The organism is Amycolatopsis sp. NPDC059027 (genome assembly GCF_042739735.1).
In the GTDB taxonomy this organism is placed as follows: Bacteria; Actinomycetota; Actinomycetes; order Mycobacteriales; family Pseudonocardiaceae; genus Amycolatopsis.
Map to the genome: position 1 here is coordinate 1 of NZ_JBHYIK010000001.1, position 56,244 is coordinate 56,244.

Sequence of the window (56,244 nt, forward strand, 5' to 3'; positions counted from 1 at the left end):
TCCCAAAACCGCACCCGCACACCCCGCGGCAACACCACATTCGGCATCACAACCTCCGACCACAACCGGTGTTGCAACCACCCCATGAACCCGAGGGACATTGGCGACATTGAACGTCCTCAATGGGTCATTCGCGACATCACCCAGCCCGGCACGGATTCAGCTCACAGCGTGACCGCGCGCCGGTAGCGCAGCAGGACGGCCTTCCCGTCGAAGACGCGGGATTCCGTGAGTTCGAGGCCGAACCTGTCCGGGCGGCCGGGAAAGGCGTGCTTCCCGCCGCCGAGCACGACGGGGTGCACGACGATCAGGTACTCGTCGATCAGGCCGCGCTCGGTGAGCGCGGTGGCCAGTTCCGCGCCGCCCATGAGCAGGATGTCCTTGCCCGGTTCCCGTTTCAGCGCGGCGGTTTCCTCGCCGAGGTCGCCGCCGAGGACGCGGGTGTTCCAGCCGGCCTCGGTCAGCGTGCGGGAGAAGACGACCTTCGGGGTCGCACGCCAGACCGGGGCGAAGGCCAGGTCGTGCGGGTGGTCCGAATGCGATTCGGCCTCGGGCCAGTACCCCGCCATCATCTCCCACACCCGGCGGCCGTAGGCGAACGTGCCGCTGCGACCGGTCAGCGCCTGGGAGTAGGCGGACAGCTCCGGGCCCATGACCGGCCAGTCGAACTCGCCGCCCGGGCCCTCGACGTAGCCGTCGAGGGAGGTGTGGACCAGGTAGACGATCTCGCGCATGGGGTGCTCCTCGGTTTCGGTGAAGGGGTCCTTCACCGGATAGTCGGAGCACCCCGCGCGACCTTGACGTCCTCGCCGGAAGTTTTTTCGCGGCGGGGGTCAGTACTCGTTGTGGCGGCGCCACCAGGAGCTGGGCGCGTCCGTGCCGGGGCTGTTCTCCTCCCAGTCCTCCTGCCGCCCGAACGGGGTGAGGTCCAGATAGCGCAGGGTGCCGACCAGCTGATCGCCGCCGCGGCCGGTGGTGAAGTAGGTGCGGAAGACATCGTCGCCGTCCCGCAGGAACACGCTGATTCCGAAGCCGCCGCCGACACCGCTGTCGGCGGTGAACTCGCTGCCATGCGCGGAGACCCAGGGGACCGTCCAGCCCATCCGTGCCTTGTAGCGCTCGATCTCCGCCAGCGTCGCCGGCGCGACGACGGTGAGGGTGACGTCGCGGGCATGCAGATGCGCGAGGTGTCCGATGTTGTCGACCACCAGCGAACAGCCGGGGCAGCCCACCTCGTCACCGGGGTGCAGCATGAAGTGGTACACGATCAGCTGACGGTGTCCCTCGAACAGGTCGAGCAGGCTCTTCGGCCCGGCCGGTGTGTCGAACTCGTACTTCGCGTCGAAGCGCACCATCGGCAGCCCGCGCCGCTCGGCGGCCAGCGCGTCCTGCGCCTTGGTGAGCTCCTTTTCCTTGACCAGCAAGGTGTCTCGGGCCGTCTGCCACTCCTCGGGCGAGACGATCTTCGGCAGCGTCATGATTTCTCCTTCACGTCAGGTGGTGCACGAGGTCGTCGAACGCTTCCGACCAGCCGCCGTGGTGGCCGTCGCGCTCGGCGACGGTCGGGAAGCCGGTCTGGTGGAACGTCATCTCGGTCTTGCCGCCGAGATCGGCGAAGTGGATGGTGACCAGGGTCTGTTCGCGCATGTCGCCTTCGGTGTCCCAGGTGAAGGTGAACACCAGCCGCTCCGGCGCGGAGATCTCCCGGTAGGTGCCGTGCATCCAGTGCTCGTCGTCGCCCGCCTCGTCGCGGATGCAGGCACGCCAGGCGCCCTCGGGACGCGGATCGAGCGTGACCGCCGGGGCGGTGTAACCCTTCGGGCCGAGCCACGCGGCGAGCTGGTCGGGGTCGGTCCAGGCGGCGAACACCAGCTCCCGCGGCGCGTCGAACACCCGGGTGATGGTCAGTTCGTGGTCAGGCATCCCGGTTTCCTTCCTGTGCTTCGCGGAGCCGGCGCAGGTGCTCGTCGAGCTGGTCGAACGAGCCTTCCCAGAACCGCCGGTAGTGGCCGACCCAGTCCGCGACGTCGGCGAGCGGCGCCGCCTCCAGCCGGCACGGGCGCCACTGCCGGGTGCGCCCGCGGCTGATGAGCCCGGCGTTTTCCAGCACCTTGAGGTGTTTCGACACCGCCTGGAGGCTCACCTCGAACGGCGCGGCCAGTTCGTTGACCGTCGCCTCGCCCGCGGAGAGCCGCGCGAGGATGGCGCGCCGGGTCGGGTCGGCGAGCGCGGCGAAGGTGGCGCTGAGCTGATCAGTGGACATGAGGTCTCAATCGATCGGTTAATTAACCTATGGGTTGAATATAGCCGCGAGCTGGGACTTGTCAACCCGTCGTGTCGTCCTATGAGAGCCGGGTCACGGCCTCTAGGGTTTCCAATAGTAGGAAGTCCAAGTATTTTGGAGGGATGAGCAGCGACCTGTACCGCCCCGCGAACCCCGTCCGGTTCGTCACCGCGTCGAGCCTGTTCGACGGGCACGACGCGTCGATCAACATCATGCGGCGGATCCTGCAGTCGCAGGGCGCGGAGGTGGTGCACCTCGGGCACAACCGCTCGGTCGACGAGGTGGCCACCGCCGCCATCGCCGAGGACGTACAGGGTGTCGCCATCTCCGCCTACCAGGGCGGGCACGTCGAGTACTTCTCCTACCTGGTGGAGTTGCTCGCCGAGCGCGGCGCGGGGCACATCAAGGTTTTCGGGGGCGGGGGAGGCGTCATCGTCCCCGCCGAGATCGAGCTGCTGCACTCCCGCGGTGTCGCGCGGATCTTCTCGCCGGAGGACGGCTACCGCCTCGGCCTGCCGGGCATGATCAACACGATGATCGAGGCCTGTGACGTCGACCTGGCCGCGCGGCCGCCGTCCTCGATCGACGAGTTCCTCTCCGGTGACATGCCTTCGCTCGCCCGCGTGCTCACCCAGTTGCAGGCCGGGACGCTGGCCCCGGACTGGCTGGACGCGATCACCGAGACGGCGAAGAAGCGCACGGCCCCCGTCCTCGGCATCACCGGCACCGGCGGGTCGGGCAAGTCCTCGCTCACCGACGAGCTGATCCGCCGTTTCCGGCTCGACCAGGAGGACAAGCTGCGGATCGCGGTCCTCGCGGTCGACCCGACGCGCCGCCGCGGCGGGGGCGCGCTGCTCGGTGACCGGATCCGGATGAACTGCCTCGATGGCTCGCCGGTGTATTTCCGTTCGCTGGCCACGCGGGGCAGCAGCGGCGAGATTCCCGCCGGGCTGAGCGAATCCGTCCTGGCGTGCAAGGCCGCCGGATACGACCTGGTGATCGTCGAGACGCCGGGTATCGGCCAGGGCGACGCCGGGATCGTCGACTACGTGGACGAATCGCTGTACGTGATGACGCCGGAGTTCGGTGCTGCGTCGCAGCTGGAGAAGATCGACATGCTCGACTTCGCCGACGTCGTCGCGATCAACAAGTTCGAGCGCCGGGGAGCCGAGGACGCGCGCCGCGACGTCGCGCGTCAGCTCGTCCGCAACCGGGAAGCGTTCCACTCCGACCCCGCTGACATGCCGGTTTTCGGGACCAGTGCGGCGAAGTTCAACGACGACGGCGTCACCGCGCTCTACCAGCATCTGCGCGACTCGCTCGCCGAGCGCGGGCTTTCGGTGTCCGCCGGGGTGCTCCCGAAGGTCGAGGGCAAGGTGTCCACGGACGCCAGCACGGTCATCCCCGGGAACCGCGCGCGGTACCTGGCCGAGATCGCCGAGACCGTCCGCGGCTACCACGCGAAGACCGAAGAACAGGTCGCCGCGCTGCGCAAGCGGGATCACCTCGCCGCGGCGCGGGAGGCGCTGCTGGGCGCCGACGCCTCGACCGACGCGCTCGACGGGCTGCTCGCCGCTGCGGAGTCCGATGTGGACGGTGAGTCGACAAACCTGCTCGCCCGCTTCCGCGAGCTGGCCAAGGCCTACCGCGAAGACGAGTTCGTGGTGAAGATCCGGGACAAGGAGCTGCGTACCGCGCTGTGGCGGGATACGTTGTCCGGCAACAGGATCCCGCGTGTCGCGCTCCCTCGCTACACCGACCCCGGCGAGCTGCTCTCGTTCCTGCGCCGGGAGCACCTGCCGGGTTACTTCCCTTACACCGCGGGCGTTTTCCCGTTCAAGCGGGACGGCGAGGACCCGGCGCGGATGTTCGCGGGCGAGGGCGACGCGTTCCGCACGAACCAGCGGTTCAAGCTGCTTTCGTCGGATTCCGAGGCGAAGCGGCTCTCAACGGCGTTCGACTCGGTCACGTTGTACGGGCACGACCCGCACACCCGGCCCGACATCTACGGCAAGGTCGGCACCTCGGGCGTGTCCATCGCGACGCTGGAGGACATGAAGGCGCTCTACGACGGGTTCGACCTGACCGCGCCGAACACCTCGGTGTCGATGACGATCAACGGCCCGGCGCCGACGATCCTGGCGTTCTTCCTCAACACCGCGATCGACCAGCGGGTCGAGGCGTTCCGTGCCGAGCACGGCCGCGAGCCGAACGCCGAGGAGGCCGCGGAACTGCGGGAGTGGGCGCTGCGCAACGTGCGCGGCACCGTGCAGGCCGACATCCTCAAGGAGGACCAGGGCCAGAACACCTGCATCTTCTCCACCGAGTTCTCCCTGCGGATGATGGCCGACATCCAGGAGTGGTTCATCGAGCACGGGGTGCGCAACTTCTACTCGGTGTCGATCTCGGGCTATCACATCGCCGAGGCCGGGGCGAACCCGATCTCGCAGCTGGCGTTCACGCTGTCCAACGGCTTCACCTACGTCGAGTCGTATCTCGCGCGAGGGATGGACATCGACGACTTCGCGCCGAACCTGTCGTTCTTCTTCTCCAACGGGATGGACGCCGAATACTCGGTGCTGGGCCGGGTCGCGCGGCGGATCTGGGCCGTGGCGATGCGGGAGCGGTACGGCGCGAACGAGCGCTCGCAGAAGCTCAAGTACCACGTACAGACCTCCGGGCGCTCGCTGCACGCGCAGGAGATGAGCTTCAACGACATCCGCACCACGCTGCAGGCCCTGTGTGCCCTCTACGACAACGCGAACTCCTTGCACACCAACGCTTTCGACGAAGCGATCACGACGCCATCGGAGTCGTCGGTCCGGCGCGCGATGGCCATCCAGATGATCATCAACAAGGAATGGGGCCTGTCGAAGAACGAGAACCCGCTGCAGGGCTCGTTCATCATCGACGAGCTGACCGACCTCGTCGAGGAGGCCGTGCTGCTGGAGTTCGACCGGATCTCCGAACGCGGCGGCGTGCTCGGCGCGATGGAAACCGGTTACCAGCGCGGCAAGATCCAGGACGAATCGATCCTCTACGAGCGCAAGAAGCACGACGGCTCATTGCCGATCATCGGCGTCAACACGTTCCGCAACCCGCACGAGGGCGAGGACGACGTCGAGGTCGAACTGGCACGGGCGACCGAGGACGAGAAGCGCTCGCAACTGTCGCGTTTGGACGATTTCCAGAGCAGGCACCGCGAGGAGGCCCAGCAGGCGCTGAAGGCGCTGCGCGAGGCGGCCACCCGCGGCGGTAACCTGTTCGGGGTACTGATGGATGCCGCGCGGGTGTGCTCGCTGGGTCAGATCACCGAAGCGTTCTTCGAGGTCGGCGGGCAGTACCGCCGCAACGTCTGACGCCTCAGACGGCTTTCGCCGCGAACGCGTCGACTCCGGTGAGTTCCGCCGACAGCGTCCACAGGCGCGCAGCCTCGCCGGGGTCGGTCGCGTGTGCGCGGACGCCGTCGACCATGTCGGAGCGGTCGGTTGGTTCGGCGACGTCGCAGTCCTCGCAGTAGACGCCGCCGAGCCCGGCCAGCTGCGGGGACGTCGCCGCCCACACCTGGGTCGCGGCCCCTTGCTCCGGGGTCTTGAACGACGGGTCGATGACGGTGCCGTGTTCGTCCATCCAGCCGTTGCCGATCATCTCCGCGGTGTCGAGATGCCGGGTCAGCGGGGTGAGGATCTTGCCGGGGTGCAGGGAAAACGCCCGCACGCCAATGCTTTTCGCCAGCGTGTCGAGGTGGAGGGCGAACAGCGCGTTGGCGGTTTTCGCCTGGCCGTAGGCGAGGAACCGGTCGTAGCCGGTGGTGAACTGGACGTCGTCCCAGCGGATCCCGCTGAGCTGGTGGCCCGCCGAGGACACCACGACCACGCGCGTGCCGTCGTGGGCGAGTGCGGGCCAGAGCCGGTTGACGAGCGCGAAGTGGCCGAGGTGGTTGGTCGCGAACTGCGCCTCCCAGCCAGGGCCGACCCGGGTCTCAGGGCAGGCCATGATCCCGGCGCCCGCGATGAGGATGTCGATTTTCCGTTCGGTGGCGAGAAAACGCTCCGCGAAGGCGCGGACACTGTCGAGATCACCGAGGTCGAGTTCGCCGACCTCGACGCCGTCGAGCGCCTCGCGGGCGGCGGGCGGCCGGCGTGCCGGGACGATGACCTCGGCGCCCGCCTTGGCGAGTGCGCGCGTCGTTTCGAGGCCGATACCCGAGTAACCGCCGGTGACGAGCGCGAGCTTGCCGGAAAGGCCGATGCCCGCCAGGACGTCGTCCGCGGTGCTGCGGGCGCCGAAGCCCGAGCCGATCTTGTGCTGTGTGGTCACGGGGCGACGCTACGAGCTGGAGCGCGCTCCAGCGCAAGGGTTCCGGGGGAGAGCCCTACCACGGAGAGGGTGGCCGACCGGTGTGTGCGGCGGGCCTGGCGTTCGTAGCGTGCGGAGCCATGACTTCCTTACATCGCTGGGGTGCCGCGCTTGTCGCGGGTGTCGTCGCCTGCGCCCTCGTCGCGGGACCGGGATCGGGATCGGCTGAGGCACAGGAGAGAGGACGGCTCGCCGACGTCGTGCCGCTGCGCACCGTGAGCGCGGCGGACGTGGCGGGGGAGCTCGCCGCGACCGGTTTCGACGCCGGAGAAGTGCGGTATGGCGTGCGGGCCTTCCGGCTGGAGTACCGGACGGTGGACGCGCGGAACCGGCCGGCCACGGCGAGCGGGCTGCTGATGGTTCCCGAGGGAGGATCCGGCACACTGTCCACTGTGGTCACCGAACACGGGACAACCAGCTACCGCGGTGACGCGCCTTCCATACGTGCCAAGGACTTCGCGACGTCGCCCGCGCTGACCTACGCGTCGGCGGGCTTCGCCACGGTCGCGCCCGACTACCTCGGGCTGGGCACCGGGCCCGGCTTCCACCCGTGGATGGACGTTCCGTCCGAGACCACCGCGTCACTGGACATGCTGCGTGCCACACGGGAGTTCCTCGGGCACCGGATGGGCCGGGACGTGCTGGTCGCCGGGTTCTCCCAGGGCGCGTCGGCGGCGCTGGGCCTGGCGCGGGCGCTGGACGGGCACGCGGACCCGCGGTTCCGGCTGCGCGCGCTGGCCCCGATCAGCGGCGGCTACGCCTTCCGGGACGCGGAAATCCCCGCACTGCTGGCCGGTGAACTCGAAACGAAGTCGAGTGCGTTGTACGCGGCGTACCTGCTCGTCTCGTGGAACCGGTTGCACCACCTCTACCGTTCGCCGTCGGAGATCTTCCGCGCTCCCTACGACAGGACGATCGAGGAACTCTTCGACGGGAACCACACCGGCAAGCAGCTCATGGCGGGCACCCCCGGCACCCTCGGGGAGCTGATCACTCCGGCCGGGATCGACCTCCTGCGGCACCCCTCGCCCCGGTTCGCCGCGGCGTTGCGCGTCGCCGACGGCGTGTGCACCGGCTGGAAGCCGGGCGCGCCGATGCGGCTGTACGTGATGGACGGTGACGACCAGGCCGCCACCGCCAACACCGATCGCTGCGTCGCGGGCTTCGCCGGCGCCGGGGTTCGTCCGGAGGTCGTGCGGTTGCCGCACTCTGTCTACAATGGATCGACGCATCTCGCGTCGAACGTGACCGCCACCGGCGAAATCGTCCGCTGGTTCCTGCGCGAAGCCGCCTAGGGGAGGACGGCGGTCAGCTGCCACACGGGCACCTGGATCCGGCCGCGCTCGTCGACGTCGAACTCGGCGAGCGCGGCTTGGTCGATCTCGCGTTCCGGTTCGACGGCCTGGATCATGGCCACCATGCTGTCCCTCGTCATCGAGGTGGTGTACACGGCCTTTTCGAGCCGGGTGATCGTCCAGTCCTTCCCGACCTTTTCGCGCAGATCGCGTTCGCTGATCAGGAACGGGACCGGGAAGCTTTCGGGGAGCCCCTCGGGAAAGCAGAAGATGTGCAGGCGGGCGCCGGGCTTCGCGGCGCGGGTGAGCGCGTCGACGTAGGCGCGTCGTGCTTCCTCGTCGAGGCAGTGGTAGAGCGCGCTGTCGACCACGGTGTCGAAGCGGTTCTCGAACCCGTCGAGGCGGGTCGCGTCGGCCTCGGCGAACTCGACCTCGACGCCTTGGGCCGCGGCGCGCTCGCGAGCCTGGCGAAGCGCGGTGACGGACCCGTCCACGCCGGTGACGCGGTGCCCGCGTGAGGCGAGGAAGATCGCGTTGTCGCCGAGGCCGCATCCGACATCGAGGACGTCCTCGCCGATTTCCCCCGCGCTCTCGACTGCCACCAGCGCCGGCTGCGGCGCGCCGATGTCCCACGGCATGACGGGCCCGACGCCCGTTTTTCCTTGGTACAGCTGCTCGAAGTCGACGTCGTCGAGATCGATCCCCGGATCGGTCATCGCATCCTCCCAAGTTATTCAACGCCCGATGAGTTCCATCATGCTGCCGATCTTGGTGAGGTGTCAACACACCCGCGGGAATATCGGGGGCGCCGGGCGAGTAGTTGACTGACATGGACTTCGGTATTGGGACTTTTGTGACCGACGAAGGAATCCGGCCCGACGTGCTGGGCGGGGCGGTGGAGGAGCGGGGGTTCACGGCGTTGTCGCTGGCCGAGCACTCGCACATCCCGGCCAGCCGCGAGACGCCCTATCCCGCCGGCGGCGAGCTGCCGCGGGTCTACTACCGCACGCTCGACCCGTTCCTCGCGCTGAGCGCGGCCGCCGTGGCCACGAAGACCCTCCGGCTCGGCACCGGGATCACGCTGCTGATCCAGCGTGACCTCATCCACACCGCGAAGGAGGTCGCCACGCTCGACCTGCTGTCGGGCGGGCGGTTCGACTTCGGCGTCGGGGTCGGCTGGAACAAGGAGGAAATGCGCAACCACGGTACCGACCCGGCCACCCGCGGCGCGCTGATGAACGAGCAGCTGGCCGCGCTCAAGGAGATCTGGGCCAAGGACGAGGCCGAGTTCCACGGCAAGCACATCGACTTCGACCCGATCTTCTCGTGGCCGAAGCCGGTGGCGAAGCCGCATCCGCCGATCTTCGTCGGCGGCGCGAGCAAGGCGGCGTTGAACAGGCTGGTCGCGCACGGCGACGGCTGGTTGCCCACGCCGGGGGCGTCGCCCGAGGAACTGCACCGCGTCCGGAAGTGGCTGGCCGAGCAGGGCCGCACCGGCGTCCCGTTCGTGGTGTGGGGCTCGCCCGCCGAGCAGGCGGTGATCGACGGCTACGCCGAGGGTGGCGTCGATCAGGTGAACCTGATGTTGCCGACCCTGCCGGAGAGCGAGACGCTGCGGAAGTTGGACGAACTGGCCGCGTTCGCGCAGGCCAACCGCTGAAGGGTTTGATGACCTCGTGAGTGACGTACAAATCGGCCTGGCCGCGGCGCTGGAGCAGTTCTCGCCGCGGGAGTCGATCCGGCTGGCGGCGCTGGCCGAACAGCACGGGTTCTCCGGTCAGATGGCGGCGGACCACTTCCAGCCGTGGGTCCCTCAGCAGGGTGAAGCTTCGTTCGTGTGGAGCGTGCTCGCCTCGCTGGCGGAGAACACCACCGGCGACCTCGGCCCCGGCGTGACCTGCCCGTCGTTCCGGCTGCACCCGGCGATGGTCGCGCAGGCGGCGGCGACGCTGGAGGCGACCTACCCGGGCCGCACCTGGCTCGGGATCGGCTCCGGCGAAGCGCTCAACGAGCACATCATCGGCGGCTACTGGCCCGAGGCGCCCGAACGGGTCCGGCGGATGTTCGAGGCGCTGGAGATCATCCGGAAACTGTTCGGCGGCAAGGACGTCAAGCATTCGGGGGAGTTCTTCAAGCTGCACACCACGCGGCTGTGGACGCTGCCCGACGCGCCGCCGCCGATCTACATCGCGTCGGCGGGCCCGTACACCTCGCGCAAGACCGGCGAGCTGGCCGACGGGCTGATCACGCCCGGCGCGTCGCTGGAGAAACTCGGCGGGATCCTGGACAACTTCAACCAGGGCGCGAAGAAGGCGGGCAAGGATCCGGACGCGATGCCGAAGCTGCTGCAGGTGCACCTGTCCTGGGCCGAGGACGACGAGACGGCGTGGGCGAACGCGCTGGACCAGTGGCCCAACGGTGGCATGAAGTTCCCGAAGGCCGACATCCGCTCGCCGTTCGACTTCGCGCAGATGGCGAAGCTCGTGCGGCGGGAGGACTTCGAGGGCCGCATGGTCGTTTCGTCCGATCCGGACGTGCACCGCGCGGCACTGCAGAAGTATGTGGACGCCGGGTTCACCCGGATCTACGTCCACAACGTGGGACGCAACCAGGACGCGTTCATCGAGACCTTCGGGCGCGACGTCCTGCCGAAGCTCACCGCGTGAGCTGAAGGGGACTTTCCTCTCGTTACATGTGAGGAAAGTCCCCTTCATCGCATGAGACGCGACGAACGTCCCCTTCAGCACACGGGGCGCTACTTGTCCAGCAGCAGGTGCACCGAGAGTTCGACGCGGTGCGCGACGTCGGCGGCCGACGCGCGGCGGGTCACCCAGGCGACCAGGTTCGCCATCCAGACGTCCGCGATGACGTGGAAGATGTCGCGGTCGGCCTCGGTCGGGTCGGTGATGCCCATCGCCTTGGCGAACATGTTCTCCATGAGCCGCCCGACCTGTTCGACCTCGGCCGCGGCGGAGGTGTCGGCGAACATAAACGCGCGCACCATGGCCTCGGTCAGGTGCGGATCGCGCTGCATGAGCCGGGTGTTGCGGCCGAGCACGAACATCAGCCGCTCGGCCGGGGTGTCGCCGGGGATGGCCGACCGCTCGAGCTTCTCCTGCGCCCGTTCGAACTCCCTGGCCAGCCCGGACACCAGCAGGTGGATCTTGGACGGGAAGTACCGGTACAGCGTGCCCAGCGCGACGTCGGCCTTCTCCGCGACGGCCCGCATCTGGACCGCGTCGTAACCGCCCTTGGCCGCGAGCGCCAGCGTCGCGTCGATGATCCGGCGCCGCCGGTCCCGCTGGGCGGCCGAGCCCAGTTCCTCGGTCCCCGCGCCGCTCAGCCCGTTGCCGCGCCCCTTCGCGGCCACCGGCGCCTTCGCCTTTCCTGGCATGGGCCCCTCTCCCGTCCCCAAAGCTGGCTTCGGAACTTGTTCCAGTTCCCGACGTAGCGTACCTGTCCTGGCGGACTCCGCGCCGATCGACCCACTGGCCGAAAAACTGTAACACGTTCTACACTCGCGAGTAGTCCGAGCCGGTACCCGTGGGTACCCGCTGGTCCTACCGCGAGGAGGTCGCCGATGCCGGTCGCGCTGACGGAGGAACAGGCCGCGCTGGCCGCCGCCATCCACGACTGGGCGGCCGCGCGCCATCCGGTGGAGGCCGTCCGCGCCGCCGAAAGCACGTGCGGCGGGGCGCTCCCGCCGGGGTTCGCCGAGATCGGGCTGTTCGGCGTGGCGCTTCCGGAGGACGTCGGCGGCGCGGACGGCACGGTGGCCGATCTCGCCGCCGGGCTCGCCGCGTCCGCCGAAGCGCTGGTCCCCGGGCCGGTGCTCGGCACCGCGCTCGCCGCGCTGCTGCTCGCCCGCGATCCGGATCGCCCGTCCGCCAAGGAGATCCTGCCCGCGCTGGCCGACGGGACCGCGCAGGCCGCGGTCGTGATGGACGTGTCGTTCGCCACTTCGGGTGACAGGCTGGTCCTCGACGGCGAGAGCGGTCCGGTGCTCGACGCGCACCCGGCGTCCTGGCTGCTGGTGCCCTGCGACGGCGGGTACGTCCCGCTCGCGCCGGGAACGCCGGGGGTGACCGTGGAACCGTTGGCGCCGTTCGACTTCTCCCGGCCGCTCGGCCGCGTCCGGCTCAGCGGCGTCGAGGTCGTGGCCGACGCCGTGCTGGCACTGTCCGATGTGGACGATCTCGCCGCGACACTGGGCGTCGCGGAGGCGGCCGGTGTCGCGCGGTGGTGTCTCACGACGGCGGTGGAGTACGCGAAGGTCCGTGAGCAGTTCGGTCGCCCGATCGGGTCATTTCAGGCGATCAAGCACCTGTGCGCCGAGATGCTCACCAGGGCCGAGTCCGCCGAGGCGCTCGCCTGGGACGCCGCGGCCGCCGGGCATCCACTCGCCGTCGCGGCCGCCGCGTCGGTCGCGCTGGACGCCGCGGTCGAGAACGCCAAGGACTGTATCCAGGTCCTCGGCGGCATCGGGTTCACCTGGGAGCACGACGCGCATCTGTACCTGCGCCGCGCGATCGCCGTCCGGCGGTGGCTCGGCGGGTCCGCCCGCTGGCGCCGCCGCGCCGCCGACCTGGCACTCGGCGGGGCGCACCGCACCCTCGCCGTCGACGTCGGTGACGACGCGGCGTTGCGCGAGCAGGTCGCCGAAATCGTTTACCTGCCAACGGAAGAACAGCGGGCGGCGCTGGCCGACGCCGGCCTGCTCGCACCGCACTGGCCCGCCCCGTACGGCCGCGACGCGGGTGCCGCCGAGCAGCTCCGCATCGACAACGCGCTCGCCGACGCCGGGCTCCGGCGTCCCGATCTCGTCGTCGGCGCGTGGGCCGTGCCGACCATCCTCGAACACGGCTCCGACGAGCAGCGGGCCCGGTTCGCCCTGCCCACGCTGCGCGGCGAACTCACCTGGTGCCAGCTGTTCAGCGAGCCCGGCGCCGGTTCGGATCTCGCGTCCCTGCGCACCGCCGCCCGCCGGGCCGACGGCGGCTGGCGGCTCACCGGCCAGAAGGTCTGGACGTCGCTCGCGCGCGAAGCGGACTGGGGCATCTGCCTCGCCCGCACCAATCCCGAAGCCCCCAAACACAAGGGGATCACCTACTTCCTGGTGGACATGCGCGCCGAGGGCATCACGACGCGGCCGCTGCGCGAGATCACCGGTGAGGCGGTGTTCAACGAGGTGTTCCTCGACGACGTTTTCGTGCCGGACTCCGACGTCGTCGGGGAGATCGACGGCGGCTGGCGGCTGGCGCGGACGACGCTGGCCAACGAGCGCGTCGCGCTCGGCAGCGGCTCGTCGGTCGGCGAAGGCGTGGAAAACCTTGTCGCGACGCTGAATCTCGCCCAGCTCGACGTCACCGCCCGCGAACGGCTGGGCGGCCTGATCGGCCAGGGCAGCGCGTGTTCCGTGCTCGACCTCCGCGCGACACTGCGGCGGCTCGGCGGGCAGGACCCGGGCGCGGAGTCGAGCGTCCGCAAGCTGCTCGGCGTCCGGCATCGCCAGGAGGTCGCCGAATTCGCGCTCGAATTCCACGGCGCGGACGTGCTCGCCGCGGGCGGGGCGGCGGCCGAAGCACAGCACGAGTTCCTGGTGTCCCGCTGCCTTTCCATCGCGGGCGGCACGACGCAGGTGCTCCGTTCGCTCACGGCGGAACGGCTGCTCGGCCTGCCCCGGTGACCTTCCCGATGGGCGCGGTACCGCCGTTTGTCGTACCCGTGGCATACCGTGCACGGCGTGGAGTTCGCAGCAGGCACCCAGGCCACCTACGTCCCCTCGGATCCGCCGAGGGAGGGCGTACTCGCGCTGTGGGGAGAAGGCGTCGAGGGCGATACCGCCATCGAGCTCGTGTTACCGGAGGGCAAGAAGTTCCGGCGCACGAAGGTCGAGGCGAGCGTCGTCCCGCTGGCGCGCGCCATCCCGCGGCTGCTGGTGGTCGGGGAGGACGCGAGCCCGGCGATGGCCGCGTGGTCGGCCGCGGTCAACGCCGGGGTCAACCTCGTCGCGCGCGGCAGGCTGCGGCCCTCGGTCTCGCCGAGCGGCGTCGGTTCGTGGCGGGTGGGCCCGCTCGACGCGGGTGACGAGGAGCTGTTGCGTGGCCTCGCCGGCGCGTTGCCGCCCGAGGCGCACGCGCTGCCGCTGTCCGGGCTGAAACGGATCCGGCTGCATTCGCCGGAGTCGCTCGTCCGTGCGCTGTGGGACGCCACGGCGGACGTGCTGGTGCGCACTCCGGCGGCCACGGCGGGCGGTCCGGCGGCGTTCTCGGCGGCCCAGCCGACTCTCGTAGGTGAGGACGGCGCGGCCTGGCTCGCCGAGCTGGACGCGCGCCAGCCCCACGGTGCCCAGCTCCTCCTGCGCGTCGAAGCCAGACTGGACGCCGACGCGGAGCCCACGTTCGCCGGAGTGCTGGCGGTGCGCAGCGTCGCCGAGCCGAGCCTGGTGGTCGAGGCGGCGACACTCTGGGACGCGCCGGACGCCGTGTTGAACCGGCTCGGGGACGGGGTCGAGACCCAGCTGCTGCTCGGCCTGCGCCGCGGCGCGCGGGCATGGGCACCGCTGGGCAAGGTACTGGCCGAACCCGCGCCTGCCGAACTGCCGCTGAGCGACGAGGAGGTCGTCGACCTGCTCACCGACGGCAGCCGTGACCTCGGCGGCGCCGGGATCGAAGTGCTGTGGCAGAAGGGTTTGTTCAGCGGCGAGGTCAAGGCGAAGGCGGGGGCCACCCAGCAGCCGGGGAGCGTCACCGGCCCGGTGTTCGACCTCAACGGGCTGCTGAAGTTCCGCTGGCGGCTCAGCCTCGGCGGCGAGGAGCTGACCGACGCAGAGGTGAACGCCCTCGCCGAGGCGAAACGGCCGCTCGTCCGCCTGCGCGGCCAGTGGGTCCGGGTCGATCCCGGGCTGCTTGCCCGCATGCGGGCTCGTCGCGAGCGCACGCTCACCGGCGCGGAGGCGCTGGCGGCCGCGCTGTCCGGGGAGCTGGAACTCGACGGCGAACGCGTCGAGTTCGAGGCGCCCTCGGCGCTGGGCGGGCTCGTCGAACGGATCCGGGAGCGGGCCGGGGAGCCGGTCGAACCGCCGCCGGGCCTGTGCGCGACGCTGCGCCCGTACCAGCGCGCCGGGCTGGCGTGGCTGGCCACCATGACCGGGCTGGGCCTGGGTGCCTGCCTCGCCGACGACATGGGGCTGGGCAAGACGATCCAGCTGATCGCGCTGCACCTGCACCGGCAGGAGGCCGCGGCGGGCCCGACACTGGTGCTGTGCCCGACGTCGCTGCTGGGCAACTGGGAACGCGAGTTCGCCCGGTTCGCGCCGGGGGTCCCGCTGCGCCGGTTCCATGGCGGCGGGCGGCATCTGGACGAGCTGCGGCCCGGCGAGGTCGTGCTCGCCACGTACGGCGTCCTGCGCAGGGATCGGGCCGCACTGTCCGAAGTGGACTGGGGCCTGGTCGCGGCCGACGAGGCCCAGCACGTCAAGAACCCGTTGTCGGCGACGGCGAAGGAGCTGCGGAAGATCCCGGCCGCGGCCAGGGTCGCGCTCACCGGGACTCCGGTCGAGAACCGGCTCACCGAGCTGTGGTCCATTGTGGACTGGACGACGCCCGGCCTGCTCGGCCCGCTGGACCGCTTCCGCCGCACCGTCGCCCGGCCCATCGAGCGCGACCGCGATCCGGCGGTCACCGAGCGGCTCGCCGGCACCGTGCGGCCGTTCCTGTTGCGGCGCCGCAAAACCGACCCGGACATCGCGCCGGAGCTGCCCCGCAAGACCGAGACCGACCGGTTCGTCCCGCTGACCGCCGAGCAGACGACACTGTACGAGGCGGTGGTGCGGGAGAACCTCGCGCTGATCCGCGAGTCCGAGGGCGTGCAGCGGCGCGGTCAGGTGCTCAAGCTGCTCACCGAGCTCAAGCAGATCTGCAACCACCCCGCCCAGTACCTCAAGGAGCCGCGTGGCGCGCTGACCGGGCGGTCGGGCAAGCTCGCGGCGTTCGAGGAACTGCTCGACGTCATCCTCGACGAGGGCGACAGCGTGCTGGTGTTCAGCCAGTACGTCAAGCTGTGCGAGCTGCTGGAACGCAGGCTGGCCGAACGCGGGCTGCCGGTGGCGTTGCTGTCCGGGAAGAACACGCCCGCCGAGCGCGAGGACATGGTCGAGCGGTTCCAGGCGGGCGAGGTCCCGGTGTTCCTGCTCTCGCTCAAGGCGGGCGGCGTCGGGCTGAACCTGACCAGGGCCACGCACGTCATCCACTACGATCGCTGGTGGAATCCGGCGGTGGAGGACCAGGCCACCGACCGGGCCTACCGGATCGGCCAGGACCGGCCGGTCCAGGTGCACCGGCTGATCGCCGAAGGAACACTGGAAGAGCGGATAGCGGCCGTGCTGGAACAGAAACGGGGTCTCGCCGACGCCGTCGTGGGCGCGGGTGAGGACTGGATCACCGAGCTGTCCGACGACCAGCTCGCCGATCTGGTCCGCCTGGGTTCGGGGTAATGCCGCCGCGCCGGACGTTCGGCAACACCTGGTGGGGGCGGGCCTGGGTCGACGCGTTGGAACAGCGGGCGAAGCTGGACCCGAACCGGCTGCCGCGCGGGCGGACGTACGCGCGCAAGGGCACCGTCGCCGGGCTGGCCGTCGGCGCCGGGGAGATCTCCGCGCGGGTGCGGGGAAGCCGTCCCGTCCCGTACAAGGTGACCATCCGGATGCGGGAGTTCGCCCCGGCGGAGTGGGACGCCCTGCTCGACGTCGCGGGCACGCGGCTGGGGCACGCGGCGGCCCTGCTCGACGGTGAGCTGCCGGAGGAGCTGGCCGAGCAGGCTCGGGAGGCCGGGGCCGATCTGCTTCCCGGCCCCGGCGACCTCAAGCCGCGGTGCTCCTGCCCGGACTCGGCCAACCCGTGCAAGCACGTCGCGGCCGTGTACTACGTCGTCGCCGACGAGGTCGACGCCGATCCGTTCGTGTTGTTCCTGCTACGCGGCAGATCCCGCGACGACGTCCTCGCCGAACTCCGCGCCCGCCGCACACCCCGCGGCGGTGACGGCGAGAAGCCGGGAAAGGCGTTGCTGCCGAAGAAGAATCCCGGCCTGACCCCGCGTGCCGCGTTCTCCCGCCGGGTCGGCCCGGTCCCGCCGCTGCCCGCCGCGCCCGAGGCCGCGGGCACTCCGGCCGTCCTCGATCTGGATCCGCCCGCGAGTACCGGCTGGACCGCCGCCGCGCTGACCACTCTCGCCGCCGACGCCGCCGCGCTGGCCCGTGATCTGCTGGTGCACGGCGCGCCCGCAGTGGCGGACCTGACGTTCGAAGAGGACCTGGCTCGCCGTGCGGCCACCCGCGGCGGCGACCTCGGCCCGCTCGCCGCCGAGGCGGATGTCCCGCTCCGCGAACTGACCCGCTGGGCGCATGCCTGGCGGGAAGCGGGCCGCGGCGGCCTCGCCGTGCTCCGGGAGCCGTGGCAGCCGGGCCCCGGCCCCCTCGAACGCGCCCGCGCCGAACTCGCCGATTCCGGCCTGACCGGCCAGGTGAAGGTCTGGCGCAACCGCGTCACCCAGGGCGACGTTCAGCTCCGCTACGGCCGCGACGCCCGCTGGTACCGCTTCGTCCGCGAAGGCCCCGAATGGCACCTAGACGCCCCACCCTCCGACGACCCCCTAGACCTCGCCTACCCCACCCCGTGAGATCGCCACCCCCTCACGCGAGTGCGCCGCCCAATCACGCGAGTGCGCCGTCCAGTCACGCGAGTGCGCCGTCCAGTCACGCGAGTGCGCCGTCCAGTCACGCGAGTGCGCCGTCCAGTCACGCGAGCCCGACCGTCTGGGTACGCGAGCCGACCGTCTGGGTACGCGAACCGTCCGTCGGGGTACGCGACTTCGCCTACTTCGCCGCCCAGCTCCGGTAACTGTGCTCCAGGAACCGTTCCACCCCACGCACCACGTGCGCGCTGCGGATGGACGGGAACACGTCGAACGCGTGCTGCGCCCCGGCCAGCTCCGCGTACGCGACCGGCTCCCGCGACTTCTCCCGCAGCCGCCGCACGAACTCTCGCGCCTCCCGCACCGGGATCAGCGAATCGTGCTTGCCGTGGATGACGAAGAACGGCGGCGCGTCCCCGGTGATCCGGTCCAGCGGCGACGCCGCGACATAGTCGTCGAGGTGGTTCACCGGGTCGCGGTCCGGGGCGAACACCCGGCGCGCCAGCAGCTGGTCCCGCCGGAACGTGCTCGACCGCGAGCCGGTGGTCGCGGCGAAGTCGTAGGCGCCGTAGTGCGGGACGCAGGCCTGCACGCTCGTGTCGACACCGGGGGCGTCCGGCTGGTACATCGGATCGTTCGCGGTCAGCGCGAGCAGCGCGGCGAGGTGCCCGCCCGCCGAACCGCCGGTCGCGGCGACGAACCGCGGGTCCCCGCCGTAGGAGGCGATGTGCTCGCGGATCCAGATCAGCGCCTGCTTCACCCCGAGGATGTGTGCGGGCCAGCGGGCGGCGGGGGCGAGCGGGTAGTTGATCGCGACGCAGACCCAGCCCCGCCGCGCCATGTGCAGCATGAGCGGCCTGCCCTGCTCCTCCTTGTTGCCGATCACCCAGGCGCCGCCGTGTACCTGCAGCAGCACCGGCGCGTCCGACACGGGTTTCCGCGGGCGGTAGACGTCCAGCAGGTACCGCTTGCCGCCGGGGGCGTAGGCGATGTTCCGCTCGACCACGACCTCCGGGTCGTGCATCCGGAACGGCAGCAGCAGCTGGCCCCACGGGGTCGCCAGGTCGCGTGGGCTCGGCGGATGCGCGAGCCGCGAGCCGTAGTCCTCGCCGAGCGCCTCGGTCAGCGCGTCCTCGACCTCGCCCTTCGCGCGCTGGGCTGTCGCGATCAGCGAGCCGAGTCCGGCGGCGGTCAGCCCGGCCAGCGCGAGCCCGATCCGGTCGGACGGCCTGCGCGCGCCGTGGCGTGCCAGGTGGACGGCCGTGTCGGCGGCGGTGAGCGCGAGCTGCTGGGGCGCCAGTTCGTCGGCCAGCCAGCCCGCGAAGAACAGCGGGATCGTCGCGCGCTTCGAACGCACCGGGCGCACGGCGTTGGCCGTGAGGGCGAGCTGGATCGCGCGGCGGGTCAGGAAATTCGGCTGCACCCGCCCGATGTTACCCGCGCGTACGCGCGGCGGCCGGGTCGCCGGATCTGCCTTAGGCTTGCGGCATGCAGAGACTGAGCGGCCTGGACGCGAGCTTCCTCTACCTCGAGACGTCCTCGCAGGTCCTGCATGTCTGCGGCCTGATCACCCTGGACGGCACGACGATGCCGGGCGGGTACAGCTTCGCGGAGTTCAAGCGGCAGCTGGCCGAACGGGTCCTGCTGATCCCGGCATTCCGCCGTAAACTGCACAATCCACTCTGGAATGTCGGGCATCCGGTGTGGGTGGAGGACGAGGACTTCGACCTCGACCACCACGTGCACCGCATCGGCGTGCCCGCGCCCGGCGACCGCACGGAACTGGCCGAGCTGTGCGCGCACATCGCGGGCCAGCAGCTGGATCGCGCGCATCCGCTGTGGCAGCTCTACGTGATCGAAGGCCTGGCCGACGGCGGGATCGCGGTGCTGATCAAGATGCACCACGCCAGTGTGGACGGTGTCAGCGGCGCCAGCCTGATCGCCTACCTGGCCGGGCTTTCCCCGGACGCGCCGCCGCCGGACATCGAACCCGACGAGCGTCACAACGCGCATGTGCCGGGCAGGCTCGACCTGCTGCGCTCGGGCGTCGCCACGGTCGTCAAACGTCCTTACGCACTGGTGAAACTGCTGCCCGACCTGGTCGAGCTGGTCCCCGGCTGGCTCGGGAAAGCGTTGCGGGGCAAGGGAATGCCTGTGCCGTTCACCGCGCCGAGGACCTCGCTCAACGGGACCATCACCGGACACCGCAGCGTCGCCTACGCCCAGCTCGACCTCGAAGACGTCAAGCGTGTCAAGAACGCCTTCCGCGTCACCGTGAACGACGTCGTGCTCGCGCTCGTTTCCGGCGCGCTGCGCCAGTTCCTCGACGATCGCGGCGAACTGCCCGGCGACCCGCTGGTGGCGACCGTCCCGGTGTCGGTGCACGAACGCACCGAACGCGAGGGCGGCAGCAACAAGGTGTCCGCGTTCTTCGCCTCGCTGCCCACGCATCTGCCCGATCCCGCCGCGCGCGTGTTCTTCCTCGCCGAGGCGAACCGGCGGTCCAAGGCACACCACTACGACATCGACGCCGACATGCTGGCCGACTGGGCGCAGTTCTCCGCGGCGTCGATGTTCGGCCTGGCGGTGCGCGCGTATTCGGCGTTGCGGCTGGCCGAAAAACACCCGGTGGTGCACAACCTCGTCGTCTCCAACGTGCCGGGCCCGCCGATGCCGCTGTACCTGCTCGGCGCGCGGATCACCGGGCTCTACCCGCTGGGGCCGGTGTTCCACGGCGCCGGGCTCAACATCACCGTGCTGTCCAACGCGGGCAAGGTCGATGTCGGACTGCTCGGCGCGAAGGAGCTCGTCAAGGATCTCTGGCCGCTCGCCGACGCCCTGCCCGACGCGCTGGCCGAACTGCTCAAGGCCGCGCTCGCTTAACGCCGCCTTCGCGACGGCTTCGTTCGCGCCCGCGACTTCGGCACGTACGGGATGTCGGCGAAACGCAGCTCGGCCCGCAGCGCCCGCACCGCGCGGTCCAAGCGCAGCAACGCGACCTGCGACAGCGTGAACAGCTCGTCGACGTTCCACGATCGTCCGGCGGCGGCCAGCACGACCGTGCCGGGGGATTCGGTGACGACCCGGTCCGGATCCAGTGCCGCGGCTTTCGCGGCGAGCTGTGCGAGCGCGTCCGGTTCGTCGCGGAGGGCTTCGGCCGAGACCAGCGCTTGCGTGTAGAGGTGGCTCGCGGCCGTCGCGCGGCCGAGCCATTTGACGTGGATCAGCTCGTCGCCCGGCCCGAGGAGATCGCACAGTTCGAATCGGGGATGCAGCGGTGTCGTCGCGAAATCCTTGTCCAGACACAGAAAGCCGGGTTCGCGAGCGACCTTCCGGCAGTAGCGGTGCTCGTCGTCGGGCTCGCCGCTCGGTGTCCATTTCACCTCGGGCCACGCGTAGCGGCGCTCCAGCAGCGCGGCCACCTGGGCCCGCATCTGCTCGACGTAGGTTTCCCCGATCCGGTACCAGCGGCCCTGATGGAACACGTACCGGACGTGGTCGATCGTGGTCTCGAAGACCACCCACTTCGCGGCCGGGATCGCGGCGCCGGACTCCTCCTCGCCCGCGTCGTCCGCGCACGCCACGACACGTCCCGCGCGCAGGGCCTTGGTCCGCTTGCCCTCTTCGATTGCGGAAAGACGGTCGGTGAGGTGCCCCAGCTCCAGCCGTCCCTCGGCGGTGAACGGGCCACCGGCACCGAGCCCGGTGATCCGGAACGATCCGGCGTGCTCCGCCTCGCGGACCGCCGTCGCGGGCCACGCCAGCCCCAGCGCGCCGTCGTCCGCGCCGCCGAGCGCCTCGGCGAGCCGGCCTTCGAGCGTGGGCAGCAGACGATGGTGCCGGTCCAGCGGGCGGGTCTGGGCGATGAACCGCAGCGCGGAGTTCCGGTCCGGTTCGTCCACCACCGCGCCGACCGCGTCGAGGTCGGCCAGGAACGCGCGGGGTTCCTTGGCCAGCGGGACCCACAGCGCGTTGCCGACCCGGATCCGGTACCGCTTCCCGGTGATCCGGCCGTAGGTCAGCTCGGTCAGATCTGCGGCGCCCGCCAGCCGGTTGACCAACTCGCCGTAGGGCTCCAGCCGGAACGCGGACAGATCGCCGCCGCCGGGAATGGAGATCTGCGTGGCCCGCGCCGACGCGTCGAGGGCCGCGCTGGCGACCAGCCCGAGGTCGAACGGGTCGAGCCGCCGGATCCCGAACATCAGGCCGAAACCCTGCTCGACGTGTTCGTCGTTCAGCGCCAGATGCCCGGCGCCCCACGTCACGGCGTAGGTCCACGGTGGACGGGGGACCAGCAGCACGGCGAACGGTAGTTCGGCGGACAGGTCGAGTTCGTTGCCGGTCAGCGCGGCGGCGTGCGGGACCCACTGGGGTACCTCGGTGTGGAACGCCCCCGCCACCAGCCGCGCGCGGGTGCCGGAGATGTCGACGTCGGTGTCGACGGTGACCTGCTCGGGCTTCAGGGAGACCAGCGCCTCGGTACCGTCGAGGCGGAAGAGGGAGGCGGGTTTGCTCGGGGCGGACGAAGCGGCCATGGAACCACCCGGTCGTACGTACACCGAGACACCCTGGGTGATCGGCGGCGTGGTCACGGACAACTGCCTCACTCCAGAATACGCCGGTGATCGCGAACGCCGATGACGAATACACCCCGCGCGAGAACCGAAGAGGTGAAATCCGGTTGAACGCGGATTCGTCGTTATCCGGCCGTGAGTCGGCCGCTATGTTCGCGGTATACTTCGCCGATGGCCGCGAACGTCTCATCGTGCCGCCGAAAATGGTTTCATCGCTGGTCAGGCGTCCATCAGGTTGTGATCGAGTAACCGGTGGGGCTACGGAGAATGGCGGAACCGGGAATTCTCGATCATTACTCGAATGGACGCCTTTCCGGGTGATCCTGCTCTGTTCGGGCGGGCCGGGAGAAATGTGCGCACGCCTCGTGACGGCGATCGCGGGAATGACGGCGGGGGAATAGGCCGGTCGGGCGGACTCGGCACGGTGCGCTGGTTAGCGCTGCGGCCCGTGCACGACTACGCTGGCCGAGTCCATTCCCGTCCTGGCAGGTGGTGGGGGCAGCATGGAGACCGTCCCGATGTTCGCGCACGGAGACCGTCTCACCCGTCGGGACCTGGAGTTGATCACCGATGAACGTCGTCGGTACGAACTGGTCGACGGGACACTTCTAGTGAGCCCGTCCCCGCGCCCGCTGCACCAGAGGGTGGTCGCGCGCCTGCTCGCCGCGCTCACCCCCTTGTGCCCCGCGGACTGCGAGGTGCTCCCGGCACCGGTGGACGTCGTGCTCGACGATCACACCGTGCTCATCCCCGACGTCGTCGTGGGCAGGCGGGACAGCTTCACCGACCGCGCGCTGGTCGGGATCCCGGTGCTCGCCGTCGAGGTCGTCTCGCCGTCGAGCGAGTACATCGACCGTCACCTCAAGCCCGCCCGGCTGGCCGCCGCGGGCTGCCCGCACTACTGGGTGATCGACCCGCGGGTGCCGAGCCTGAGCTGCTTCGACCTCTCCGGCGATTCCTATGAGCTGGCGGGCGAAGGACGCGGCGGCGACGAAGTCCGGCTCGAAAAGCCGTACGCGCTGACGCTTCGTCCCGCCGAGCTGGTCTCGCCGCACTGACTCACGCCGTCGCCGCGTACCGCCAGAACTCCCGCATGAGCGGGGTCGGGGCCGGGTTGGTCATCGCCAGCTGGGTGAGCAGGACCGCGACCGTGCCGGTGGCCGGGATGACATGGGCGGTCGTGCCGGTGCCGCCGACCCAGCCGTAGCGGCCGGGCACGTTCCACGGATCGACGGCCGCGACGTCGACCGAACCGCCATGACCCCAGCCCTGCCCTTCCAGGAACAGCGTGCTCGCTTCCCGCTGCGCCGGGGTCAGGTGGTCGGTCGTCATCCGCCGCACGGACTCGGCCGACAGCACGCGGTGGCCGTCGAGAATCCCGCCCCCGAGCAGCATCCGGCCGAAGACGGCCCAGTCGTCCACGGTCGAGACCAGCCCGCCGCCCCCGGAGGGGAACCGCGGCAGCGTGTGCCAGGCGTCGTCCGGGGCGCTGGCCGGGACGGGGCCGTCGTCGCCGGGCGCGTAAAGGCGGGTGAACCGCGCGCGTTTCTCCGGCGGCACCACGAATCCCGTGTCCGTCATGCCGAGTGGCTCGAAGACCCGTTCGGCCAGGTACTCGGGCAGAGACCGGCCGGAGACCCGGGCGATCAGGATGCCCTGCAGGTCCGAGCAGGTGTTGTAGAGCCACGCCTCGCCCGGCTGGTGCAGCAGCGGCACGCGGGCCAGTTTCGCCAGCCACTCGTCCGGCGAGGGGAAGGACGCCGGGTTGCGCGGGTCCGCCTGCACCTCCTCGAATAGCAGACGCACTGCGGGCAGGGAGAAATCGGCCGGAAATCCCCACCCGGCCCGGAAATCGAGCAGATCGGCCACGGTGATCGGCCGGGCGGCCGGGACCACGTCGTCGACCGGGCTGTCCGGGGTCCGCACGACGCTCGGGGCCGCCAGCTCCGGAAGCCATTTCCCGATCGGGTCGTCGAGCGCGACGCGACCGTCCTCGATCAGTGTCATGACCGCTGCGGCGACGATCGGCTTGGTGATCGAGGCGACGCGGAAGATCGAGTCCCGCGCCATCGCGGTAGTGGCTTCGACGTCGTGGGAGCCGAGGGCCACCACCTCGGTCTCGTCGCCGCGCGCGATCAGCGCGACCACGCCGGGCGCCCCCGCGCCGCCGACATGCTTCTCCAGGACGTCACGCAGACCGGTCATCGATACCCCCATGGCTCGTTCGGTGCCGGAAGACTAACGCGGGACACCGTCAGCGGGCGTGGACCGACGTCACCGCCGCCATGACCGCGGGCACGAACTCCTTCGCGTTGAGCACGCAGGCGGCATGCCCGGCCGGGATCTCGTAGCTCGCCGCGCCGGGGACGAGCCGTGCGAGGGTCCGCTGGTGTGCCGGGGCGATGAACCGGTCTCGGCTGCTGATCACGACCGACGTCGGCTGCCGGATCGCGGGCAGCCACGACCGGGAGTCGAACCGGCCGATCTCGTCGATCGCGACGGCGATCTCCCAGGCGCTGGTGGACCGGAACTCGGCCAGCGCCCAGCGGTGGTCCTCCAGCCGGGCCAGCCGCGCCCGCCGGGGCTCGCCCGGCACCGCGCCGATACGCGCGCTCTCGCGGAACCGCGTCAGCGCGCGGCCGAAGACGTCGAGCGCGACGCGCTGGCGGACACCGCGCCGGAAGTTGCTCGCGGTCGAGCACAGGATGAGACCTGAAACACGTTCTGGTTCTGCGTGGGCGACGAGCTGCGCGACCATCCCGCCCATCGAGTAGCCGCCGACGGCGAAGGTGCCCAGTTCGAGCGCGTCGGCGACCGCGACGACGTCCTCGGCGCAGTCGGCCAGCCGGAACTGCGCTGATGCCTTCTCGGCGGGAGAGCGTGCCTCGAAGCGTGGCGACCGGATGCCCTGCCCGTGCCAGCGCTGGTCGAACACCACCACCCGGTACCGCGCCGACAGGCGTTCCAGCACCGGATACCAGGTGAGCAAGCCGGTGCAGGCCACCGAATGCAGCAGGACGATAGCGGGCGCGTGCCGCGGCCCGACGTCGACGTAAACGGTTTCTCCACGACCCGGCAGCGTGAGGGGTTTGGGGTCGGGCACGCCCGCGGTCGGCGGGATCGTCACCAGCCGTCGCGTGACGAGCCAGCCGGCGTCGGAGATGGTGCCGCGGTCCATACGCCCTCTCCCCGGGGGTTGCCGATCCCGCTCGTTCCGGCTAAGACTAGAACAGGTTTCAATATTACGCCCATCCGGAGGCGGTGGATGGACTTCACCCTTGACGATACGCAGACCGAGATCATCGCGCTCACCGCGAAGGTGCTCGGCAAGGACGGCGACCCCGGCAGCGTGTGGCACGCGCTGGCCGAGGCCGGGCTGCTCGCGCTCGCGCTGCCGTCCGACCTGGACGGTGACGCGCTCGGCGTCGCGGAGGTCGCCCAGGTGCTCACGGAGGTCGGCAGGGCCGCCGCGCCCGTGCCCGCGCTGCCCGCGCTGGCACTCGGCGTCCTGCCGGTGGAAGCGCTGGGCAGTCCCGGGCAACGGGCCGCGCTGCTCCCGCCGGTCGCGACGGGGGAGGCGCTGCTGACCGCGGCCCTGCACGAACCGTCCGCCCCGCTGGCCGTCCGGCCCGCGACGACCGCCACCGCGAACGGCGGCTGGCGGCTCGACGGGGTCAAGACGGCCGTTCCCTACGCCGCCGAGTCCGCGCGCATCCTGACCCCGGTGTCGATGCCCGGCGGCACCGGCGTGTTCCTGGTCGATCCGCGTGCCGACGGCGTCACGCTCACCGCGTCGAGGAATTCCTCGGAAACGCCGGAATACACGGTGAAACTGGACGCCGTTGTGGTGTCCGAAGCGGACCTGCTCACCGAATCCGGTGGGGGACAGGCGGTCGCGGTCCTGCACCGGTTCGCGCTCGCCGGCGCCGCAGCGCTCGGCGACGGCCTGCTGGCGGGCGCGCTCGCCCTGACTTCCCGGCATGTCGGCGAACGCACGCAGTTCGGCCGTCCACTCGCGACATTCCAAGCGGTGGCCCAGCAGATCGCGGACGTCTACATCGCGTCGCGGACCGTGCACCTCGCCGCGACGTCGGCGGTGTGGCGGCTCGCGCGGGGACTCGACGCGGACGCCGACCTCGATGTCGCCGCCTACTGGCTGGCCGAGGAAGTACCGGCCGCGCTGGCGATCTGCCATCACCTGCACGGCGGCGTCGGCGTCGACGAAACCTATCCGCTGCACCGGTATTCCTCGGCGGTCAAGGATCTGGCCCGTGCGGTCGGCGGGGCCGCGCACCGGCTCGGCAGGCTCGGCGAACGAGTGGCGGGGTGAGCATCGGATGCATGTCGAACTGACGGCCGAGCAGCAGGCGCTGCGGGCCGAACTGCGGAAGTACTTCGCCGGGCTGCTCAGCCCGAAGGAGCGCCGGGAAATGCTGCGTGAGCGGCACGGGCCGATGTTCCGCGAACTCGTGCGGCGGATGGGCCGCGACGGGTGGCTCGGCGTCGGCTGGCCGAAGGAGTACGGTGGCCGCGGTTTCGGCGAGATCGAACAGCACCTGTTCGTCGACGAAGCCGCGCGAGCCGAGATCCAGCTGCCGTCGGTCACGCTCCAGACGGTCGGGCCGACCCTGCAGAGCTTCGGCACCGAGGAGCAGAAAGCCCTGTTCCTGCCGAAGATCCTGGCCGGGGAAGTGCATTTCGCCATCGGGTACACCGAACCGGAGGCCGGGACGGACCTCGCCTCGCTGCGCACGACGGCGGTGCGTGACGGCGACGAATACGTCGTCAACGGCCAGAAGATCTTCACCACCGGAGCGCACGACGCGGACTACATCTGGCTCGCGGTGCGCACCGCGCCGGACGCGCCGAAGCACAAGGGGATCTCGATCCTCATCGCGGACACGCGCGACCCCGGCTTCTCCTGGACGCCGATCATCACCTGCGACGGCGCGCACCATGTGAACGCGACCTACTACTCGGACGTCCGCGTGCCCGCGAACATGCTGGTGGGCAAGGAGAACGAGGGCTGGAAGCTGATCACCACCCAGCTCAACCACGAACGCGTCATGCTCGGCCCCGCCGGGCGGATCGGCGGCCTGTACGACCGGGTCCGCGCCTGGGCCGCCGCGCGTGAGACCCCGGACGGGACGCCGCTGCTGGACCTGCCCGACGTCCGGGCGGTGCTGGCCGAGTCGCTGGCCACCGCGCGGGTGAACGAACTGCTGAACTGGCAGGTGGCGGTGTCGTCGGCGAGCGCGCCGGTCGCCGTGGCGGACGCGTCGGCGACGAAGGTGTTCGGCTCGGAACGGATCCAGCGGATCGGCAGGAGACTGGAGGAGATCGTGGCACGCCATGGAGATCCGGCCGAGCCGGAGACGGCGGAACTGGCGGAGTTCCTGGACGTCCTCGCCAAGCGGAACCTGGTGCTGACGTTCGGCGGCGGGGTCAGCGAGATCCAGCGCGAACTGATCGCCACCACCGGTCTCGGACTGCCGAGGGTGCCGCGATGAGCGAAGCTTGCGAGCGAATCATGGATATCATGCGCCAAAAAGAATCGAACACCGTCTCGCGAAGCGAGGCCATCGCATGAGTGTCCAGGACGCGGCCGAACGCATTGCCGCACAAGGGGAATCCTCACCACGGCTCGCGCGTGACGCGGTCAACCAGGCGATGGTGAACAACTGGGTCGAAGCACTCGGCGATCACAACCCGGTGTACACGGACCCGGGCTTCGCCGCCGACAGTGTCCACAAGGGACTCGTGGCGCCGCCCGCGATGGCGCAGGTGTGGACGATGAACGGACTGCACGGAACCCGCGCGGCCGACGATCCGCTCGGTGCCATGATGGAGGTGCTCGACCAGGCCGGGTTCACCTCGGTGGTGGCGACGAACTCCGAGCAGACCTACCACCGTTATCTGCGGCACGGCGAACACGTGGCTGCCACGACGAAGCTGGAGAACGTCGTCGGCCCGAAGCGCACGGCGCTCGGCGAAGGCTGGTTCGTCACCACCCGGACCACCTGGTACGTCGGCGAGGAAGCCGTGGCGGACATGGTGTTCCGCGTGCTCAAGTTCCGCCCGCCCGGCGCCGCACCGGCCCCTGCTGTCAAGGCACCGGTACTGCGTCCGGTGATCAGCAAGGACACCGAGTTCTTCTGGGAGGGCCTGAAAGCGGGCGAGCTGCGGATCCAGCGCTGGGGCGAGACGCTGCGTCATCCGCCCGGCCCGATGCCGCCGGACGGCTCGCTTGACACCGTGCCGGACTACGTCGTCGCATGTGGACGGGGGACGGTGTACAGCTACGTCGTGCACCATCATCCACCGGTGCCCGGTAAGGAACTCCCGTTCGTCGTGGCGCTCGTGGAACTCGAGGAGGGCGTCCGTGTGATGGCCGAACTGCTCGACGCCTCGCCGGATGAGGTCCACATCGGACTCCCGGTCGAGGCCGCGTTCGTCCGGGTCGACGACGAGCTGACGTTGCCCGCGTGGAAGGTGGCGCGATGACTGTGGACTGTGCGGTCGGTACCGAACTTCCGCCGCTGACGATCGAGGCGACGCCGACTTTTGTGGTGAGCACCGCGCTCGCCACCCGGGACTTCCAGGACGTTCACCACGATCGCGATTCGGCGGTCGCCAGGGGCTCCAAGGACATCTTCCTCAACATCCTCACCGACACCGGTCTTGTGCAGCGTTTCGTCACGGACTGGGCCGGGCCGGAGGCATTCGTGCGCTCGATCAAGATCCGCCTCGGAGTACCGTGCTACGCCTACGACACGCTGACCTTCACCGGGCGGGTGATCGAACGCGACGGCGCGGACGTCGTGCTCTCGGTGTCCGCTGTGGACAGTCTGGGTGAACATGTGACGGGAACCGTGGAACTGACCATGCCGGGCGGTGCGTCGTGACCCTTTCCGGAAAGGCCGCCATCGCCGGGATCGGCGCGACCGAGTTCTCCAAGGACTCCGGCCGCAGCGAACTCCGCCTCGCCGCCGAATGCGTCTCGCACGCCCTCGCCGACGCCGGGCTCGGTCCGTCCGATGTGGACGGCCTGGTGTCGTTCACCATGGACGGCAACAGCGAGATCGCGGTGGCCCGCGAACTCGGCATCCCGGAACTGAGCTTCTTCAGCCGGATCCACTACGGCGGCGGGGCCGCGGCGGCGACCGTGCAGCAGGCGGCGATGGCCGTCGCGACCGGCGTCGCGGACGTCGTGGTCGCCTACCGCGCCTTCAACGAACGCTCCGGGCACCGGTTCGGGCAGGTGTCGTCCGCGGCCGCGGGGCAGGTCAATTCGTCCGGTGTGGACAACGCGTTCCACTACCCGATGGGCATCGCGACGCCCGCCGCGACCGTTGCCATGGTCGCCCGCCGCTATCTGCACGACTACCGCGCCACGAGCGAGGACTTCGGCCGGATCGCGGTGCTCGACCGCAAGCACGCGGCGACGAACCCGAAGGCGTGGTTCCACGGCCGCCCGATCACGCTCGAAGAGCACCAGGCCTCCCGCTGGGTGGCCGAACCGCTGCACCTGCTCGACTGCTGCCAGGAGAGCGACGGCGGCGTCGCGCTGGTGATCACCAGCGTCGAGCGGGCCCGCGACCTGCCACACCCGGTCGCGGTGATCTCGGCGGCCGCGCAGGGCAGCGGACCGGACCAGTACGTGATGACCAGCTACTACCGCGACGACCTCGCCGCGCTGCCCGAAATGGGCGTCGTCGGCAGGCAGCTGTGGGCCCAGTCCGGCCTCGGACCGTCCGATGTGGACGTTGCGGTGCTGTACGACCACTTCACCCCGTATGTGCTGATGCAGCTGGAAGAACTCGGCTTCTGCGGGCGTGGTGAGGCGAAGGACTTCATCGCGGACGGCGCACTGGAACTGGACGGGAAGCTCCCGCTCAACCCGCACGGCGGCCAGCTCGGCGAGGCATACATCCACGGCATGAACGGCATCGCCGAGGGGGTGCGGCAGGTGCGCGGCAGCGCGGTCAACCAGGTCCCCGGCGCCGCGCGAGTGCTGGTGACCGCGGGCACCGGCGTCCCGACGAGCGGGCTCGTCCTGACGGGAGATTAGCCGGGACGCATATCCGGTTCGTGTTTCCGGTCGTCCATCGGGTGGGCCAACGGTTTCACCACAATGACGGCTGGTGCCGGGAGGCGGCCGGTGTCACGGTGGAGCGGATCACTCCGCGACACACGGCGAGGTTGGCATGCCCGGACGGAACCCGCGAGCCGGCACGAGCCGTGCCACCGGAACCGGCTAGGCGGACCGCGTGCACGGCCTCGTCGCGGTGGACTGGATCCTGACCGGGATCTTCGTCGTGCTGGTCCTGCCCTGCGTGCTGCGTCTCACCCGGCTCGACTACGTCCGGCTCGGCCGGACGGTCCGCAACGGCGATCTGGCCGAGCTGTTGTTCATCGTCGCGATGATCGCCATGTTCTCCCCGGTCGGCGGGCCGATCCCGGCCGCGGGCTGGCAGGCGGTGCTCGTGCTCGTCACGGGCTGGTTCGGCCTCGCCTGGTGGCGTGATCGGCGCGAGCACGCCGGTGGCGGCCACGAACATCCGGCCTGTGGGCACCACGCGCTGTCCGCCGTCGTGATGCTCTACCTGGTGACCGCGATGCCGCACGGCTCCGGCACGCACGGTCCGTGGCTCAATATGTCCACAATGGACCTCTCGGTGGGCGGGGCGTGGCCGGTCCTGGCGGCGGCCGCCGCGTACTTCGTGGTGGACGCCGTCCTCACGGCCATCCGCGCCCTGCGGCCCGGCGACGTCGAGGGCCGCACCTCGCGAGCGGTGTGCCGGGGCGTGATGGGCCTGGGTATGGGCTACATGCTCATCGCCGCCCTGTGACGCGAAAAGTGCTGTGGGGCGTGGTGGCCGGCGCGGTGCTGTTTCTCGGCGTCGTGCTCGTCAGCCTGGCCTGGGTTCCGGGACTGCTGTTCCCGCCGTTGAGCGACGCGGACCTCGGCGCGGTCCCCGCCGCGGAGACACGGATACGGCTGCGGCAGGAGCAGTCGCAGCTGCAGAACGGCGTCCGGTCGACCCTCTTGCAGCTCACCGCCGGGCTGCTCGTCGTCGCGGGCGCCGGGGCGACCTGGCGGCAGGTCCACGTCAACAGGGAAGGGCAGCTCACCGAACGGTTCACCCGCGCCGTGGACCAGATCGGGAGCGACAACCAGGACGTGCGCATCGGCGGGCTCTACGCGCTGGAACGCATCGCGCGGAACTCCCCGGCGGACCGCGACACGATCCAGTTCATGCTGGGCGCGTTCGTCCGCAACCACAGTCCCTGGCCCGCCGGTTCTCCCGACGGGCCGGCCCATCCCACCGAGGAGGTGGACGAGCAGCTGCCCTGGATGCGCGTCCGGGCGCCCGACATCCAGGTCGCCATGGGCGTGCTCGGCCGCCGTCCGGCCTCGTGGAACCAGCCGGTCGTGTTCCTTTCCCGGGTCGACCTGCGCAGCGTGGCGCTCCGCGATTCCCGGCTCGGCGGCGCCCAGCTCCGCTACAGCAACCTTGCGCGCGCCGTGCTCGCCGGGATACACCTGGAACACGCGGACCTGACCGCCGCCGATCTCCGCCGGTCGTATCTCGAACGCGCCCACCTCGTCGAGGCGAACCTCGGCCGGGCGCACCTGCGGGGCGCGAACCTGCGGCACGCCGATCTCAGCGGTGCGGACCTCGGTGCGGCGGACCTTCGTGGCGCGGACCTGACCGATGCGCGGCTCGACCGCGCGGTGCTGGCCGGGGCGAGAGCGGACGCGAGCACGGTCTGGCCGGACGGCTGGGACCGGGAACGGCGTCAGGCACGGGGAATCGTCGAGGACGCCGGCTGACCGCTGTTCGGACTAGGCGCGGGGGAGCCTGCGGACCTCGCCGGGCTTGGGGTCGCCCGGGTCGGGCAGATTCGTCGCCGGGTTGTCGGCCGTCCAGGCCGCGGCCGCGATGACGTCGTTCTTCAACGCCGTGATCAGCTCTTCGGCGGAGGAGTACGCCTTCTGGTCACGCAGGTGCTTGCCGAGCCAGACGGTCAGCACCTCGTCGTACAGGTCGCCGGCGAAGTCCAGCAGATGGGCCTCCAGCAGCCGGTAGCCGTCGGCGCCGTAGTAGGTCGGGCGGCGGCCCACGGAGACGGCGGCGGCGACGCGGGTGCCGTCGGCGCGTTCGGCCCAGCCCGCCCACACGCCGTCGCCGACCGCGCCGTCCTGATCGCGCAGCGCGATGTTGGCGGTGGGGAAGCCCAGCTCCCGGCCCCGCTTGTCGCCGGATTCGACCTGGCCGCGCACCACGAAGAAGTCCTGCTCGTCTGGCATCTGTCGTCCGTCCTGCTGTCGTTGCCCTGTCACCACCGTAACCGGCGGCGGCGGGGCCGGTGCCGGGCGACCAGGGTGTGGACGCCCGGCACTCACGGCAAGCCGTCAGCGTCGCAGGTTCCTGGCGAAGAACGACCGGACGTCGTCACGCACCGCCGGTACCGACACCGCCGGGTCGATCGCGCCGATGAGCGACTTCCGTTGCGCGGCGGTCATCAGGCCCGCTGCCTGCAGTTGCGGTGCGATGGCGGCGAAGTCGGTGAACACCCAGTGCGTGGCGTCGCCGAGCTGGCGACGGCACGTCCATTCCGGCGAGCGGGCGAGCATGGCCGACCACGCGCGGTCGTAGCGTTCGGTGCGGTAGCCGTCGGTGCCCCACAACAGCAGGGGACGGTCGACGCCGTCGCGGACGACCGGCAGCAGTTCACCGGCCTGCCCCGGCCGATCCGGGAGATAGTCGAGGAAACCTTCCAGGTTGACCGCCGCGTCGATCCGCTGGTCCTCGTGCAGGGCCTCGGCTGCGGTCGTCCCGCCCGCCGAATGCCCGTACATCCCGATCCTGCGCGGATCGAGGGAAAGGCCCAGGTTCTTCGGCAGCGCACGGTGTTCGGCGTCCGGATTCCCGCCCGCGGCGAGGGTCTCCAGGTTGTCCAGTACGAGCCGGGTATCAGCGAGCCGGGTCGCGATCATCGTGCGGAAGGCCGCGGGCTCAGTGCCGGGATTGTGGCCGTTCAACTCGAGAATCGTCCGCGTCCTTCCGCCGGGGAACTCGACGATGCTCGTTTCGCCGGGATGGTCGAGGGTCACCACGACGAAACCGCGGCTGGCCAGTTCCTCGGCGACGCCGGTACCGAGCGTGCGTGGATCCCCGAAACCCGGGCTGTAGAGGAGCACCGGGTGGCGGCCCGGTAGCGCGGGAGCGCCGGTGTGTGCGTGCGTCAGCGTGGCCGCCCAGTCCACCTTGTCCTTTGTGGACGAAAGCTCCGGGTGCAGGAACACCGTGTCCGTGGTGGCGAACCACGCCGCGGCCTGGCGTGTCATCTGTGGCGCGACCGGATGGCCGCGGACCTCCTCGGCCGGGTAGAACACCGACACCATCACTTCGCGGGTGCCGGTCGGGCTGCCAGGGTCCGGCAGAGCAGGGTCGACCAGGTGCAGGTCGGCGACGCCGACCGCGTGCGGGCCGGTCGGCGCCGGAAGCCGCGGGACGAGCCGATCGGCCGCGTGTGCGACCCCGCTGCTCGCCAGGAACAGAACGGAAAAGAGCAGCAGCAATCTTCGGAACATTTTCATTCCCCTCGATGTGCGGACGGTTTCCCGTCCGTTTTCATCCGGCGGACAACGCCGCCGCGTAGGCTTTCGCCACGTAATCCCACAACTCGTCACCGAGCGCGAAATCTTCGGGCGCCACGTCTTGCAGTACACCGAGCCCCTGCTCCCGGAAGAACCGGGCGACCGAGTCCTTGAGGCCGGAATCGCCACCGGTGTACATGTCCAGTACCACGAACAGCCGCCGCAATGTCCGCACCACTTCAGGCGAATCCACCGGGTCGCCGGCGCGGCAATGTTCCGCGAGTTTCGTCAGCACCTGCGGCCATTCCGTGTCGAGCCATTTCCGGCCGTCGTCGCCGAGTTCGCCGGCGCGTTCGTCCAGCAGGTCGCGTTGTTCCCGGGTGATGTACCCGTCGAAAAGGCTGGTGCGGCCCAGCAGGGTGAGCAGTTCGCCGGTGTCCGGGCACAGCCGCGCGTCGTCCAGCTGCTCCAGCAGGCCGCGGATCTGGCGGCCGAGTGCGTTCAGTCGCCAGACCTCGTCGTCGATCTCGTCGAGACGGCGGTCGAGCACGTCACGCAGGGCGCTGGGGTCGGCCAGTACGCCGCCGATCTCCTCCAGCGACATGCCGAGCTGCCGGAGCAGCCGGATCCGGTACAGCCGGTGGAGGTCTCCTTCGGTGTACCGGCGATGTCCGGATCGGGTGCGTTCGCTGGGCCGCAACAAGCCCAGTTCGTCGTAGTGGTGCAGCGTGCGCACGGTCGTGCCGGTGGCCTTCGCCAGCGCGCCGACACTCCATCGTCGCTGGTCAGTGCCCCCGGTTCCCCTCATGAGGACCACGATAAGACCTCACGTAGGGGGAGGTTCAAGCTTCGGTTGACATGCAGCCAGATGGCTGCCTATAGTTCAGGCAGCCGATTGGCTGCCTATGTGAGGTGACGGATGGACGAGGTGTTCAAGGCGCTGGCCGACGGCAGCCGCCGCGCGCTGCTGGACAGCCTGAACGCCCACAACGGCCAGACGCTGCGCGAACTGTGCGCGGGGCTGGCGATGGCACGTCAGTCGGTCAGCAAACACCTGGCCGTGCTCGAGGCGGCGAACCTCGTGACCACCGTGTGGCGGGGCCGGGAAAAGCTGCACTACCTCAACGCCGAGCCGATCAACGCCCTCGCCGAGCGGTGGATCAACCGCTACCACCAGGCGCGAGTGGACGCTCTCGCCGATCTGAAGAAGGCACTCGAAGGAGAACCGATGAGCAAGCCCGAATTCGTCTACACGAGCTACATCGCCACGACGCCCGAGAAGCTGTGGCAGGCGCTGACCGACCCCGCGTTCACCCGCCGGTACTGGGGTCCCGCGTTCGAGACCGATTGGAAGCCCGGGTCGAGGATGGCGTGGGTCGAGCCGGAGTTCACGATCGCCGACCCCGAGCAGGTCGTCATCGAGGCCGAGCCGTACACCAAGCTGTCCTACCGCTGGCACACCTTTACCAAGGAGCACGCCGAAACCCATGGGCTGGGCGAGGAGTTCCGTGCCAAGGCCGCCGCCGAACCGCGGTCCAAGGTGACCTTCACGCTCGAACAGCAGGGGTCGCTGGTCAAGCTCACCGTCGTGCACGACGACTTCGAACCGGACAGCATCGTCCTGTCGGCGGTCAGCGGTGGCTGGCCGCACCTGCTGTCGAGCCTCAAGACGTTGCTGGAGACCGGCGAAACCCTGCCCTTGCCCGAGCCCGCGGCAGCACGCTGAGACGTCACGCCGGGTTCGGGACCAGCACCGTGTCCGCCAGCACCGGCGCGTCGTCACGTTCCGGCGCGGTGGTGGTGACCAGCAGGCGGTCGTCCTCGCGCCACACCCGGGTGCGCAACGTCTCGCCGGGGAACACCACGCCGGCGAACTTCGTGCCGAAGGACCGGACCCGGCCGGGATCGCCGTCGAGGAAGGCGTCGATCACGGTCTTCGCCACCACGCCATAAGTGCACAGCCCGTGCAGGATCGGCCGGTCGAAGCCGGCGGCGCGGGCGAACCCCGGGTCGGAATGCAGGGGGTTGCGGTCGCCGCAGAGCCGGTACAGCAGCGCCTGCTGCGGCAACGTCGGTGTGTCGAGGACGGCGTCCGGTTCCCGGCCGGGCCACTCCACGCGGTCGGACGGCCCACGGTCGCCGCCGAAACCGCCTTCGCCGCGGGCGAAGATGCTCGACCTCGCCGTCCACAGTGGACTTCCGTCCTCGCCGGTCACCGTCGTCTCCTGGACCACGACGGCCGCCTTGCCCTTGTCGAAGACGTCGGCGATCCGCGAGCGCGCGACCGCCTTGCCCTCGACCGGGATCGGGCGGTGCAGCTCGATCTCCTGCTTGCCGTGCAACACCTTCGCCAGGTCGATCTCGACGCCGGGGAACGACACCGCGGGCGGGTCGAACACCCGCAGGTTCGCCGCGACGGTGGCGAACGTCGGGATCACCCGCAGCTCGCGCTCGGTGGCGTAGCGCAGTTCCCGTTCGTCCACGGGATCCGCGCCGGCACCGAGCGCGAGATGGTACAGCAGCACGTCCGACGACGTCCAGGCGAAGCCGACTTCGCCGAGATCGGCGCCGATGGCGACAGCGGGATCGATGGGCACGCGTGACTCCCTACAGCGCTAGTGGATACCAACCGACCGGGTTCGGCCTCATGGCTATTCGTAACTGATCTCGACCTCGTCGGTGAGCGGCAGTGACTGGCATCCCAGCACGATGCCGTCCGCGATGTCGTCGGCGTCGAGTACCTGGTTCTCGAGCATCTTCACCTCGCCTGACACCAGACGGCACGCACAGGCGCTGCACTGGCCCTCCCGGCACGAGTACGGCGCGTCGAGCCCCTGCTCCAGCAGGTGATCCAGCAGCTTCCGGCGGCGAGGCCAGCTCATCTCGCGGGTCTCGCCGTCGAGGGTGACGGTCAACCGGGCGGGCTCGTCGGAGTCGTCCGAGGCGTCGGCGGGGGCGGGCTCGGGTTCGGTGACCTCGAAGGGATTTCCCGCGAGGGAGCTGAACTTCTCCACGTGCACCCGGTTGCGGGGAACGTCCAATGCGGACAGTGCCTGCCGTGCCGCGTCCATGAACGGCGCCGGTCCACAGAGAAACGCCTCGTGCGAACGGTATGGCGCGACCAGGGAACGGAGCTGGTCCGCCGTGGGGAGTCCCTGAACGCTCTCCAGCCAGTGCAGCACCGTCAGCCGATCCGCGTACCGCGCGGCCAGACCCGCCAGCTCGTGCGCGAAGATCACCGACCGCTCGTCCCGGTTGGCGTACACGAGCACGACCCGGCCGGAGCCGTGTTCCAGCGCCGTTTTCAGGATCGAGATCACCGGGGTGATCCCGCTGCCCCCGGCGAACAACAGGAAATCCTCGTCGAGCGAACCGGGGGAGAAGATCCCGGACGGCGCGAGCACCTCGATCCGCATCCCGGGCCGGAGTTCGTCGCACACCCAGTTCGAGCCGTAGCCCTCCGCCGTGCGCTTCACCGTCACCTGGACCCGGTTCTCGTGTGGCGCGCTGGACAGCGAATAGCATCGCGCCACCGACCCGGTCCGTTCGCTCGGGATCCGCAGGGTGAGGAACTGCCCCGCGGTGTAGGCGAAAGCGTTCGCGTGCTCGGCGGGGATCTCGAAGACGATCGACCGCGCGTCCGCCGTCTCGGTGACGACGTCGGCGACAGTCACCGTATAACGCTCAGCCATCGGAGACCGCCAGAGTTCCGTCCCGCACCGCGTCGTCGATGCTCTCCGACAGCCGCGAACAGCTGTCGAGCAGCGCCGTCTGCGCACCACTCGCCGCCTGTTCGGCGAACACCGGGCAGCTGCGCCCGGCGTCGGTGGTCCACTGGATGCTGGTGTGCTGGATGCTGTTCTTCTTGACCAGCACACACGTCCCGCAGCTGCGGCATTCGTGCGGCCGCAGCCCGGCGGTCAGGAACTCGACGGTCTCGGCCTTCACACGCCCGCCTCTTCCTCGGCGCGCTGCTTGGCGAGGTTCTCGGCGACCTCGGCGGCCCACACCTCGTTGGCCCTCGTGGTGTCCACTTCGAACTCGAATCGCCGCGTCATGTCCTCGGTGACGTCGGCCGCGTCGACATAGAACTGCTCGTACCAGCGTCGCAGCTGGTAGACCGGGCCGTCCTCCTCGCACAGCAGAGGATTGTCGATCGGGGTCTTGTTCTTCCAGATCTCGACGTCCTGCAGGAACCCGACGCCGATGCCCTTGGCCAGCTTCTCGGCGATCTTGTCGGCGTGCTCGTCGGAGATCCCGGGCATCTTCTTCACCATCACGCCCCATTGGAGCACGAAGGAGCTCGCCGTCACCGGGTAGTGGCAGTTGATCAGCACGTTCTCGATCTCGAAGCCCTGGAACGTGTTGAGCAGCGTGTTGATCATGTACGACGGCCCGAAGTAGGACGCCTCCGAGCGCAGCAGGTTCTCCTCGCCGCCGTAGTTGGACGCCATGCCCTTGTCCGGGCGGCCCTTGGTGTTGAGGTACTGGGTGGCGATGTGGCCCTCGAAGATGTTCTTGAAGTACGTCGGGAAGGCGTAGTGGATGTAGAAGAAGTGCGCCATGTCCACGACGTTGTCGATGATCTCGCGGCAGTTCGCGTTCTCGATGAGGATCGAGTCCCACGACCAGTTGCTCCACTCGTCGCTGAACGCGCCCTCGACCCGCGGGATCACGACGTCGTCGGGCGGCGGGTTGCCCTCCGGGTCGTTCCAGACGAACAGTTGCTGGTTTTCCTCCATCACCAGCCAGGACCGGGTCCGTGCCCGCAGCGGAACCCGCTTGGCGTAGGGGATCGCCACGCACTTGCCCTTGCCGTTCCAGCGCCAGTCGTGGAACGGGCAGGCGATCTCGTCACCCTTGACCGTGCCCTGGGTGAGGTCGCCGCCCATGTGCCTGCAGTAGCCGTCCAGCACGTTCAGCTTGCCCGACGAGTCGGCGAACACGACGAGCTTCTCACCGAAAGCCGAGATGGCGTGCGGTTTCCCGTCGCGGAAGCTCTCGGCAAGGCCCAGGCAGTGCCAGCCGCGGGCGAATCGCGCCGGCGGTGCCCCGGCGTCGATCGTGCGGACGGATTCGCCGCCTGACCTGGGTGCCTGTGTCATCGCTCAACCTCCGTGTCCTGCGGGACACTCCCTCGGGCGCGGGTGCCCCGCATAGGCACTGCCGGTCGGCCCGACAAACAGCTGCGCAATGGTAAGTTCATCGGCCCTCCATGCTCCTCTGATCTTCGTGTGCCAGCCGCTCGGCCGCAAGGTAGCCGAACACCATGGCGGGCCCGATCGTCGCGCCGGGCCCGGCGTAGGTGCGGCCCATCACCGCGGCGCTCGTGTTGCCCGCCGCGTACAGCCCGGCGATGACCGAGCCGTCCTCGCGCAGGACGCGGGCGTGCTCGTCGGTGAGCAGCCCGCCCTTGGTGCCGAGGTCACCGGGCACGATCTTCACCGCGTAGTACGGTGCTCGGTCCAACGGCCCGAGGCTCGGGTTGGGCCGGTTGCGCGGGTCGCCGTAGTAGTGGTCATACGCGCTGCGCCCGCGATGGAAGTCTTCGTCGACGCCGCGCCGCGCGAAGCCGTTGAACCGCGACACCGTCGAGGTCAGCGCCTCGGCCGGGACGTCGATGCGTTCGGCCAGCTCGGCCAGTGTCGGGGCTTTCGCCGCGATCCCGGCCTTGAACCACCGCCCCGGCAGTGGCTGCCGCGGGCCGAGCCCGGTGAACATGTACCGGTCGCGGTAGCGCTGGTCGAACACCAGCCATGTCGGGATGTGCTCGCCGGGCCCGTCACCTTCGCCGTACATCGCGTGCACGGCCTCGACGTAGGGCGCGGACTCGTTGACGAACCGCTCGCCCCTGGCGTTGACCATGAGGCACCCCGGCCGCGAGCGCTCGGCGAGCGCGAACCACGGGCCACCGGTGAGCGGCATCGACGGGCCCCACCACGCGTCGTCCATCAGGTCGAGCGCCGCGCCGAGCTTCAGCCCGGCGGTGATGCCGTCGCCGGTGTTGGCCTTGGCGCCGACCGTCCAGTCCGTTCCGATCGGCGCCCGCTGGTATTTCGTCCGCATCTCTTCGTTGTGCTCGAACCCGCCGCAGGCCAGGATCACGCCGCGTCGCGCGTGCAACAGCGTCTCGACGCCGTCGCGACGAACGAGCACGCCGGTGACCTTGTCGCCTTCGGTGCGCAGGTCGAGCAGCGGGGTGTCGAGCCAGACCCCGACGTTCGCGCGTTGCAGTCCCGCCCGCAGTCCGGCGGCCAGTGCCTGGCCCATCACGAGCTGGCGCTGTCCGCGGACGCGTCCGGCAAGCCATCGCATCCCCAGCCCGAACAGCCGCAGGATGCCGCGCGGGTGCCGGGCGATGAGGCTCAGCCAGCGGTAGTCCGCCTGGGTGAGCGGGACGCCGAGCGGGGGCGCGCTGTACGGCGCTTCGAGATTCGCGAGTTCGGGACCGAGCACCCGGCCATCGAGCGCGGCGGGCTCGACCGAGCGACCACCGGAGCGTCCGCCCGGTGCTTCGGGGTGGTAGTCGCTGTAGTCGCGTACCCAGCGGAAACGTAAGGGCGAGTGCTCGCAGACGAACTGGAGCACTTCGGGGCCACGTGCGAGATAGGCCTCGCGGCGTTCGGCCGGGACGACGTCGCCGACGATCGACGACAGGTATTCGCGGGCGTGTTCCGGCGGTTCGTCGATCCCGGCGGCCCGCAGCGCGTGGTTGCCCGGGATCCAGACACCTCCGCCGGAGCGTGCGGTCGAACCGCCGTAGCGGGAAGCTTTCTCTACGACGACGACGTCGAGGCCGAGGTGGGCCGCGGCGAGGGCTGCGGTCATCCCGGCGGCCCCGCTGCCGACCACAACCACGTCGAACTGGTTTTCCATCCCACCTCACCTGGAACGTGTTCCATCGGACTATTGGCCTGCTCGGAGCTGTCCTCGTCACCATAGACGAGAACGTGTTTCAGTTCTAGGGTGGTCGCCATGGACGAACTCGTCGCGGACGTGGTGATCGTGGGGTTCGGTGCCGCAGGCGCGTGCGCGGCGATCGAAGCCGCCGACGCCGGCGCCGACGTGCTCGTGCTCGACCGGTTCTCCGGGGGCGGCGCGAGCGTGGTGAGCGGTGGTGTCGTCTACGCCGGGGGCGGGACGGCGCAGCAACTCGACGCGGGGATCGAAGATACGCCCGACGCGATGCTCGATTACCTGCGCCTGGAGACCGATGGGGTCGTCTCCGAGGAGACCTTGCGGCGATTCTGTGCGTCGAGCCCGGACATGATCACTTGGCTGGAGGACAACGGCGTCCCGTTCGAGGGCAGCCTTTGCCCGTACAAGACGTCCTACCCCTCCGACGACCACTACCTCTACTACTCCGGCAGCGAGGCCGCCGGAGTATTCCGCGACGTCGCGAAACCGGCGCCACGCGGGCATCGGGTCAAAGGCCCCGGTACGTCCGGAAAGCTCCTGTTCGCCCGGCTCGCCGCCGCGGTACGACGCCGTGGCGTGCGCGTTCTCCCGCAGGCGCACGCCAGGACATTGACGGTCGACGACCAGGGCGCGGTCACCGGCGTCGTCGTCGACACGCTGCGCGACGCGCCCGCGTGGGTCCGCTCGACACATCGACGCCTCGCCCGTTACGCCGCGAAGCCCGGGATCTACGTGCCCGCGCTGCGTAAGGCGCTGCATCGCCGCGCTGCTCGCCTGGAACGGCGATACGGGCGCGAACTGCGGATTTCCGCGCGTCGCGGGGTGATTCTCGCGGCGGGTGGGTTCATCGCGAACCGGGAGATGGTGCGCGAACACGCGCCGGACTACCGGGGCGGGCTCGCGCTCGGGACGTCGGCGGACGACGGGTCGGGTATCCGGCTGGGTGTCGAGGCCGGTGCCACGACCGCCGGGCTGGACCGGATCTCCGCGTGGCGGTTCCTGGCTCCGCCCGCGGCCTTCCTCGGCGGGATCCTCGTCGACGCCGACGGCGGGCGGATCATCGACGAGTCGCGGTACGGCGCGGCGATCGGCGAGCGCATGATCGCCGCGCACGGCGGCCGCGGCTGGCTGCTGGTGGACGAGAAGATCGTGGCCGAGGCGCGGCGCGACGGGCGCTCGCAGAGCCAGTGGTTCCAATGGCTGCAACTTCGCTACCTGTTGCGTCGCGGCCGGGTCACCGGGACCACTCTCCTCGATGTCGCTCGTAAGGCCGGTGTCGACCCGGACGGTCTGCAAGCCACCGTCGAGGCCTACCGCACGGGGCCCGACCCGACGGGGAAACCGGCCGAGTTTGCCCGGCCCCTGGACGCGCCGCCGTACTCGCTCATCGACGTCTCCATCAAACCCAACCTCGGCTACCCGTGCCCGATGCTGACGCTCGGCGGATTGGCGGTCGACGAGGGCACCGGCGCGGTGCGCGGTGTGGACGGACGTGCCGTGCCCGGGCTGTACGCGGCCGGCCGTACCGCGGTGGGAATCTGTTCTAGGTCCTATGTGAGCGGTCTCTCGCTCGCCGACTGCGTGTTTTCCGGGCGCCGGGCGGGAATCAACAGTGCTCTTGCCCAGGGAGTTCTCGACAAAAACGAGAACGTGTTCTAGTCTTGGGTTCGGTTGAACACGAGAGAGGGACAGTGCATGAGCGAGCAGACCGCCCACGAGGTGATCGCCGGGGTCCGTGAGCTGCTCCCGGTCCTGCGGGAGCGGGCGCAGGAAGCTGAGGACGCGCGCCGCGTGCCCGAGGAGTCGGTCAAAGCCTTGCAGGAGACCGGATTCTTCAAGCTGTTGCAGCCGAAGCGGTACGGCGGCGTCGAGGCCGACCCGGTGAGCTTCTACACCGCGGTGAAGCTGATCGCGAGCGCGTGCGGGTCCACCGGATGGGTCGCTTCGATCCTCGGTGTGCACCCGTGGCACGTCGCCTTGTTCGACGGGAAGGCGCAGGAAGACGTCTGGGGCGCCGACACGGACGTCCGGATCTCGTCCTCCTACGCGCCGATGGGCAAGGCGACCGTGGTGGACGGCGGCTACCGGCTCACCGGCCGCTGGAGCTTCTCCTCCGGCTGCGACCACTGCACGTGGGTACTGCTCGGCGGGCCCGCCTTCGCCGATGGCAAGCCGGTCGACTTCTGCACCTACCTGCTGCCGATCTCGGACTACTCCATTGTGGACGTCTGGGACACGGTCGGCCTGCGGGGCACGGGTTCCAACGACATCGTCGTGGAGGACGTCTTCATCCCGCAGCACCGCGCGCTGAGTTTCATGGCGACGTCGAAGTGCAAGACGCCCGGGCAGGACGTCAATCCGGGACCGTTGTACAAGCTTCCGTACGGTTCGGTGCATCCGAGCACCATCACCGCGCCGATCATCGGGATGGCCCAGGGCGCCTACGACGCGCACGTCGAGCACCAGGGCAAGCGAGTGCGGGCGGCGTACGCCGGTGAACAGTCCAAAGAGGACCCTTTCGCCAAAGTGCGGATCGCCGAGGCGGGCAGTGAGATCGACGCCGCTTGGCTCCAGCTGACGCACAACATCGACGAGCTGTACCAGCTCGCCTGTCGTGGCGAGAAGCTCCCGTTCAGCACGCGGCTGCGCGTGCGCCGGGACCAGGTCCGCGGCACCGAGCGCGCCATCTCGGCGATCGACCGCCTCTTCGAGAACTCCGGTGGGCGGGCGTTGCAGGCAGGTACGCCGATCCAGCGATTCTGGCGCGACGCGCACGCGGGTCGTGTGCACGCGGCCAACGACGCCGAGCGCGCGTACGTCATGTTCGGCACCGGCGCCTTCGGGCTGCCCGTCGAGAATGCGATGGTGTGATGGAGGGCAAGTACGTCGAGACCCCGGGCGGGCTGAAGCTGCACTACCACGAGGCCGGGGCGGAGCATCCGGAGACGGTGATCTTCCTGCACGGCGGCGGCCCCGGCGCGTCGGCGTGGAGCAACTTCGGCCGCAACCTCCCGGTGTTCGCCAAATCGTACCGGGTGCTCGCCGTCGACCAACCCGGGTTCGGGCGGTCCGACAAACCCACCGAGCATCCGCAGTACTTCCGACACAGTGCCGACGCCGTCGCCGGGCTGATGGACGCGCTCGGCATCGAACGGGCGCATTTCGTCGGCAACTCGCTCGGCGGCGGCGCCGCGGTGCGGCTCGCGCTGAGCCATCCGAAGCGTGCAGGGCGGCTCGTGCTGATGGGGCCGGGCGGGCTGAGCGTCAACGTGTTCGCACCCGACCCGACCGAGGGAGTCAAGAACCTCTCGCGGTTCGGTGGTGCTCCCACGCGCGAGAACCTCGAGGCGTTCCTGCGGATCATGGTGCACGACCAGGCGCTCATCACCGACGAGCTGGTCGACGAACGGCTCGCCACCGCGAGCACCCCGGAGTCGCTGGCCGCGATGCGGGCGATGGGCAAGTCGTTCATGCTGCCGGACTCCTATGAGGAGGGCATGCTCTGGCGGGACGCGCATCGGCTGCGGCAGCGGGTCCTGCTGATCTGGGGCCGTGAGGACCGGGTCAACCCGCTCGACGGCGCGCTGCTCGCGCTCAAGACGATCCCGCGCGCGCAGCTGCACGTCTTCGGCGGTTGCGGGCACTGGGCGCAGCTGGAGAAGTTCGACGAGTTCAACCGGCTCGCCCTCGACTTCCTGGGGAGTGCGTGATGGGTATCCGTTCACTGGGCTATCTCCGCATCGAGGCCACGGACATGGCCGCGTGGCGGGAATACGGGCTCAAGGTACTCGGCATGGTCGAAGGCAGCGGCACCGATCCGGACGCCCTGTATTTGCGGATGGACGACTTCCCGGCGCGATTGGTCGTCTTCCCCGGCGAGAAGGACCGGCTCGCGCAGGCGGGCTGGGAGGTGGCGAACGCGGGCGAGCTGGACGAGATCCGTGACCGGTTGGACGCGCATTCGGTGCCCTACAAGGAAGGAACCCCCGAACAGCTCGCCGACCGACAGGTCGACGGCCTGGTGTCCTTTGTGGATCCTTCGGGTAATGAGCTGGAGGTCTTCCACGGCGTCGCGTTGCAGCATCGGCGGGTCGTCAGCCCGTACGGGCATCGCTTCGTGACGGGGGAGCAGGGGCTCGGGCATGTCGTCCTTTCCACTCACGATGACGACGCCGCGCTGCACTTCTACCGCGACGTCCTGGGCTTCCGGTTGCGTGACTCGATGAGGCTGCCTCCACAGCTGGTCGGCCGTCCCGCCGATGGCGCGCCGGCGTGGCTGCGCTTCTTCGGCTGCAACCCACGGCACCATTCGCTGGCGTTTCTGCCGATGCCGACCCCGAGCGGGATCGTTCACCTCATGGTCGAAGTCGAGAACACCGACGATGTCGGGCTGTGTCTGGACCGTGCGATCCGTCGTAAGGTGCCGATGTCGGCGACCCTCGGGCGGCACGTCAATGACTTGATGCTCTCATTCTACATGAAGACCCCTGGCGGCTTCGACGTGGAGTTCGGCTGCGAGGGTCGTCAAGTCGACGACGAAAGCTGGATCGCCCGCGAAAGCACCGCGGTTTCGTTGTGGGGCCATGACTTCTCGGTCGGTGCCAGGCCGCCGGGGTCGTCATGACCGCCGTGAGCGAGATCGACGCGGCGCGGTTCCGATCGGTGCTGGGGCACTTCTGCACGGGTGTCACCGTGATCACCGGTCACGACGGGACCGCGCCGGTCGGGTTCGCCTGTCAGTCGTTCGCGGCGTTGTCCCTGGAACCGCCGCTGGTGTTGTTCTGCCCCGCGAAGACGTCCCGTACGTGGCCGGTGCTGGAATCGGCCGGGGTTTTCGCGGTCAACGTGCTGGCCGAGGAACAACAGGAGATCAGCGCCGTCTTCGGTGCCCGCGGCACCGACAAGTTCGCCGCGGCGCCCTGGACACCGGCACCGTCCGGTGCTCCCTTGCTGAACGGTGCCCTGACCTGGATCGACTGTGCCCTGGAAGCGGTGCACACGGCAGGCGACCACTACGTCGTCATCGGCCGTGTCACCGCGCTCGGCGACGTCTCCGATGCCCGTCCGCTGCTGTTCCACCGGGGCCGCTACACGGTCACCGAACCGGTACCCGACGCTCTGGCGGCTCTCATGCCTTGGCCTCGTCCGGACGACTGGCTCTGAGTTCCGGCGATCTCCTGGTCGCCGCGCGTTCTACGTTCGGTTTCAGCCGGTAGGGAGGTCTAGGGCAGGGCTTCGCCGCAGCGCGGGTGTTGACGTTCCCGTTCGTCATCGCGTCGTGGGGCTGTCGACGTCGGCACACCATGGCGCCGATTTCACCAGTCACCCGGGGGTCGGTTTCATCACTCCGGTCCATCCGTTTCCGCTCTGTTAAGCAGAAAAACACGGAATCAGGCGCGGTTTTCCTTGAAGGAAGATCGTCATTTATTGTGCTGGGCAACGGTTTTCCTTCAGACTAGTCCTGTGTGGACAGTTGATTTCGGTCGATTCATCATTTCGTGTGATGTATGTCATGCGTGTTCGGACTTACCGTGGAGCGCGTGACCAGTTCAACCGTTCCCCCGTCCTCGCTCGACACCGCTGGTGCCGATGCGGCTTTGTCCGAAGCGTGTGCTCTGGAGAAGGAGATCTCCCGGGTGCGGGCGCGTCAGATGCGTGCCCTTGACCGCTATTCCCGCTGTGTCGGTTCGCGAAGATCCGCCACAGCGGAGCTGGCTCTCGTCGCGTCGATGACCTCCTACCAGGCTGAGAAGAAGCTCGCCCTGGCCGAGGCCTTGGTGCGAAGGTTGCCGTGCACCCTGGCGGCGATGGAGCGCGGTGAGATCGACGAGCTCAAGGCCGCCAAGATCGCCGAACCGACGTCCGTGCTGTCCGACGAGCTGGCACGGCGGGTGGACGAGATCATCGTGCAGCGGCTCGCGGGGAAGAACTCCAGCACGCTACGGCGGGCGGTGAACTGGGTCGTCATGAGTGTGGACCCGGAGGGGTACGCGGGGCGTTCGAAGGCGCGGCGGCGGACTCGGCAGATACGGCTGCATCACGACGACGAGACCATGAGCACCCTCACTGCGAAGCTGCCGGTCGAGCAGGCCGGCGCCATCTACGCCTCGGTCGACCGTGCCGCGAGGAAGGCGCGGCGCCTGCCTGGGGAGACACGCACCACCGAACAGCTGCGGGCCGATGTGTTCGCCGATCGACTGCTTGCCGCCCGCCACGGTGACGCAGGCGTTCGTGCGGACATCCACGTCTACGTCGACCTGCTCACCCTCGCCGGGTTGAACAAGAAGCCCGCCGAGCTGGCGGGGTATGGGCCGATCCCCGCATGGCTGGCGCGTCAGATCGCCACCGATCCCAACTCCACCTGGACCCGGCTGATCACCGATCCCGACACCGGCCAGTTGCTGTCGGTCGGGCGCCGGAAGTACCGGCCCCCGGCGAATCTCGATGGCTTCATCCGGGTTCGCGATCGGGAATGCGGAACCCCGGGGTGTCACCGTCCGGCTCAGTTCGCCGACATCGACCACGTCGACGATTGGCACGCCAAGAATGGCGAGACCAGTGTCGACAACCTGGGTGGACGGTGCGGCTTCCATCACAAGGTCAAGGACGAACCCGGATGGCAGCATATCCCGCACAAGGACGGGAGTTACACCATCATCACCCCCACGGGACGTCGCTTCACCCACGGCCCAGAACCACTTCACGAACCCCGCAGGCCCAAAGGCCCGGAGGTGCACAGCGCTGACCGATCACGTCGAAACCGGAAAAACGGAAAACGGAAAAATTCAGAAAATGGACGCCCTGTCGCGACTCGCTCGGCAACCCTAACGTCTCGGGAAAAGCTGGAAAACAGCCCAGTACGCCCGACGACAGGGAGCGAGCAAAGTGAAGGTACAACTGCGCAGAGGGGCCGGAGCGAGTCTCGCGGCCGCCGTCATCGCCACGCTCGCCGGCGTCATCCCGGCGCAGGCGGCGGAAGGTGCCATCGTCGGCGCCGGGGAAGCGGGGGCCATTCAGGACAGTTACATCGTGGTTCTCAAGAACGGGGCGACAGCGAACAAGGCCGGTGAACTGGCCGGCCGGTTCGGCGGGCAGATCGGAAAGGTGTTCTCCCAGGCAATCGATGGTTTTTCGGTGAAGGTCGACGCCCGGCACGCCCGGCAGATCGCGGCCGACCCCGCGGTGAAATTTGTCGAGCAGAACAAGACCGTGCGTGCCGAGGAGGCCCAGCAGAACCCGCCGTCCTGGGGGCTTGACCGAATCGACCAGCGCAAACTACCGCTGGACAACAAGTACACCTATTCCACCACAGCCTCGAACGTAAACGTATACGTCCTCGACACCGGGATCCGTGCCACGCATCAGACGTTCGGCGGGCGTGTCCATACAGGCTACGACTTCGTCGACAACGACACGAACGCCGACGACGGCTATGGCCATGGTACGCACGTGGCCGGCACGATCGCCGGATCGCAGTACGGCGTGGCGAAGGGAGCGCAACTCTACCCGGTACGCGTGCTTGACTCGAACGGAAGCGGCACACTCGACAACGTGATCGCAGGCGTCAATTGGATCACCACGAACGCCAAGAAGCCCGCGGTCGCCAACGCGAGTCTCGGGGGCGGCGTGTCGACGGCATTGGATACCGCCGTGCGCAACTCGGTCAAATCCGGTGTCACTTGGACGATCGCGGCCGGGAATTCGAACACCAACGCTGCTAACAGCTCGCCCGCACGAGTGAAGGAAGCCATTACGGTCGCGGCGGCGGACAAGACCGACACCCGGGCTTCGTTCTCCAACTACGGTTCGGTGGTCGACCTGTTCGCTCCTGGCGTCGGCATCACCTCCGCCTGGAACACGAACGACACCGCTACCTACACTGGCAACGGGACGTCGTTCGCCGCGCCCCACGCTGCCGGCGCGGCGGTTCTCTATCTCTCGTCCCACGTGAACGCTACCGCCGCTCAAGTCGAGCAGGCGTTGGTCGCCGCGGCGACGCCGAACCTCGTGAAGAACCCCGGGGCGGGAACCCCGAACCGCACGCTGTACATCGGACCCTGACCACCTGCCTGTGAGCGGGGTGTGCTCCGGCCGGACCAGGGCGCACCCCGTTTCACCATTCCCAGCGGACACCGATACGGCCGGTGACGTCGAATGCCACATGATGCGCGGACCCGGTCGCGTTCGGGACCAGCTCGGCGAACTGTGTGACGTTCTCCCCGGACGGCGACTGCGACCGCACACAGCGCAGTGGCGTCCGCGTGGGGGCGAAGCTCAAATCGAGGAGGTAGTTCTTCGTGGTGACGGGAAACCGCCGGGCGAACCCGTCACCGGAGAGCCGCGAACGCCGTGGCGGGTAGACGATCCGGTAGTCCATGATGATCGTCTCACCGTGACGCAGCGGCGAGTCGAACAGCAGCTCCGCGCTGAGCACGCCTTCGCGCCGGTCGACACCGATCCGCCCGGTCGCGCAGTGACGGCTGGCGACAACCTCGGGCACGTGTCCCGGATCGATGTCCCAGTGCAGGGGCCAGCGATCCGGCCCGTTCCGTTCCGCCCGCAGCACCTGCCGGACGAAGACCGCCTCGAGTCCGCCCAGCGCGCCGACCTCGGCGCGATCCTGCACGCTCAGCGGGATGAGCCCGTCGGCAGGGAACGCCGGGGCGGGCCGTGCGTAGCGGCCGCGGGGACGCGGTGGCCCCAGCAGTGAGCGCAGCGACCTCGGCGGGACCGCCAGTACCTGCTCCAGTTCGACCAGGGCGCGCAGGGACTCCGGCCGTTCCGGCCGGCGCCTGCCCGACTGCCAATGGCTCAGTGTCGGCACACTGATCGAGATGCCCCGCATCCGGAGCCGGTACTGGATCCGGTCCAGCGACAGCCCGCTGGCGGTGATGGCGGCGCGCAGGGCCAGCGGGAACTCACCGGACGTCTCTTCGGCGACACTTGTCATCGGTACTCCTCGTCGCGAGTTCATCGATCGGGGTAGTTCGAGTACTCAGCGACGGAAACAACACGGACGCGTTACCGGGAAGCGCCTCTTTCGTGTGAGTGACTGACGAGGTGACATGCACCGAACGTAAGCAACGGTGTGTGGAGTGTCAACGTTGCCCGGATCGTGAATCCCCTCGGATGGGGGAGCCCGCCTCGTGCAGGTGCCGCAGTGCCTGCCGGTAGGAGTCGATCAGCCCGGTCTGGGTGTAGGGGATGCCCACCTCGGCGCAGTACGCCTCGACGATCGGCTGTGCCCGTCGCAGGTGCGGGGACGGCATGCTCGGGAACAGGTGGTGTTCGACCTGGTAGTTGAGTCCGCCCAGCGCGACGTCGACGAACCGGCCGCCGCGCACGTTGCGCGACGTCAGCACCTGTTTGCGCAGGAAGTCGAGTTCGGGTTTCCCGGTCAGTGTGGGCATGCCCTTGTGGTTCGGCGCGAAGATGGATCCCATGTAGACGCCCCATAGTCCTTGGTGGAGGGCGAAGAACGCCAGTGCCTGCACCGGCGTCAGGACTACCAGCAATGCGCTGAGGTAGACCGCGAAGTGTGTGAACAGCAGCGCGGCTTCCAGTCCTCGCCGCTTCAGTCCCGGTTGCCGGACAGCGCGGATCCCGGACCAGTGCAGGTTCAGACCCTCCAGCGTGAGCAACGGGAAGAAAAGGAAAGCCTGGTAACGGCCGATGAACCGGGGCAGTCCTCGGCTCGCCCGCGCCTGGTCCTTCGACCATACGAGGATGTCCGGGTCGACGTCGGGATCCAGGTCCTCGTGGTTCGGGTTCGCGTGGTGGCGGGTGTGCTTGTCCATCCACCAGCCGTAGCTCATCCCGATGCCGAGATTGCCCGCGATCCGCCCGGCGATCTCGCTCGGCCGCCGGGTGCGGAACACCTGGCGGTGCGCAAGGTCGTGGGAAAGCAGTGCGATCTGGCCGAACATCACCGCCTGGAACACGGCGATCGCGAGCTGCCACCACGATTCGCCGATCAGCGCGAACGCGACCCAGCCCGCAATGAACAGTGTGGTCACCAGCGCGATGCGGGCGGTGTAGTAGCCGGGACGGCGAACGAGCAGCCCAGCTTCGCTGATGCGACGGGAGAGCCGGGCGAAATCGCTGCCCGAGCTCGGGGGCGCGGGATGCACGAGATTGTCTGTGGTCACGCCCCGAGTCTTTCGACCGGCGTGATCACGGAGAATCCTGTGCGCACCAGGTTTCGTACGGGGGCAGGCCCCACCTGGGCAGCTCAGCGGATGGCCGCCGCCAGTTCCCGTGTTTCCACGTTGACGCCGTTCAACTGCACCACGGGTTCGGCGCCGTGAAGCAGCGCGCGGCGGTACTTCGCGGTCAGCGCCACCGATTCGCCTGGCCAGAGGGTGACGTAGTCGTCGCTCCAGATCGCCGGTGCGACTTCGCCGCCGTCGGCGGTCACTGTGGCGCGGAGGAAGAACGCGACCTTGTCGCCGGTGTTGGTCAGGGTGACGGTCGTGGTGACGTCGTCGCCGCGGGCCTCGCTGCCGGCGTTCACGGACACGGTGCCGGGGGCGAGCCGGCGCAGACCGCTGAGGTCGGCATACGCGGTCTGGGGGCTCAGTCGCCACTCGTCGGCCTGGTAGTTCACTTCGTCCGGCTTGGTCGAAAGCCAGTAGACGTTGCGATCGACGACGTTTCCCTGTGCGTCACGCAGCAGGAGCCGGACGAAATAGGTGGTGGAAACACCGTCCGGGACGGGCACGGTGTCCAGAGTGGACGCCGCGTTTCCCTTGGCGGTCACCGAGTTCGTGGTGTGATCGTAGCGCTGGGTGCCGTCGAGATCGAAAACCGTGGTCTGGACGGACAACGGTCCGGCGTCCCGCAGTCCGGTGTTCACCAGCGCCACGGCGGAGTTGTCGTAGCGGTACTGCACATGCAGCGGCCGTAGCGCGGTCCGGGCGCCGAAGTACCCGCCGGAAGGTGCCATCGAGTAGTCGTACAGATGCCAGAAAAGCGACGGCCAGGCGTTGTTCAGCAGCCAGTAGATCGTCCCCGTCGCCGGTCTGTCCGTTGTGGACTGTTCGGCGCCGTATGCCTCGAACTGGGCCCGGTTGACCTCGTAGTTGGCCAGCTGTGACTTCTCGGCGAAATCCGCCAGATCGGCGGGCTTCCCGTAGCGGCGTTCCAGCGCGGTGGAGTATTCGGCCAGCCGGTCGAAGTTCGACGACCAGGAAAGGTGGAACTGCGGTTTGTCACCGTGTTGCCAGAGATCCGCCAGTTCCCGCGGCGAAAGGATCTTCTCCAGGCTGCGCAGGTCCGGGATGGCAGGGCCTGGCCCGTGCTCCGCCTCGAAACCGAACGCGCCGCCCTTCTGCTTCCCGTACCAGTAGGACGGCGGCACCCACCAATAGGGGCCGAGGCCCTTGTTCCCGGACGGGCCCAGCCGCGGGCTGGTGCGCCAGCCGATGGACGAGATGATCGGCGCCTGCCAGTCCGACGCGGCGAGCCCGTCGAGATACTCCTTCTCGACCTCCGGAGCGGGGGCCGTGTCACTGCCCACGTAGAACCCCAGGATGCTCGGGTGGTTGCGCAGCCGGTGCCCTTCGGTGACCGCGGAGGCCTTGGCGACCGCGTGGTCGGCCGGGGACCACTTGGCGTAGGCCTGCCATTTCGTGCAGCACTCCCAGCCGGGGAGCAGCATGATGCCCAGCCGGTCGGCGAGCTGGTAGAACTCGTCGTTCTCGCCCTTGCCCTCCAGCCGGATCGTGTTCAGGCCGAGATCGCGGATGTAGGAGAACTCGTCCTCGAGCCGCCTGGCGTCGTAGCGCAGGAACAGGTCGGGCGCCCAGCCCGCCCCGCGTACGAGGAACGGCTTGCCGTTGACGGTGTAGTACCGGTCCCCGGCGTCGTTCAGCCGGGACTGGACGTCGCGGACACCGAAGTCCGTGCCGGCCCGGTCGGACGGGGTGCCGTCCGCGGACACCGCCATCGTCAGGCGGTACATCGGCTGGTCGCCCATCTGGGCGGGCCACCAGACCCGGGGGTGATCGAGGTGGACCGGCTCGAAGGTCACCGTCACGCTCTCGTGCGGTGCGAGAGTGACGGTCTTCCCGAAGGAGAACGAGTCGATCCTCCCGTCGGCCTTCGCCACAACGGTTTGATCGGTGTTGTTCGTCAGATCCGCCTTGACCGTCAGCTCGGCCGAGCCCAGGTCCGGCAGTGCCAGCCGGGTGACCACCCGTGGATCGCGCAGGGACACCGCCCCGGTCTCGACGAACCGGACGTCACGCCAGACACCCATGCTGTTGTCCGGCGGCGGCTGGCTCCAGTCGAGGAAACCGATCGACAGGTCCGGACAGGGGTCCGTCTCGGGGTCGAGGCACAGCGAGGACGGGAACACCTTGATGGCCAGCGCGTTGACGCCGGGCCGCACCAGCCCGGAAACGTCGAAGTGGTGTGCCGGATACGCTCCCGCGACCACGTCCGGCCCGGCGATCATGGTGCCGTTGAACCACACCTCGGCCTTGGGGATCACGCCGCCCGGCAGGTCCACGAAGGTGTGCGTCTCCGGTTTCGGGCCGGCGGTGATCGTCGTCCGATACCACCACGGCACGGTGAAGTCCTGGGGATTCACCTTGTCCCGCAGGCTCGCCGAATAGTTCAGATCCGGGTACTTGCCCGCCGCGACGAGCCCGCCGAGGACGGTCGAGCGCGCGGGCACCGAGGTCCACGCCCCGTCGTCGTAAGACGGCGAAGAAAGCGCCGCACCGTCCTGACCGGCCTGCCCGCTCGACTGTAACCGCCAGCCGGTGACGGTCCGTGTCTGGCCTGCCCCGGCGGCGGCCGGGAATTCCGGCACCCCGTCCCGCGGCGGAGCCGAACTCACCACGAAGTACGAGAGGAGCAGGACAGCGACCAGCCACGGGATCCGATACGCCGTTCGGGCTCTCCACTTCGACACGCTCGTCGCCCCCACCCCACCCGCTGAAACGCAGTGTGAAGACTCTAGCGCAGGAACCTCAGCTGACCGGGCGAACGTGCGGCAGGTGCCGGTGCGGTGCGCCGAAGAGCTGCGCCGTGGCGTGGGCGCGTTTGAAGTACCGGTGGGCTGGATGTTCCCAGGTCGCGGCGATCCCGCCGTGCAGCTGGATCATTTCGGCGGCGACCGTGCTCAGCGCCTCCGAGCAGTGCACCTTCGCGACCGCGGCGAGCCGGGACGACTCCGGCGCCGCGTAGGCCGCCGAACGCGCAGTCTCCACCAGGACGTGCAGATCGGCCATCCGGTGCTTGAGTGCCTGGAAGCCCCCGATCGGGCGACCGAACTGGCGGCGCTGCCCGGCGTACTCCACGGTCAGCTCCAGCGCTCGCGCCGCGGCACCGGCCTGTTCTGCGGCGAGCACCGCGCAGGCGACATCGCGGATCTGTGCCGGATCGACGGGCCCGAGCGGACGTGCCATGGCGTGGTCGAAGGTGATGGTGGCGAGCGCGCGGGTCTCGTCCATCGCGGGCACGGCCACGCGGTGCACCCGATCCTGCCGAGTGTCCACTTCGTACAGAACGGGGCCGGTCCCGGTGTCGGCGATGGCCAGGAGGACCGGCGCGTTCGCGCCGTCGAGAACGTAGTGCGCAGTTCCGTCCACTGTGGATTCATCGCCACGGCACGCGAACTGGGTGGTCGACCAGTCACCGTGTTCGTCGGTCCACGCCAGGGCGCCGACGGTGCCTTCGGCGAGCTGGGGGAGGAGCCGTGTGCAAGCGGCTTCGTCGCCGCACGCCAGCAGGGCGTGCACGGCGAGTACCGCGGAGCCGAGGAAGGGCACGTCCGCGAGGACACGTCCCAGCTCCTCGGCGACGACCTGGACGTCGGTGGTTTCCGCGCCGAGCCCGCCGAACCGTTCGGGGACCGCGAGGGCGGCGACGCCGATGTGCTCGCACAGCGCGGGCCACGGGTTCGCCTCGCGGGCCAGCAGCTTCCGGACTCCCGCGCGGAGTTCGTCCTGTTCCGGGGTGAAGGTCATCGGGCCACCGTCTCCAGTACACGCCGCCGGTGGATTTCCGCCGTCCCCCAGGCGGAAGCCAGCGCGCGGACGCGGGTGAGCCGCAGGCCGAGCGGGTGTTCGGCGGTGTAGCCGATCGCGCCGTGCACCTGCAGGCCCGTGCGGGCGGCCAGCAACGCGGCATCACCGCACGCGACCTTCGCCGCCGAGACGTCTTCCGGTGCCATCGTGACCGCCGCGCCGTACAGCAGGGGCCTGGCGAGTTCGAGCGCGGTGACCACGTCGGCCAGCAAATGCTTGACCGCCTGGTACTGGCCGATTTCCCGGCCGTACTGACGGCGTTGCCCGGCGTAGGTCACCGACGCGTCCAGGAGCCAGCGGCCCGCGCCGAGCAACTGGGCCGCCGTCGCCAGCACGCCGAGTTCGAAGGCACGCCCGGCGTCCTGGGCTGGACCGAGATCGGCGTCGGGGGTACCGGGGGACAAGCGCCGGGAACCGTCCAGAGAGGACAGCGTGTCGCCGGGGGTGAACGAGCGGAGCCGGGACCCGTCGACGGCGATCCGGACGTCCGCGACGTCGGCGTCCAGCGCGTAGGGGACGTGCGGGGCGAAGATGACCGACGCGAGTGTCTCGCCGGTGGCGAGCTTGGCGAGCCGGTCGTCACCGAGCAGGGCCGGCGCGACAGCCACCGTGTCGGTCCACGGCCCGGGAACGCAGTACTCGCCGAGTGCTTCGCAGGCGACGACGAGATCGGCCACTTCCGCCGCCAGCCCGCCGAAAGGCTCCGGGACGGCCAGTGCGGTGACGCCGAGATCGGCGAGGCGGCGCCAGATCTTCAAGCCGGGAGCCGGATCCCCCGCGGCCCACGCCCGGTTCGCGGCGTCGGTGTCCAGTGTGGACAGAAGGTCGCCGAGACTGGTGGCGAAGCTGGCTTGCTCGGCCGACAGCGCGAACTTCATCGTTTCTCCTTAGGCAGGCCCAGCAGACGTTCGGCGACGATCGTGCGCTGGATCTGGTCGGTGCCGCCGTAGATCGGACCGGCCAGGGAGAACAGCCAGCCGTCCGTCCACGGCCCGCGCAGTTCCGCGGCCGGGCCGAGCACGTCCAGCGCGGTCTCCTGCAGCGCGACGTCGAGATGGGACCAGAACAGCTTGTTGACGCTCGACTCCGGGCCGAGCTCGGCGCCTTCGGCGAGCCGGGTGAGCGTGCCGAAGGTATAGAGCTGGTAGGCCCGCGCGCCGATCCAGGCGTCCGCGACCCGCTCGGCCGTCGCGTCGGGACGGTCCGCGCGGGACCACAAGTCGACAAGCCGATCCGCGGCGGCGAGGAACCGGCCGGGGCTGCGCAGCGAAAGGCCGCGTTCGTTGTTCGCGGTCGTCATCGCGACCCGCCAGCCCTCGCCGGGGGCGCCGATCACGTCCTCGTCGGGGACGAACACGTCGTCGAAGAAGATCTCCGCGAAACCCGGCTCCCCGTCCAGCTGCGGGATGGGGCGGACAGTCACGCCCTCGGCACGCAGATCGGCCATCAGGTAGGTGAGGCCGCGGTGGCGCACGGCGTC

The 56,244-nt window shown here is 69.6% G+C and carries 50 protein-coding genes (1 of these 50 only partly in view); 25 read left to right on the top strand and 25 right to left on the bottom strand.

The genetic code is table 11. From position 1 onward, the window contains the following. Positions 1 to 164 precede the first annotated feature (164 nt). The 4 genes from ACFWY9_RS00005 to ACFWY9_RS00020 form a co-directional block, all read right to left on the bottom strand. Positions 165 to 734, bottom strand: coding sequence for a dihydrofolate reductase family protein (locus tag ACFWY9_RS00005; protein WP_378327681.1), 570 nt, complete (start codon positions 732 to 734; stop codon positions 165 to 167). Between the two features lie 99 nt (positions 735 to 833). Continuing rightward, positions 834 to 1,478 (bottom strand): DUF899 domain-containing protein, encoded by a 645-nt coding sequence (locus ACFWY9_RS00010; RefSeq protein ID WP_378337755.1) that lies wholly within the window; start codon positions 1,476 to 1,478, stop codon positions 834 to 836. A 10-nt stretch (positions 1,479 to 1,488) separates the two neighbouring features. Further along, on the bottom strand, positions 1,489 to 1,923 hold the full coding sequence (locus ACFWY9_RS00015) for an SRPBCC domain-containing protein (protein WP_378327679.1): 435 nt from the start codon (positions 1,921 to 1,923) through the stop codon (positions 1,489 to 1,491). Continuing rightward, entirely contained in the window at positions 1,916 to 2,263 is a 348-nt protein-coding gene (locus ACFWY9_RS00020; protein WP_378327678.1) for an ArsR/SmtB family transcription factor, read from the bottom strand. Before ACFWY9_RS00020 ends, ACFWY9_RS00015 begins: the two co-directional genes overlap by 8 nt. Before the next feature lie 143 nt (positions 2,264 to 2,406). On the opposite strand from ACFWY9_RS00020, the gene icmF reads away from it, so the two are divergent. Further along, positions 2,407 to 5,643 carry a fused isobutyryl-CoA mutase/GTPase IcmF gene (gene icmF / locus ACFWY9_RS00025; protein WP_378337756.1) on the top strand — a complete coding sequence of 1,079 codons (3,237 nt, stop codon included), beginning with the start codon at positions 2,407 to 2,409 and terminating at the stop codon, positions 5,641 to 5,643. A gap of 4 nt (positions 5,644 to 5,647) precedes the next feature. On the opposite strand, the gene ACFWY9_RS00030 is transcribed toward icmF, so the two are convergent. Beyond that, positions 5,648 to 6,604, bottom strand: a complete 957-nt coding sequence (locus tag ACFWY9_RS00030) for an SDR family NAD(P)-dependent oxidoreductase (RefSeq protein ID WP_378337757.1) — start codon at positions 6,602 to 6,604, stop codon at positions 5,648 to 5,650. A gap of 119 nt (positions 6,605 to 6,723) precedes the next feature. On the opposite strand from ACFWY9_RS00030, the gene ACFWY9_RS00035 reads away from it, so the two are divergent. After that, a complete protein-coding gene (locus ACFWY9_RS00035; RefSeq protein ID WP_378337758.1) occupies positions 6,724 to 7,938 on the top strand; it encodes a lipase in 1,215 nt (404 codons plus the stop codon). Here ACFWY9_RS00035 and ACFWY9_RS00040 read toward each other — a convergent pair. Continuing rightward, entirely contained in the window at positions 7,935 to 8,654 is a 720-nt protein-coding gene (locus ACFWY9_RS00040) for a class I SAM-dependent methyltransferase (protein WP_378327674.1), read from the bottom strand. The genes ACFWY9_RS00035 and ACFWY9_RS00040 overlap by 4 nt on opposite strands. 113 nt (positions 8,655 to 8,767) lie before the next feature. Between ACFWY9_RS00040 and ACFWY9_RS00045 the strand changes: the two genes are divergently transcribed. Next, a complete protein-coding gene (locus ACFWY9_RS00045; RefSeq protein ID WP_378337759.1) occupies positions 8,768 to 9,598 on the top strand; it encodes an LLM class F420-dependent oxidoreductase in 831 nt (276 codons plus the stop codon). A 16-nt stretch (positions 9,599 to 9,614) separates the two neighbouring features. Continuing rightward, entirely contained in the window at positions 9,615 to 10,604 is a 990-nt protein-coding gene (locus ACFWY9_RS00050; protein ID WP_378327672.1) for a TIGR03557 family F420-dependent LLM class oxidoreductase, read from the top strand. An 89-nt stretch (positions 10,605 to 10,693) separates the two neighbouring features. Here the strand turns inward: ACFWY9_RS00050 and kstR are convergent, their stop codons facing one another. Next, complete coding sequence (gene kstR / locus ACFWY9_RS00055; protein WP_378327671.1) at positions 10,694 to 11,332, bottom strand: cholesterol catabolism transcriptional regulator KstR; 639 nt, start codon at positions 11,330 to 11,332, stop codon at positions 10,694 to 10,696. 186 nt (positions 11,333 to 11,518) lie between these two features. Here kstR and ACFWY9_RS00060 point away from each other — a divergent pair, with 186 nt between their 5' ends. The 3 genes from ACFWY9_RS00060 to ACFWY9_RS00070 are packed head-to-tail and all read left to right on the top strand — an operon-like array spanning position 11,519 to position 17,613. Then, complete coding sequence (locus ACFWY9_RS00060) at positions 11,519 to 13,624, top strand: acyl-CoA dehydrogenase family protein (protein WP_378337760.1); 2,106 nt, start codon at positions 11,519 to 11,521, stop codon at positions 13,622 to 13,624. Positions 13,625 to 13,681: 57 nt separating this feature from the next. After that, entirely contained in the window at positions 13,682 to 16,432 is a 2,751-nt protein-coding gene (locus ACFWY9_RS00065; RefSeq protein WP_378337761.1) for a DEAD/DEAH box helicase, read from the top strand. After that, entirely contained in the window at positions 16,432 to 17,613 is a 1,182-nt protein-coding gene (locus ACFWY9_RS00070) for an SWIM zinc finger family protein (protein ID WP_378327668.1), read from the top strand. Before ACFWY9_RS00065 ends, ACFWY9_RS00070 begins: the two co-directional genes overlap by 1 nt. Positions 17,614 to 17,809: 196 nt before the next feature. Here ACFWY9_RS00070 and ACFWY9_RS00075 read toward each other — a convergent pair whose 3' ends face one another. Next, the gene (locus tag ACFWY9_RS00075) at positions 17,810 to 19,051 is read right to left on the bottom strand and encodes an alpha/beta hydrolase fold domain-containing protein (protein ID WP_378327667.1); all 1,242 of its coding nucleotides are present in this window, start codon (positions 19,049 to 19,051) and stop codon (positions 17,810 to 17,812) included. 65 nt (positions 19,052 to 19,116) lie between these two features. Between ACFWY9_RS00075 and ACFWY9_RS00080 the strand changes: the two genes are divergently transcribed. Beyond that, positions 19,117 to 20,511: a wax ester/triacylglycerol synthase family O-acyltransferase gene (locus tag ACFWY9_RS00080; protein ID WP_378337762.1), complete on the top strand. Its 1,395-nt coding sequence runs from the start codon at positions 19,117 to 19,119 to the stop codon at positions 20,509 to 20,511. On the opposite strand, the gene ACFWY9_RS00085 is transcribed toward ACFWY9_RS00080, so the two are convergent. Beyond that, positions 20,508 to 22,163, bottom strand: a complete 1,656-nt coding sequence (locus tag ACFWY9_RS00085) for a TIGR04141 family sporadically distributed protein (protein ID WP_378337763.1) — start codon at positions 22,161 to 22,163, stop codon at positions 20,508 to 20,510. The genes ACFWY9_RS00080 and ACFWY9_RS00085 overlap by 4 nt on opposite strands. Before the next feature lie 86 nt (positions 22,164 to 22,249). On the opposite strand from ACFWY9_RS00085, the gene ACFWY9_RS00090 reads away from it, so the two are divergent. Continuing rightward, a complete protein-coding gene (locus ACFWY9_RS00090; protein WP_378327664.1) occupies positions 22,250 to 22,603 on the top strand; it encodes a hypothetical protein in 354 nt (117 codons plus the stop codon). A 117-nt stretch (positions 22,604 to 22,720) separates the two neighbouring features. Continuing rightward, complete coding sequence (locus ACFWY9_RS00095) at positions 22,721 to 23,260, top strand: Uma2 family endonuclease (protein WP_378327702.1); 540 nt, start codon at positions 22,721 to 22,723, stop codon at positions 23,258 to 23,260. A 1-nt stretch (position 23,261) separates the two neighbouring features. On the opposite strand, the gene ACFWY9_RS00100 is transcribed toward ACFWY9_RS00095, so the two are convergent. Together ACFWY9_RS00100 and ACFWY9_RS00105 are read right to left on the bottom strand one after the other, a co-directional pair. Beyond that, entirely contained in the window at positions 23,262 to 24,407 is a 1,146-nt protein-coding gene (locus ACFWY9_RS00100; RefSeq protein WP_378337764.1) for a serine hydrolase domain-containing protein, read from the bottom strand. A 49-nt stretch (positions 24,408 to 24,456) separates the two neighbouring features. Then, entirely contained in the window at positions 24,457 to 25,380 is a 924-nt protein-coding gene (locus ACFWY9_RS00105) for an alpha/beta fold hydrolase (RefSeq protein WP_378327662.1), read from the bottom strand. Between the two features lie 87 nt (positions 25,381 to 25,467). On the opposite strand from ACFWY9_RS00105, the gene ACFWY9_RS00110 reads away from it, so the two are divergent. From ACFWY9_RS00110 to ACFWY9_RS00140, 7 genes are all read left to right on the top strand, one after another. Continuing rightward, positions 25,468 to 26,532: an acyl-CoA dehydrogenase family protein gene (locus ACFWY9_RS00110; RefSeq protein WP_378337765.1), complete on the top strand. Its 1,065-nt coding sequence runs from the start codon at positions 25,468 to 25,470 to the stop codon at positions 26,530 to 26,532. A 7-nt stretch (positions 26,533 to 26,539) separates the two neighbouring features. Further along, positions 26,540 to 27,712: an acyl-CoA dehydrogenase family protein gene (locus ACFWY9_RS00115; protein WP_378337766.1), complete on the top strand. Its 1,173-nt coding sequence runs from the start codon at positions 26,540 to 26,542 to the stop codon at positions 27,710 to 27,712. A gap of 76 nt (positions 27,713 to 27,788) precedes the next feature. After that, positions 27,789 to 28,706 carry a bifunctional MaoC family dehydratase N-terminal/OB-fold nucleic acid binding domain-containing protein gene (locus ACFWY9_RS00120; RefSeq protein ID WP_378327659.1) on the top strand — a complete coding sequence of 306 codons (918 nt, stop codon included), beginning with the start codon at positions 27,789 to 27,791 and terminating at the stop codon, positions 28,704 to 28,706. Next, complete coding sequence (locus tag ACFWY9_RS00125; protein ID WP_378327658.1) at positions 28,703 to 29,107, top strand: MaoC family dehydratase; 405 nt, start codon at positions 28,703 to 28,705, stop codon at positions 29,105 to 29,107. The genes ACFWY9_RS00120 and ACFWY9_RS00125 overlap by 4 nt, the downstream gene beginning before the upstream one ends. Continuing rightward, positions 29,104 to 30,273 carry a lipid-transfer protein gene (locus tag ACFWY9_RS00130; protein ID WP_378337767.1) on the top strand — a complete coding sequence of 390 codons (1,170 nt, stop codon included), beginning with the start codon at positions 29,104 to 29,106 and terminating at the stop codon, positions 30,271 to 30,273. Before ACFWY9_RS00125 ends, ACFWY9_RS00130 begins: the two co-directional genes overlap by 4 nt. A gap of 199 nt (positions 30,274 to 30,472) precedes the next feature. Then, positions 30,473 to 31,054: a DUF5134 domain-containing protein gene (locus ACFWY9_RS00135; RefSeq protein WP_378327656.1), complete on the top strand. Its 582-nt coding sequence runs from the start codon at positions 30,473 to 30,475 to the stop codon at positions 31,052 to 31,054. Then, positions 31,051 to 32,040 (top strand): pentapeptide repeat-containing protein, encoded by a 990-nt coding sequence (locus tag ACFWY9_RS00140; RefSeq protein WP_378327655.1) that lies wholly within the window; start codon positions 31,051 to 31,053, stop codon positions 32,038 to 32,040. Before ACFWY9_RS00135 ends, ACFWY9_RS00140 begins: the two co-directional genes overlap by 4 nt. Before the next feature lie 12 nt (positions 32,041 to 32,052). Here ACFWY9_RS00140 and ACFWY9_RS00145 read toward each other — a convergent pair whose 3' ends face one another. The 3 genes from ACFWY9_RS00145 to ACFWY9_RS00155 all read right to left on the bottom strand — a co-directional run bounded on the left by ACFWY9_RS00145 (position 32,053) and on the right by ACFWY9_RS00155 (position 34,618). Beyond that, positions 32,053 to 32,517 carry a riboflavin kinase gene (locus ACFWY9_RS00145; RefSeq protein WP_378327654.1) on the bottom strand — a complete coding sequence of 155 codons (465 nt, stop codon included), beginning with the start codon at positions 32,515 to 32,517 and terminating at the stop codon, positions 32,053 to 32,055. Between the two features lie 105 nt (positions 32,518 to 32,622). Next, complete coding sequence (locus ACFWY9_RS00150; protein ID WP_378337768.1) at positions 32,623 to 33,804, bottom strand: alpha/beta hydrolase family protein; 1,182 nt, start codon at positions 33,802 to 33,804, stop codon at positions 32,623 to 32,625. Between the two features lie 40 nt (positions 33,805 to 33,844). After that, complete coding sequence (locus ACFWY9_RS00155; RefSeq protein WP_378337769.1) at positions 33,845 to 34,618, bottom strand: MerR family transcriptional regulator; 774 nt, start codon at positions 34,616 to 34,618, stop codon at positions 33,845 to 33,847. 111 nt (positions 34,619 to 34,729) lie between these two features. Here ACFWY9_RS00155 and ACFWY9_RS00160 point away from each other — a divergent pair, with 111 nt between their 5' ends. Further along, on the top strand, positions 34,730 to 35,536 hold the full coding sequence (locus tag ACFWY9_RS00160) for an ArsR/SmtB family transcription factor (protein ID WP_378337770.1): 807 nt from the start codon (positions 34,730 to 34,732) through the stop codon (positions 35,534 to 35,536). A gap of 4 nt (positions 35,537 to 35,540) precedes the next feature. On the opposite strand, the gene ACFWY9_RS00165 is transcribed toward ACFWY9_RS00160, so the two are convergent. The 5 genes from ACFWY9_RS00165 to kstD form a co-directional block, all read right to left on the bottom strand. Next, the gene (locus tag ACFWY9_RS00165) at positions 35,541 to 36,407 is read right to left on the bottom strand and encodes a MaoC/PaaZ C-terminal domain-containing protein (RefSeq protein ID WP_378337771.1); all 867 of its coding nucleotides are present in this window, start codon (positions 36,405 to 36,407) and stop codon (positions 35,541 to 35,543) included. 54 nt (positions 36,408 to 36,461) lie between these two features. Beyond that, positions 36,462 to 37,502 carry a 2Fe-2S iron-sulfur cluster-binding protein gene (locus ACFWY9_RS00170; RefSeq protein ID WP_378327649.1) on the bottom strand — a complete coding sequence of 347 codons (1,041 nt, stop codon included), beginning with the start codon at positions 37,500 to 37,502 and terminating at the stop codon, positions 36,462 to 36,464. After that, the gene (locus ACFWY9_RS00175; protein WP_378327648.1) at positions 37,495 to 37,758 is read right to left on the bottom strand and encodes a hypothetical protein; all 264 of its coding nucleotides are present in this window, start codon (positions 37,756 to 37,758) and stop codon (positions 37,495 to 37,497) included. The genes ACFWY9_RS00170 and ACFWY9_RS00175 overlap by 8 nt, the downstream gene beginning before the upstream one ends. Next, complete coding sequence (locus tag ACFWY9_RS00180) at positions 37,755 to 38,915, bottom strand: Rieske 2Fe-2S domain-containing protein (RefSeq protein ID WP_378327647.1); 1,161 nt, start codon at positions 38,913 to 38,915, stop codon at positions 37,755 to 37,757. Before ACFWY9_RS00180 ends, ACFWY9_RS00175 begins: the two co-directional genes overlap by 4 nt. Before the next feature lie 97 nt (positions 38,916 to 39,012). Further along, a complete protein-coding gene (gene kstD, locus ACFWY9_RS00185) occupies positions 39,013 to 40,686 on the bottom strand; it encodes a 3-oxosteroid 1-dehydrogenase (protein ID WP_378337772.1) in 1,674 nt (557 codons plus the stop codon). Between the two features lie 99 nt (positions 40,687 to 40,785). Here kstD and ACFWY9_RS00190 point away from each other — a divergent pair, with 99 nt between their 5' ends. The 7 genes from ACFWY9_RS00190 (at position 40,786) to ACFWY9_RS00220 (ending at position 48,789) form a co-directional block, all read left to right on the top strand. Continuing rightward, positions 40,786 to 42,387, top strand: coding sequence for an FAD-binding protein (locus tag ACFWY9_RS00190; protein WP_378337773.1), 1,602 nt, complete (start codon positions 40,786 to 40,788; stop codon positions 42,385 to 42,387). 36 nt (positions 42,388 to 42,423) lie between these two features. After that, positions 42,424 to 43,599, top strand: a complete 1,176-nt coding sequence (gene hsaA / locus ACFWY9_RS00195; RefSeq protein ID WP_378327644.1) for a 3-hydroxy-9,10-secoandrosta-1,3,5(10)-triene-9,17-dione monooxygenase oxygenase subunit — start codon at positions 42,424 to 42,426, stop codon at positions 43,597 to 43,599. Further along, complete coding sequence (gene hsaD / locus ACFWY9_RS00200) at positions 43,599 to 44,438, top strand: 4,5:9,10-diseco-3-hydroxy-5,9,17-trioxoandrosta-1(10),2-diene-4-oate hydrolase (RefSeq protein ID WP_378337871.1); 840 nt, start codon at positions 43,599 to 43,601, stop codon at positions 44,436 to 44,438. Before hsaA ends, hsaD begins: the two co-directional genes overlap by 1 nt. Next, entirely contained in the window at positions 44,438 to 45,352 is a 915-nt protein-coding gene (hsaC, locus tag ACFWY9_RS00205) for an iron-dependent extradiol dioxygenase HsaC (protein ID WP_378337774.1), read from the top strand. Before hsaD ends, hsaC begins: the two co-directional genes overlap by 1 nt. Beyond that, a complete protein-coding gene (gene hsaB, locus ACFWY9_RS00210) occupies positions 45,349 to 45,891 on the top strand; it encodes a 3-hydroxy-9,10-secoandrosta-1,3,5(10)-triene-9,17-dione monooxygenase reductase subunit (protein ID WP_378327642.1) in 543 nt (180 codons plus the stop codon). Before hsaC ends, hsaB begins: the two co-directional genes overlap by 4 nt. Positions 45,892 to 46,268: 377 nt before the next feature. Next, entirely contained in the window at positions 46,269 to 47,798 is a 1,530-nt protein-coding gene (locus tag ACFWY9_RS00215; RefSeq protein ID WP_378337775.1) for a DUF222 domain-containing protein, read from the top strand. Continuing rightward, positions 47,686 to 48,789, top strand: coding sequence for a S8 family peptidase (locus ACFWY9_RS00220; RefSeq protein ID WP_378327700.1), 1,104 nt, complete (start codon positions 47,686 to 47,688; stop codon positions 48,787 to 48,789). The genes ACFWY9_RS00215 and ACFWY9_RS00220 overlap by 113 nt, the downstream gene beginning before the upstream one ends. A 52-nt stretch (positions 48,790 to 48,841) precedes the next feature. On the opposite strand, the gene ACFWY9_RS00225 is transcribed toward ACFWY9_RS00220, so the two are convergent. From ACFWY9_RS00225 to ACFWY9_RS00250, 6 genes are all read right to left on the bottom strand, one after another. Beyond that, positions 48,842 to 49,678, bottom strand: coding sequence for a helix-turn-helix domain-containing protein (locus tag ACFWY9_RS00225; RefSeq protein WP_378337776.1), 837 nt, complete (start codon positions 49,676 to 49,678; stop codon positions 48,842 to 48,844). Between the two features lie 148 nt (positions 49,679 to 49,826). Continuing rightward, a complete protein-coding gene (locus ACFWY9_RS00230; RefSeq protein ID WP_378337777.1) occupies positions 49,827 to 50,876 on the bottom strand; it encodes a fatty acid desaturase family protein in 1,050 nt (349 codons plus the stop codon). 83 nt (positions 50,877 to 50,959) lie between these two features. Continuing rightward, entirely contained in the window at positions 50,960 to 53,647 is a 2,688-nt protein-coding gene (locus ACFWY9_RS00235) for an exo-beta-D-glucosaminidase (protein ID WP_378337778.1), read from the bottom strand. 58 nt (positions 53,648 to 53,705) lie between these two features. Next, positions 53,706 to 54,704 carry an acyl-CoA dehydrogenase family protein gene (locus ACFWY9_RS00240; protein WP_378337779.1) on the bottom strand — a complete coding sequence of 333 codons (999 nt, stop codon included), beginning with the start codon at positions 54,702 to 54,704 and terminating at the stop codon, positions 53,706 to 53,708. After that, positions 54,701 to 55,642: an acyl-CoA dehydrogenase family protein gene (locus ACFWY9_RS00245; RefSeq protein ID WP_378327636.1), complete on the bottom strand. Its 942-nt coding sequence runs from the start codon at positions 55,640 to 55,642 to the stop codon at positions 54,701 to 54,703. The genes ACFWY9_RS00240 and ACFWY9_RS00245 overlap by 4 nt, the downstream gene beginning before the upstream one ends. Continuing rightward, on the bottom strand, positions 55,639 to 56,244 hold the 3' portion of the coding sequence (locus tag ACFWY9_RS00250; protein WP_378337780.1) for an acyl-CoA dehydrogenase family protein. It continues 528 nt past the right edge of the window; only the last 606 of its 1,134 coding nucleotides appear in the window; its start codon lies off the right edge, out of view — the gene reads right to left on this strand; the stop codon is at positions 55,639 to 55,641. Before ACFWY9_RS00250 ends, ACFWY9_RS00245 begins: the two co-directional genes overlap by 4 nt.

What these genes read in the sequence shown, in the direction of transcription:
- ACFWY9_RS00070 (WP_378327668.1), top strand. Translation starts at nt 16,432, where the DNA reads ATGCCGCCGCGCCGGACGTTCGGCAACACCTGGTGGGGGCGGGCCTGG.
- ACFWY9_RS00015 (WP_378327679.1), bottom strand. Translation starts at nt 1,923, where the DNA reads ATGCCTGACCACGAACTGACCATCACCCGGGTGTTCGACGCGCCGCGG.
- ACFWY9_RS00245 (WP_378327636.1), bottom strand. Translation starts at nt 55,642, where the DNA reads ATGAAGTTCGCGCTGTCGGCCGAGCAAGCCAGCTTCGCCACCAGTCTC.
- hsaD (WP_378337871.1), top strand. Translation starts at nt 43,599, where the DNA reads ATGGAGGGCAAGTACGTCGAGACCCCGGGCGGGCTGAAGCTGCACTAC.
- ACFWY9_RS00035 (WP_378337758.1), top strand. Translation starts at nt 6,724, where the DNA reads ATGACTTCCTTACATCGCTGGGGTGCCGCGCTTGTCGCGGGTGTCGTC.
- ACFWY9_RS00100 (WP_378337764.1), bottom strand. Translation starts at nt 24,407, where the DNA reads ATGACCGGTCTGCGTGACGTCCTGGAGAAGCATGTCGGCGGCGCGGGG.
- ACFWY9_RS00115 (WP_378337766.1), top strand. Translation starts at nt 26,540, where the DNA reads ATGCATGTCGAACTGACGGCCGAGCAGCAGGCGCTGCGGGCCGAACTG.
- kstR (WP_378327671.1), bottom strand. Translation starts at nt 11,332, where the DNA reads ATGCCAGGAAAGGCGAAGGCGCCGGTGGCCGCGAAGGGGCGCGGCAAC.
- icmF (WP_378337756.1), top strand. Translation starts at nt 2,407, where the DNA reads ATGAGCAGCGACCTGTACCGCCCCGCGAACCCCGTCCGGTTCGTCACC.
- ACFWY9_RS00160 (WP_378337770.1), top strand. Translation starts at nt 34,730, where the DNA reads ATGGACGAGGTGTTCAAGGCGCTGGCCGACGGCAGCCGCCGCGCGCTG.
- ACFWY9_RS00095 (WP_378327702.1), top strand. Translation starts at nt 22,721, where the DNA reads ATGTTCGCGCACGGAGACCGTCTCACCCGTCGGGACCTGGAGTTGATC.
- ACFWY9_RS00150 (WP_378337768.1), bottom strand. Translation starts at nt 33,804, where the DNA reads ATGTTCCGAAGATTGCTGCTGCTCTTTTCCGTTCTGTTCCTGGCGAGC.
- ACFWY9_RS00120 (WP_378327659.1), top strand. Translation starts at nt 27,789, where the DNA reads ATGAGTGTCCAGGACGCGGCCGAACGCATTGCCGCACAAGGGGAATCC.
- ACFWY9_RS00005 (WP_378327681.1), bottom strand. Translation starts at nt 734, where the DNA reads ATGCGCGAGATCGTCTACCTGGTCCACACCTCCCTCGACGGCTACGTC.
- ACFWY9_RS00155 (WP_378337769.1), bottom strand. Translation starts at nt 34,618, where the DNA reads ATGAGGGGAACCGGGGGCACTGACCAGCGACGATGGAGTGTCGGCGCG.
- ACFWY9_RS00020 (WP_378327678.1), bottom strand. Translation starts at nt 2,263, where the DNA reads ATGTCCACTGATCAGCTCAGCGCCACCTTCGCCGCGCTCGCCGACCCG.
- ACFWY9_RS00110 (WP_378337765.1), top strand. Translation starts at nt 25,468, where the DNA reads ATGGACTTCACCCTTGACGATACGCAGACCGAGATCATCGCGCTCACC.
- ACFWY9_RS00125 (WP_378327658.1), top strand. Translation starts at nt 28,703, where the DNA reads ATGACTGTGGACTGTGCGGTCGGTACCGAACTTCCGCCGCTGACGATC.
- ACFWY9_RS00170 (WP_378327649.1), bottom strand. Translation starts at nt 37,502, where the DNA reads ATGGCTGAGCGTTATACGGTGACTGTCGCCGACGTCGTCACCGAGACG.
- ACFWY9_RS00190 (WP_378337773.1), top strand. Translation starts at nt 40,786, where the DNA reads ATGGACGAACTCGTCGCGGACGTGGTGATCGTGGGGTTCGGTGCCGCA.
- ACFWY9_RS00010 (WP_378337755.1), bottom strand. Translation starts at nt 1,478, where the DNA reads ATGACGCTGCCGAAGATCGTCTCGCCCGAGGAGTGGCAGACGGCCCGA.
- ACFWY9_RS00240 (WP_378337779.1), bottom strand. Translation starts at nt 54,704, where the DNA reads ATGACCTTCACCCCGGAACAGGACGAACTCCGCGCGGGAGTCCGGAAG.
- hsaA (WP_378327644.1), top strand. Translation starts at nt 42,424, where the DNA reads ATGAGCGAGCAGACCGCCCACGAGGTGATCGCCGGGGTCCGTGAGCTG.
- hsaB (WP_378327642.1), top strand. Translation starts at nt 45,349, where the DNA reads ATGACCGCCGTGAGCGAGATCGACGCGGCGCGGTTCCGATCGGTGCTG.
- ACFWY9_RS00040 (WP_378327674.1), bottom strand. Translation starts at nt 8,654, where the DNA reads ATGACCGATCCGGGGATCGATCTCGACGACGTCGACTTCGAGCAGCTG.
- ACFWY9_RS00080 (WP_378337762.1), top strand. Translation starts at nt 19,117, where the DNA reads ATGCAGAGACTGAGCGGCCTGGACGCGAGCTTCCTCTACCTCGAGACG.
- kstD (WP_378337772.1), bottom strand. Translation starts at nt 40,686, where the DNA reads ATGGAAAACCAGTTCGACGTGGTTGTGGTCGGCAGCGGGGCCGCCGGG.
- ACFWY9_RS00085 (WP_378337763.1), bottom strand. Translation starts at nt 22,163, where the DNA reads ATGGCCGCTTCGTCCGCCCCGAGCAAACCCGCCTCCCTCTTCCGCCTC.
- ACFWY9_RS00060 (WP_378337760.1), top strand. Translation starts at nt 11,519, where the DNA reads ATGCCGGTCGCGCTGACGGAGGAACAGGCCGCGCTGGCCGCCGCCATC.
- ACFWY9_RS00105 (WP_378327662.1), bottom strand. Translation starts at nt 25,380, where the DNA reads ATGGACCGCGGCACCATCTCCGACGCCGGCTGGCTCGTCACGCGACGG.
- ACFWY9_RS00180 (WP_378327647.1), bottom strand. Translation starts at nt 38,915, where the DNA reads ATGACACAGGCACCCAGGTCAGGCGGCGAATCCGTCCGCACGATCGAC.
- hsaC (WP_378337774.1), top strand. Translation starts at nt 44,438, where the DNA reads ATGGGTATCCGTTCACTGGGCTATCTCCGCATCGAGGCCACGGACATG.
- ACFWY9_RS00145 (WP_378327654.1), bottom strand. Translation starts at nt 32,517, where the DNA reads ATGCCAGACGAGCAGGACTTCTTCGTGGTGCGCGGCCAGGTCGAATCC.
- ACFWY9_RS00225 (WP_378337776.1), bottom strand. Translation starts at nt 49,678, where the DNA reads ATGACAAGTGTCGCCGAAGAGACGTCCGGTGAGTTCCCGCTGGCCCTG.
- ACFWY9_RS00045 (WP_378337759.1), top strand. Translation starts at nt 8,768, where the DNA reads ATGGACTTCGGTATTGGGACTTTTGTGACCGACGAAGGAATCCGGCCC.